We start from the raw sequence: 56,427 nt of genomic DNA on the forward strand, positions 1-56,427 counted from the left end.
AGTGGTCATGGTGGCTGGGCGGAGTTCGGGACGTTTGCTACCGGTGTTGGTGAGTCGGGGAGCAGGGTTCGATTCGCTGATATCAATGGTGATGGGAAGGCCGACTATCTCGTGGTTCATGATGATGGCTCGGTTGGTGCGTGGGTGAATAGTGGTGGTAGTGGTCATGGTGGCTGGGCGGAGTTCGGGACGTTTGCTACCGGTGTTGGTGAGTCGGGGAGCAGGGTTCGATTCGCTGATATCAATGGTGATGGGAAAGCTGACTATCTCGTAGTTCAGGACAACGGTGCCATCGACGCGTGGAGGAACGACGGTGGCACCGGTCACGGCGGGTGGGCTGAGTACGGCACCATCGCCACTGGCGTCGGCGAACCAGGCAGCCGCGTCCGAATCTGACGGCCGACGGCAAGATGGGCATGGGCGCCGCTGGGAAGTAGAAAGGAGAGGCATGCTCTCCGGTTGCCTGCACGTCACATGGTCTGCAGAGGTCGATGGCCGCCCCCATGGCAGCCTTCTTGGCCAGGTCGACAGCAGTTGGAGCTGGTTCCTGTAAGAAAGCCGACCGGACCGGCCGATCATTTGCTCTTGAGGTAGAGGGCATCAGTTCTGCGCCCCTCGCTCGGGCGAGGGCCCGTAGGCCCCATGAATGCTGCGCCGCTCGCCTCTCATTTCATGCTTGGGATTCCATCAGTGAGTCAGATAACCCCCATTGCCCCGAAGCGGTTCAGTGAGCCATCCTTATCGCAAATACGCCTGGACTCCCTCACGGGGCTTCGGTGGTTCGCGGCACTGCTAGTCTTCTGTTACCACTTCGGCTACGAGGAGACAGCCTCCGGCACCGCCAAGAACGTCCGCCTGTTGAAGGACGTCGTGTATGCCGGCCCCTCGGCTGTGTCCTTCTTCTTCATACTTTCCGGGTTCGTACTGGCCTGGTCGGCACGGTCGCGCGATACGGTCACCGGCTTTTGGTGGCGGCGCTTCGCTCGTATCTATCCGAGCCACTTGGTGACCTTCTTGGCCGCCGTTCTCCTGCTGCTCTGGGTGGGCCGGACTCTCGATCCACGCATCGCGCTGGCAAATCTCAGCCTGACTCAGTCCTGGGTACCGAACCAGAAGGACTGGTGGTTCGGGTACAACGGTGTGGCGTGGTCGCTGAGTTGTGAGGCCCTCTTCTATCTCTCGTTCCCGCTCCTGATCACGGCCGCCCGGCGGTTCTCGACCCGGGGGCTGTGGGCGACGGTGATCGTGGGCAACCTGACCGTGATGCTCCTGCCGTTCTGCACCAGGGTTATTGGGCGCACGCTCGGGTGGGACGCGAAGTTCGTGCTCTACATCCTCCCTCCCGTGCGGCTGGTCGAGTTCGTCATCGGAATTGCCCTCGCGCTGCTGGTGAAGAGTGGTTCCTGGCGCGGGCCAGGCCTGGTTGCCAGCCTGGCGCTGTCCACCATGGTCATATTCGGGCCGGTCCACCTCATGCCGTACAACTTTCATTGGGCGGCTGACTCGATCGTCCCGTACACCCTCACCATTGCTGCCGCTGCCCGTGCTGACGTCCGGGGGGAACCGTCCCCGTTCAGGAATCGGTGCGTCGTCTACCTCGGTGAGGTGTCCTTCGCTTGCTACCTGGTGCACGAGTTGGTCATCTTCGGTACCAACCACTTCCTCAGCAGGCATCACTTCACCCTTCCCCTGACCTTGCACCTAGGCCTGCTCCTCGCGGGCTCGGTCGGCTGTGCAGTGCTGCTTCACGAGTGCATCGAGAAGCCTGGTGTGAAGCTGCTCACGCGGCGGAGGCGGAAGTCGTGACCCGTCACAGGGTGAGCGGCGAGACTGCTCCCCTGAAGCTGATCGAAGGGCTGTACAGTAATTAGACCGCCCTTGACCTGCACAAACGCAGGCAGGGAGCCTATATCCGGGAGTCCTCCATGTACCGCACCATGATGAAGTCCAAGATCCATCGCGCCACCGTGACGCAGGCCGACCTGCACTACGTGGGTTCCCTCACCGTCGACGCGGACCTGATGGAGGCCGCGGACCTGCTGCCCGGTGAGAAGGTCAACATCGTCGACATCAACAACGGCGCCCGCCTGTCGACCTATGTGATCGAGGGCCCGCGGGGCACCGGAGTGATCGGCATCAACGGGGCCGCCGCACGGCTGATCAGCCCCGGCGACCTGGTCATCGTCATCGCCTACGCCTCCATGGACAACGCCGAGGCCGCCTCCTTCGAGCCGCGCGTCGTCTTCGTCGACGAGCAGAACAAGGTGGCCGACCTCGGCAGCGACCCCGCTGCCGTCCCCGAGGGTTCCGGTCTCCGGCGCGGGGACCGCGTCGAGGGCTGAGCCCCCGCACACGTGCCGGTCAGGCCGGGGACACCCCGGCCGCCTCGGCGACGGTCCGCGCGGTGAACCTGCCGGCCGCGCGGACCTTCTCGTCGTCGGTGGGGCGGCAGCGCCCCGCCACCGGGTCGTAGGCCGTCATCATCGCGCCCGCGTGATCGGCACCCTCGATCTCCTCCAGCCGCGCCGGCCAGTGATGCGCCGTGAGCGCCTCCAGCAACTGGTGTGAGAACGCGACGCCGATCTGCTCGTCCGCCGTGCCGTGCACCAGCGTCACCGGGACGGGCTGGGGAAGCCCGTCGGGCGCCGCGGTCAGATCGGTCAGCACGGGAACGCCGGTGGTGCGCGCCGGACGGTCGTAGCGCGAGGCGATGCCCACGACGGCAGCCGGCCGCCATCCGCCCGCCGCCTCCGGGTGCAGGGCGAGCCCCATCGCCGCCGAAGCACCCGCCGACCACCCGGCGAGCACGAAGCGATCTCCGTCACCTCCGAGGGAGCCCGCGCCGCCTCGTGCGTACTCCAGCGAGTCCAGCAGGTGCGCCCGGCCGCCGTCGGGGGCGTCTGAACGCCAGTCGGGCACCAGGACGAGCAGGCCGTGCCCGGCGATCTCGCGCGCGAGCGGGCCGAGGACGTCCCGCTCGTCGGGGCCGATTCCATGCCACAGCAAAACCGTTGGCAATGTGCCCGCCGCGGCCCGGGGCCGCGGCCGGTAAATGTCGATGAGTTTGCCGTTGGGCATGGTGACGAGCTCGTACTGCACGTCAAGTCCTATGGGCATGACGGAACTTCCCGGGTCGTCGGAGCCGGAGTCAATGGAATCGCCGGCTGAGTGAATCCTGAGCGAATCGGCAGAGCGAATCGGAAGCGGAATCAGCGGGAAGCCGGCGACTCGGGTGGGTTCTTCGGCCGGGTCGGCAGTCCCTCCAGCTCACGGACGCGCTCGATGACCTCGGTGATCGAATGCAGGCTCTCCGCGGACAGCCCCGCCGCCCGGAGGGCGACGCGCTGCACCTTGGTGTCCCGCAAGGCCACCAGCAGCCGCAGGTCGGCGTTTACGGACGCCGTCACCTTGTCGTCGAAGAAATAAGCCGGAGGCACGCCGAAGAATTTCGCGAGCGCTTCCACGTGCCGCAGCGTCGGATTGTTCCGCTGCCCTTTGCGCAACAGCCAGATATAGCTACCGGAAATCGACACACCTCCGGCGGTGATCTCCCGCGCCACTTCCTCCGTGGTGTACGGCTCCCGGCCGGACGGGACCACCGTCCCGAAGAGATGGTTGAGCTTGTCGGCGAGCGTCAGTTCGCCCGTGGCGTCCGGATCGTTCATGATCGCACCTCCCTCCCGCGGTCAATCTAGCTTACGGGCGGCCGCGGGGGTCCATATGCCCGTGGCCGGAACGCGGTTGACAGCGACTGGGGTCGCTGCCTAGCGTCCTGGGTGTCAGCGGATCGACTGGTGTTGGACAACCTACTCCAGTGATTGACCATCAGTTGGCGAGGGGGTGGGCCACAGGCCTCTCTCCGCCGTGCTCGATTCGCTGTCGGCGGCCGGAGGTTCTGCGGGAGGGGAAGTCGTGACGGCTACGGAACCGAAACAACAACGGACGGTTCTGCTTCCGATCGCTGCTCTGCTGCCGGCGGACTCGCCCCGCTTGGCGGGCGAGGATGCACAGCACGTCCAGGCGCTTGCCCGGCTGGACACCCCACTGCCGCCCATCGTCGTGCACCGCGCCTCCATGCGGGTCGTCGATGGGATGCACCGGCTGCGAGCCGCTCGTCTACGGGGGGATGAGCGGATCGCAGCCCGGTTCTTCGACGGCAGTGACGAGGACGCCTTCGTCTACGCGGTCCGTGTGAACATCCTGCACGGACTGCCGCTGACGCAGGCGGAGCGGGCGGCCGCCGCCGAGCGCATCATCCGGACCCACCCGCAGTGGTCGGACCGGCTGATCGCCTCGGCGGCGGGCCTCGCGGCCAGCACCGTCGCCTCCTTGCGAAAAAAAGTCAGCGACCGCGCCGCGCAGTTGAACGCCCGAACCGGCCGCGACGGCCGGGTCCGGCCGCTCAACGCGGCCGAGGGCCGCCGCCGCGCCTGCGCCCTGATCGCCGCCAAACCCCAGGCCAGCCTGCGGGAGATCGCCGATGCCGCCGGGATCGCCCTCGGCACCGCACGTGACGTCCGGCTGCGCATCCGCCAGGGCCAGGACCCCGTGCCCAAGAAGCTTCGCGACGCCGAGAACCGGGACGTGAACCGCCCCGTCGGCCGCACCACCACCACTCCGGCGGCCGCGCCGCCCGTCGCACCGCCGCCGCCCGTCACCGACGCCGGACCGGCCCTGCCGAGGCTGCGCAAGGATCCCTCGCTGCGCCTCACCGAAGGCGGCCGCGCCCTGCTGCACCTGCTGAGCTCCCACCCCGGCGGCGAGAGAACGCGCAGACTGCTGGAGAGCGTGCCCGCCCACCGCCGCACCGCAGTGGCCCAAGCCGCCCGCGCCTGCGCCGAGTCCTGGCTGCGCTTCGCCAGTGAACTCGAGCGCCGGGCCGTGTGACGACGCCGGCGTTCGCAAGGACATCCCCCGCGGGGACCGTGCCCCGCGGGCTCAAGCAGTGCGCGGCGCACCGCCGCGGATACGGGGGCAGACGATGAGCGTGATGGAAACGACGGGGACCGGCCCGAGGCCGATCGCCGTCACCCTTCTCGGGCCGCTGTCGGCCCGCGTGGGCGAGGAGCCCGTCACGATCGGCGGGCCGAGACAGCGGCTCATCCTCTCCCTGCTCGTCCTGGCGTGGGGAGACGTGGTCTCCGTCGGCACCCTCGCCGACGCCGTCTGGGGCGAGCGCCCGCCGGCCTCCGCCCGCACCCGCATCGCCGTCTGCATCGGGACGCTGCGCAAGGCCTTCCGGGCCGCCGGACACGACGGCCAGGTCATCGCGACCGCACCCGGCGGCTACCGGCTGCTGACCGAGCGGGTCAGCGTCGACGCCTTCGACTTCGACGCCCTGACCACCGTCGCCTACGACGCCCTCTACCGCCTGGCCGGCGACCACCTCGGGCGCGAACGCTTCGAGGCGGCCGAGGAGTTGTACGGCCACGTGCTGCGCCTCGCCCGGGAGCAGGGCGACCTGACGGGCGAGGCCCGCGCCCTGCTCGGCATCGGCCGGACCCGGGTGGAGTCCGGGTACTTCGACGAGGCGGAGGCCGTCCTCCTGGACTCCCTGTGCGTCGCCGAGGACGTGGGCGACACCGTGCTCGTCGCCGAGGTGAACCTGGTGCTCGCCCGCTACTGCCGGATGCTGCGCCGGACCGTCCCGGCGGGCGAGCACCTCATGGTGGCCCACCGGGCCTTCCGCCAGATCGGCTCGGCGGCCGGAGCCCAGCAGGTGGCACAGGAGACCGGCCTGCTGGCGGAGTGCGTCGCGGACTCGCTGCTTCCGCTGGACCTGATTCCCCGTCAGCGCCCGCGGCCCGGCGCCCGCTGAAGCTCCGCAGCCGTCGGATACGACGGCTGCGCACCCGGCTTGGTCACCGATGCCGCGCCGACCCGCACGGCGAACCGCGCCGCTTCCGCCACGTCGTCACCGGCGGCCAGGCGCGCGGCCAGCGCCCCGGTGAAGGCGTCGCCGGCCCCGGTCGTGTCGACCGCCGTCACCTCGATGCCCGGCACGGCAACCGGCTCGGCGTCCTCGGCGCCGAGCACCAGGGCGCCTTCGGGGCCGAGCGTGACCACCACCGAGCGGGCACCGCGCTCGCGCAGCGCGTGCGCCCACTGGGCGGGCGTGCCACCGGATGCCTGCGCCAGCTGCCGCGCCTCGTGCTCGTTGACCACCAGCGGATCGGCGGCCGCCAGGAGCTCCGGGTCCAACTCCCGTGGAACGGGCGAGGGGTTGAGCACCACCCGGCTGCCGGCCTCGTGCGCCGCACGCGCCGCGGCCCGTACGGTCTCCGGCGGGACCTCCCACTGCAGTGACACCACGGCCGATCCGGCGACGGCCTCGCGCGCCGCCGCCACGTCGGCGGGGGAGAGGCGGGCGTTGGCGCCGGGGGAGACGACGATGGTGTTGTCGCCGTCCGGGCCGACGACGATCATCGCGGTCCCGGTGCGGGCCCCCGGCTCCACCAGCACGTGCCGCAGCTCGGTGCCCGCCGCACGCTGGGCGTCGAGCAGCAGCCGGCCATAGGCGTCGTCGCCGACGCGGGCGAGCAGGGCGGTCCGGGCACCGAGACGGGCGGCCGCCGCGGCCTGGTTGGCGCCCTTGCCGCCCGCGGACTCGGTCAGGTCGGTGCCGGGGACGGTCTCGCCGGGCGCGGGGCGGCGGCTCACCCGCACGGTCAGGTCGGCATTGGCCGAGCCGATCACGAGTACGTCATACATGCGCCTGATCCTTCCCCATCGCCCGCCGCGCACCCGCACCCGGCCTTACGGGACGGTACGTGAGCGTACGCATGCGTCGAGTCGCGGAAACCGGTGCCCCGGGTGATGCTGAGACAGCCGCGCCCGGAGCCGTTCCGGCAGGTCGCCCGGCATTACTCCTTGGCATGTGAGCGAGGGGACACCGCGATCATGGTTGAACCGAGGCACCACCAGCGCACGCGCGATGCGGACGGCCCCGATACCGCCGCCCCCTTCTTCCGGCTGGCGGAGCTGCCGCCCGGGCCCGAGCGCGACCGGCTGCGACAGGACGTGATCGCCGCCTGGCTGCCCATGGCCGAGCGGATCAGCCTGCGGTTCCGCAAGAGCGGCGAGAGCCCGGCGGACCTGCGGCAGGTGGCGGCCCTGGCCCTCGTGCACGCCGTGGACCGGTTCGATCCGCGGCTCGGCTTCGCTTTCGAGTCCTTCGCCATTCCCACCATCAACGGCGAGCTCAAACGGCACGTCCGCGATCACGTGTGGTCCCTGCACATCCCCCGCCGGGACCAGGAGCTGCGCGCCGCCGTCCGCACCGCCCGGACCCGGCTGGAGCAGCGCCGCGCCGGTTCCGCGGTCACGGCGGCGGAGCTGGCCGCGGAGACGGGGCTGACCGACGAGGAGGTGCGGCGGGGGCTGGACGCCGACGGGGTGCACCACATGCTCTCCCTCGACCACCCCGTCGCCGGGGCGGAGGAGCTGCCGCTCGCCGAAACGCTCGGCCACGTGGACCGGGCCCTGGACCTGGTGGTCGACCGCCAGACCCTCAAGCCACTGCTGGACGCCCTGCCCGAGCGCGAGAAATACGTCCTGTACTGGCGTTTCTTCGGCAATCTCACCCAGAAGCAGATCGGCGCCCGGCTGGGCGTCTCCCAGATGCAGATCTCCCGCATCCTCAGCCGCACCTGCGCCCGGCTGCGCCAGCAGCTCCTCGCGGCGGCCTAGCCGCCGGCCCCCGCCGGCACTGAAGACAGGCGTATGACCATGACGTCACAGCACACGCACCTGACCCCCGACCTCCCGCCGATCGTCGAGATACCCGACCTCCCCGGCGCCCAGCACTCCGGCGTGGACGGTGCCGAGCGCGAGGCCGTGCCCTCCTCCGGACATGTGGGTGGCGCCCATCAGGAGGTCGATGGGCGCCACGATCGCGCAGGGGAGGGTTCCGGCGGCTGACTGTGACCCAACCCCGCGCGGGGTGCGCGATCCGGCTTGTCGCGCGTTCGGGGGGCGTCAGCCGTTGACGCAGGTGTTGCCGAAGGTCGGGTTGAGCAGGCCGACGACGTCGATCGTGTTCCCGCAGATGTTGATCGGGATCTGGATCGGGATCTGGATGACGTTGCCCGAGATGACGCCCGGAGAGCCCGCAGCGACGGCGCCCGCGTCGGAGTCGGCGAAGGCGATCCCCGAGGTGCCGGTGACGGCGAGGCCGGCAGCGGCGGTCAGCAGGGCTGCCTTGGCGGTACGCGACATGTTTAAACCTTTCTAACGGGTGGTGAGTGGCAATTGTGGCTTCCGGTTCCTACAGAGTCGGGCCAATTTGGGCGTTGGTGGGGTGAATTAACCCGGAAAGGTCAATAAGTCGGATGTACTGCCCGGCGGGGTGTGACGTACGTGATTGGCGTGCTCGCGTCCGGCTACGTACAGTTTCCTGGAACCTTTATCGAACAAACGGACTGGGAAACGACAGCGGTCATGACCGTCACTGAAGAAAACCGCGACGGTGCAGGCCACCTGTCGGGCACGGACACGGGCATAGCCCCGGAGCGAATGGCGATCTTCCTGAGCGTGCTCGAGGAGCTCGACGACCTTCCGGTCGACCACCCCGACGCGATAGCCGTCCGCCGGGCCACCTCCGGCGTCTACCGCACGGTCAAGCAGCGCCGCCGTCAGGAGCGCCGGGCCGCCAAGACCGCCCACGACCGGTCGGTCACCGAGGCCACGGCCACCGGATCCGCCGAGCGCATCGACGACGAGACGCAGGGGCTGCTGCCCAGCTCCTCGACCGCCGGGGAGATCGCGGGCATCCTGGAGCGCCCCCGCTCCTGCTACACCTGCAAGACCCGCTACGTCGAGGTCGACGCCTTCTACCACCAGCTGTGCCGGGACTGCGCGACGGAGAACCGCGCCCGCCGCGACGCGCGCGCCGACCTCACCGGCCGACGCGCCCTGCTCACGGGCGGCCGGGCCAAGATCGGCATGTACATCGCGCTGCGGCTGTTGCGGGACGGCGCGCACACCACCATCACCACCCGCTTCCCCAACGACGCCATCCGGCGCTTCAAGGCGATGCCGGACAGCGACGAGTGGATCCACCGGCTCAAGGTCGTGGGCATCGACCTGCGCGACCCGGCGCAGGTCGTCGCACTCGCCGACTCGGTCGCGGCCGAGGGCCCGCTCGACATCCTGATCAACAACGCCGCCCAGACGGTCCGCCGCTCCCCGCGCGCCTACAGCGAGCTGGTCGCGGCCGAGTCCGCTCCGCTGCCGGCCGGCGAGCTGCCCGCCGCCGAGGTGATCGGCACCTTCGGCAGCGGCGCGGTGGACGCCGTGGCCGCCCTGCCGGGCCCGCGCGGCGAGGCCCTGTCCGCGCAGGACGTCACCGACCTGGCGCTCGTCAGCGGCTCGGCTTCCCTGGCCCGCATCGAGGCGGGCACGGCGATCGACGCCGGCGGCCTGGTCCCGGACCTGGACTCCACCAACAGCTGGATCCAGACCGTCTCCGAGGTCGACCCGGTCGAGCTGCTCGAAGTCCAGCTGTGCAACTCCACGGCGCCCTTCATCCTGATCAGCCGCCTCCGCCCGGCCATGGCCGCCTCCGCGGCCCGCCGTACCTACGTGGTCAACGTCTCCGCCATGGAGGGCGTGTTCAGCCGCGGCTACAAGGGCGCCGGGCATCCGCACACGAACATGGCCAAGGCCGCGCTGAACATGCTGACGCGCACCAGCGCCCAGGAGATGTTCGAGGCCGACGGCATCCTGATGACCGCCGTCGACACGGGCTGGATCACGGACGAGCGCCCGCACCCGGACAAGGTCCGCCTCGCCGCGGCAGGCTTCCATGCGCCGCTCGACCTGGTGGACGGCGCGGCGCGGGTCTACGACCCGATCGTGCGCGGCGAGCAGGGCGAGGACCTGTACGGGTGCTTCCTGAAGGACTACCGCAAGTCGGACTGGTAGGCGACCCGGCGCCGGGCGGGCGGGGCACCTGCCCGCCCGGCGCATGAGGGGCCCATCAGGACAGGTGCCCCCGCACGGCGTCCAGCGCCTGCCGGAGCCCGTCGACCGTCACCACCGTCCGGCCGCCACCACGCCCGGACGGCCTTGCGGCAGACGGTCCCGCACGGCCAGCGCCAGCGCCCGCGCGCCGCGGGCGACCGGGTGGAGTGCCGCGTACTCCAGTGGCGCGGAGGGGTCCACGGACAGGTCGAGCGGCGCGGGCTCGGCTCCCGCGCGCACCAGCAGGTCGCCGACGGCGGCGATCATCGCGCCGTTGTCGGTGCACAGCCGCAGCGGGGGGACGCGCAGTTCGATGCCCGCGGCGTCGCAGCGCTGCCGGGCCAGCGCCCGCACCCGGGAGTTCGCGGCCACGCCGCCGACCACGACGAGGGTGGACACGCCGTGGTCGGTGCAGGCGGCGAGGGCCTTGCGGGTGAGGACGTCGGCCACCGCCTCCTGCAAGGACGCGGCGCCGTCCGGGACCGGCAGAGGCCGCCCGGCGGCCCGGTGCTGCTCGGCCCAGCGGGCGGCGGCGGTCTTCAGCCCGGAGAAGGAGAACGCATAGCGGTCGTCGCGCGGGCCCGTCAGGGGGCGCGGGAAAGCCACCGCGCGCGGGTCGCCGTCGCGCGCCGCGCGGTCGACGGCGGGCCCGCCGGGGTAGGGCAGGCCGAAGACGCGCGCGACCTTGTCGAAGCACTCGCCCGCCGCGTCGTCGAGCGTGTCGCCGAGGTGGACGATCGGGTCGCGTGCCAGATCCCGTACGAGCAGCAGCGAGGTGTGCCCGCCGGAGACGATCAGCACCATGCAGGGGTTGGGCAGCGGCCCGTGTTCGAGGGTGTCGGCGGCCACGTGCCCGGCCAGGTGGTGCACCCCGTACAGCGGCACGCCCAGCGAATAGGCCAGGCCCTTGGCCGCCGCGACGCCCACCTGGAGGGCGCCGGACAGCCCCGGGCCGGTCGTCACGGCCACCGCGCCGATGTCGCGCATCGACAGGCCCGCGTCGGCGAGCGCGGCCCGGACGACCGGGGTGGCCGCATGGACGTGGGCGCGGGCCGCGATCTCCGGCACGACGCCGCCGAAGCGGGCGTGCTCGTCCATGCTGGACGCCACGGCGTGGCCCAGCAGTTGCCCGTCCCGGACGAGACCGGCGCCGGTCTCGTCGCACGACGACTCGATACCCAGGACCACCGGTGAACGCCTCACGAGTATGTCTCCTGCCTTCGATAAGTAATTGCACATTGTATGCAACAAGGTCGGGGCGGGCAGCCCGGCAGCGGTGACGTCCGCGCAGGTCAGTAGAGTTCCGGTGCCCCTGATCACCGCCGAACCCGAGGTGTGCCCGTGACCCATCACCCCGTGACGGTCGTCGGTGTCGGCGCCGACGGCTGGCAGGGCCTCGCCCCCGCCTCCCGGGAGGCGTTGCTCGCCGCCGAGGTGCTGATCGGCGGCCCCCGTCAGCTCGCCCTGCTGCCGCCCGAGTGCGCCGGCGAACAGGTCGCCTGGCCCTCGCCGCTGCGGCCCGCCGTGCCGGGGCTGCTGGCCGCGCACGCCGCGCGGCGCGTGTGCGTGCTCGCCAGCGGCGATCCCATGTTCTTCGGCATCGGGCGCACGCTCGTCGACGTCCTCGGCGACCCCGCCCGGCTGCGGGTGCTGCCGCACCCCTCGTCCGTCTCCCACGCCTGCGCCCGGCTCGGCTGGCCGCTGCAGGACACCGACGTGCTCAGCCTCGTCGGCCGCCCGCTCGGCACCGTCGCCGCCGCCCTGCATCCCGGACGGCGGCTCCTCCTGCTCAGCGCCGACGCACGGACACCCGCGGCGGTGGCCGCGCTGCTGCGCGAACGCGGCTTCGGGCCGAGCCGGATGACGGTGCTGGAACAACTCGGTGGCGACCGCGAGGCGCAGGCCGAGGGCACCGCCGACGACTGGCCGCATCCGCCCGGCGACCCCCTCAACGTCGTCGCCGTCGAGTGCCGCCGCGCCCCCGGCGCACCGCGGCTGCCGCTCACCCCCGGGCTCCCGGACGAAGCCTTCGAGCACGACGGGCAGTTGACGAAGCGTCACGTGCGGGCGGCGACGCTCGCCGCCCTCGCCCCGGCGCCGGGGGAGCTGCTGTGGGACGTCGGCGGCGGCTCCGGCTCCATCGGCATCGAATGGATGCGGGCCCACCCCGCCTGCCGGGCCGTCACCGTCGAGCGCGACCCCGTACGCGCCGGGCGCATCGCCCGTAACGCCGAGGCCCTCGGCGTCCCCGGGCTGCGCGTCGTCACCGGCGCCGCGCCCGGCGCGCTCGGCGGACTCCCGGTGCCGGACGCGGTGTTCGTCGGCGGCGGTCTCACCGCGCCGGGCGCCCTCGATGCCTGCTGGAACGCGCTGCCCCCGGGCGGCAGACTGGTCGCCAACACCGTCACCCTCGAATCCGAGGCCCTGCTCACCGACCGGTACCGGCGCCACGGCGGTGAACTGACCCGGCTCGCCGTCGCCCACGCCGTCCCCGTCGGCGGCTTCACCGGCTGGCGGCAGGCCATGCCGGTCACCCAGTGGTCCGTGGTCAAACCCGCACAAGGAGAACCCGACGCATGACCGTCCACTTCATCGGAGCGGGCCCCGGCGCCGCCGACCTCATCACGGTGCGCGGCGCGCGGACCCTCGCCCGGTGCGGGGTCTGCCTCTACGCGGGCAGCCTCGTCCCGCCCGAACTCCTCGCCGAGTGCCCGCCGGACGCCCGGCTCGTCGACACGGCCCGGCTCGACCTCGACCAGATCACCGCCGAGTTCGTACGCGCCCACGAGGCCGGGCAGGACGTGGCGCGGCTGCACTCGGGCGACCCGGCCGTCTTCAGCGCCGTCGCCGAGCAGATGCGCCGCCTGGATGCCGTCGGCATTCCCTACGAGATCGTCCCCGGTGTCCCGGCCTTCGCCGCCGCGGCGGCCGCGCTCGGCCGCGAGCTGACCGTCCCGACCGTCGGCCAGACCGTCATCCTCACCCGCATCGCCCGCCAGGCCACCCCCATGCCCCCCGGCGAGGACCTCGCCACGCTCGGCCGCAGCGGCGCCCTGCTCGTCCTCCACCTCGCCGCCCGCTACACCGACCAGGTCGTGGCCGAACTCCTCCCGCACTACGGCGCCGACTGCCCGGCGGCCGTCGTCGCCATGGCCAGCCGCCCCGACGAGATCGTGCTGCGCGGCACCCTCTCCGACATCGCGGACCAGGTGAAGGCGGCGGGCGTCGTCCGCACCGCGGTCATCATCGTGGGCCGCACGCTTGCCGCCGAGCAGTTCCCGGACAGCTTCCTGTACTCGACGACCCGGGACCGCGACAGCTGCGGCCTGACCGTGCAGGAGCCGGCGGAGGGCTGAGCGCCGGAGACTCGGCCCTTGGACGCGAACTTGCCGAAGGCCTTGTCGAGGTTCTGGTCGACGAGGGCGGGGGCGCCCATCAGGTACAGAGTGACGTTGCCCTTGCGGACCGGTCGGCGCTCAGCGGCTTCTGGCCGAGGTCCGGCACGTCCGAGATCGGCGGCCGCCGGTCCGCCGCCCGCACCGGTGGAGCGAGCCGGGCCGTCGCTGGTCGTCCGGCGACCCTGCCGCGCTGGTCAGCGGCCGCCCGGACCGAGGGGCTCCGCTTGGCCCACGATCGTGCCCGCGCGGTCGATGCAGATGACGTCGACCGCGACCGGTGCGCCGCGCAGCACGGCGAGCGCCTCGTCCCGGGCGGCCGCCGCGACGAGGTCGCCGAGGGGGACGCCGCGGGCGGCGCACAACTGGAGCGCTTCGAGGCCGGTGTTGGCGGTCTCCACGGCCTCGGCCAGATCCCCGGACGCACCGCCCCGGCGGGCCAGCTCCGCGAGGAAGCCTTTGTTCACCTGCGAGCGGGCCGAGTGCAGATCGAGGTGGCCCGCCGCCAGTTTGGACAGTTTGGCGAAGCCGCCCGCGACCGTGAGGCGGTCCACCGGGTGGCGGCGGATGTACTTGAGCACCGCGCCCGCGAAGTCGCCCATGTCCAGCAGCGCGTCCTCCGGCAGCCCGTGCACGGCCACCGCGACCTTCTCCGACGTCGAGCCCGTACAGCCCGCCACGTGCGTGCGGCCCGCCGCACGGGCGACGTCGACGCCGCGCCGGATGCTGTCGATCCAGGCGGAGCAGGAGTAGGGGACGACGATGCCCGTGGTGCCCAGGATGGAGATGCCGCCGAGGATGCCCAGCCGGGGGTTCCACGTGGAGCGGGCGATCTCCTCGCCGTGGTCGACGGAGACCTCGATCTCCACGTCGCCGCTGCCGCCGTGGCGGGCGGCGACCTCCGCGACGTGGTCGCCCATCATCCGCCGCGGCACCGGATTGATCGCGGGCTCGCCGACGGGCAGCGGCAACCCGGGCCGGGTGACCGTGCCGACGCCCGGACCCGCCCGGAAGACCACCCCCGAGCCGGGCGGCAGCAACCGGACCGTGGCGCGGATCAGCGCGCCGTGCGTGACGTCCGGATCGTCCCCGGCGTCCTTGACTATCCCCACCATCGCCCGGCCGTCGGCGCCCAACTCCTCGGCGGCCAGCGCGAAGGCCGGGGTCTGCCCCTTGGGCAGCGTGATCGTCACCGGGTCGGGGAACTCCCCGGTGAGCAGCGCCGTGTACGCGGCCGTGGTGGCCGCGGTCGCACAGGCGCCCGTCGTCCAGCCGTGCCGCAGCCCGGTGTGCGCGAGCTGTGCGGTGCGGCCGCCGACGGCCTTCCCGGCAGCGGTCTCAGTCACGGTCCGCTCCGGGATTAGGGTGGGCCGTGACCCACGACAGCCCGGCACTGCGGGCCCGAACGGAAGGGCACGCGGTGAGCGGCCTGCGCCACATCCTGATCCTCGGCGGTACGACCGAGGCCCGGCAGCTGGCCGCCGAGCTGGCCGCCGATCCCGCCCTGCGCGTCACCAGCTCGCTGGCGGGGCGCGTCGCCGAGCCGCGGCTGCCCGCGGGGCAGGTGCGCATCGGGGGGTTCGGGGGGCCCGAGGGCCTCGCGAAGTGGCTGCGCGAGCAGCAGGTGGACGCGCTCATCGACGCCACCCATCCTTTCGCCGGCACGATCAGTTTCAACGCGGCGCGGGCCGCCGCAGACGTCCATGTTCCCCTGCTCGCCGTCCGCCGCCCCGGTTGGGTGCCGGAACCGGGCGACGCCTGGCACGACGTGGCCTCGCTGGACGAGGCGGCGCGGGCGCTGCCCGCGCTGGGGGAGCGGGTGTTCCTCACGACGGGCCGGATGGGGCTCGGCGCCTTCGCCCACCTGGACGCCCTGTGGTTCCTCGTCCGCTCCGTGGACGCACCCGAGGGCCCCGTCCCGCCCCGCATGGAGGTGGTCCTGGACCGGGGCCCCTTCACCCTGGACGGCGAGCGGGAACTGCTGCGCCGCCATCGCATCGACGTCCTGGTCACGAAGGACAGCGGTGCGGCGGCGACCTCCGCGAAACTGGCCGCCGCCCGCGAGGCGGGCGTGCCGGTGGTGGTCGTACGGCGACCGCCCGTGCCGGAAGGGGTTTCGGTGGCGTCCGGGGTGGCCGAGGCGGTGCGGTGGCTGCGTGCCGCCGGACGGACCGGTGTCGGACCGTCCGGCGACTGACGTCACGCCTCCGGATACCGCCGCGGCGTCCACACGATCTCCTCGCCGCCGTCCGCGCCCCGGCGCACCGCGCGGGTCTGCGTCGAGCCCACGATGAGCAGCGTGCGCATGTCGACCTCGGCCGGGTCCAGCTTTCCGAGCCGGACGATGCGTACGGACTCCTCCGGACCGCCCACGTCGCGGGCGAGGACCACCGGGGTCTCCGGTGAGCGGTGCTCCAGGAGGAGGTCCCGGGCCTTGCCGACCTGCCAGATGCGGCTGCGGGAGCCGGGGTTGTACAGGGCCAGCACCAAGTCCGCGGCCGCCGCGGCGCGCAGCCGCTCCGCAATGACCTCCCACGGCTTGAGGCGGTCGGAGAGCGAGACGACCGCGTAGTCGTGGCCGAGCGGCGCGCCCGCCCGCGAGGCGGCGGCGTGGGCCGCGGTCATGCCCGGCACCACGCGCACCGGGATCTCGCGGTAGGGGCCCTCCGAGGCGACCTCCAGGACCGCCGTCGCCATGGCGAAGACGCCCGGGTCGCCGGACGAGACGACGGCCACGCGCCGCCCCTGCCGGGCCAGGTCGAGGGCGAACTCGGCGCGCTCGGACTCCACCTTGTTGTCGGACGCGTGCCGGAGCTGGCCAGGACGCATCGGAACCCGGTCGACGTAGGTGCTGTAGCCGACGATGTCCTCCGCCGCCGCCAGCACGCCCCGCGCCTCGGGCGTCAGCCACAACGGGCCCGCCGGGCCCAGCCCGACGACCGCGACCTCGCCCGCGTGAGCGGCGGGCGGCTGTGCGTCGACGCGGCTCGGCAGCACCGCCACCGAGAAGTACGGCACCGACTCCGGGTCCACGTCCGCCAGCCGGCCGGTCCGCTCGCCGCTCATCGTCGCCCGCTCGACGTACCGCGCCTCCGCCAGCCGCCCCGAGCGCTCCAACGCGCCCCGCACGGCGGGGAAGGTGCGCCCGAGCTTCATCACCACGGCGGAGTCCGTCGCGGCGAGCCTGGCCGTGAGCTCCTCCTCGGGCAGCGTGCCCGGCAGGATCGTCAGGATCTCCTCGCCCTCGACCAGCGGTTCGCCGAGGCGGGCCGCCGCCGCGCTGACGGAGGTGACGCCGGGCACGACCTCCGTCGGATAGCGGTGGGCGAGCCGCTTGTGCATGTGCATGTACGAGCTGTAGAAGAGCGGGTCGCCCTCCGCCAGCACGGCCACTGTGCGCCCGGCGTCCAAGTGCGCGGCGAGCCGGGCGGCGGCCTCCTCGTAGAACTCCTCCATCGCGCCCCGGTAGCCGCCGGGGTGGTCGGTGGTCTCCGTGGTGACGGGGTAGACCAGCGGCTCCTCGATGTGGTCCGGGCGCAGATGGCCGGCGGCGATGGAGCGCGCGATGCTGCGGCCGTGCCGGGCGCTGTGGTACGCCACGACGTCCGCGTCCCGGATGCACTCGACGGCGCGCAGGGTCAGCAGCGACGGATCGCCGGGCCCCAGCCCGACTCCGTACAGCCGGCCCGTCGTCAAAGGCTGCTCGCTCACTCTTCCTCGCTCGCTATCGCATTGATCGCGGCCGCGGCCATGGCGCTGCCGCCGCGCCGCCCCCGCACCACCAGGTACTCCAGCCCCAACGGGCTCTCGGCCAGGGCGTCCTTCGACTCGGCGGCACCGATGAAGCCGACCGGGATGCCGATGACGGCGGCCGGGCGCGGCGCGCCCTCCGCGACCATCTCCAGGAGCCGGAAGAGCGCGGTCGGCGCGTTGCCGACGGCCACCACCGAGCCCTCCAGCTTGTCGCGCCACAGCTCCAGGGCGGCGGCGCTGCGGGTGGTGCCCATGCTGCGGGCCAGGTCGGGCACGCGCGGATCCGCGAGGGTGCACAGCACCTCGTTGTCGGCGGGCAGCCGCTTGCGGGTGACGCCGCTGGCGACCATGTTCGCGTCGCACAGGATGGGCGCCCCGGCGCGCAGCGCCTCGCGGGCGCGCGCCACCACCTGCGGGCTGTAGGCGAGGTCCTTGACCAGATCGGTCATCCCGCACGCGTGGATCATGCGGACCGTCACCTGGGAGACGTCCGGCGGAAGCCCGCCGAGGTCGGCCTCGGCCCGGATGGTGGCGAAGGACTGGCGGTAGATGGACGCGCCGTCCTTGTCGTAGTCGAACACAGTGCCCTCGTTCATGTTGTGGTACGTGCCGCCGCCACCGCGTCGGCCAGTTCTGCCGCCGAGACCGTACCGGCCGCCTCGTCGTCCGTCTCGTCCGATGCGCCGTCCCGGACGGCGACCCGGTAGCCCTCGCCGGTCGCCAGCACGTCGACCCAGCGGCCGCCGGGGTGCCCGCAGCGCCGCTCGCACCCGGACCAGTAGACCGGCAGGCCCCCGGGCCCGCCAGGGCGCGCGCCCGTGAGACAGGCGCTCGCGTCCGCGCGCACGTCCGCCAGGGACTTGACGCAGCCGGGGCGGCCCGCACAGGCGCCCGCCCGGTGCCACGGCGACTCCGCGGACGTGACCAGGCCCGCCTCCGCCAGGGCGGCGAGCCGCGCGGCGGCCGCCTCGGCGCTCAGGCCGGGGACGACCACGCCGCGCCAGGGTGTCACACGCAGTTCGCCGTCGCCGTCCTGCTCGGCGGCCTCGGCCAGGAGCCGCCACTGGGCGGTGGTCAGCCGGCCGAGCGGGGCGGCCGCCGACAGCGCCCACAGGCCGTCCCGGCCGTGGACGAGACCGGGCGGGGCCGGGGAGCCGAAGGGGAGCGAGGCGTCCGGGACGAGCTCGCAGCCGATGCCCGCCGATGCGAGCCGGTCCGCCAAACGGTCCGGGCGCGGCCGCCGTTCGGGGTCGAGGTCGCGTACGCGCCAGGCCCCGGTGCCGCTCTCGCGCGCCGCCGCGAGGAATGCGAGCGCGGCGACGGCGGCCGCGCGCGGGGCATCGTCGGCGGCGATACGCAGGGCCGGTCCCTCGGTGCCGAAGCACAGCAGGGCGGCTCCCTCGTACGCGCCTCCGCCGGCGCTTGCGATCAATGTCACATCGGGGCGGAGAGCCGCGATGTCGCCGCGTCCGTCGTCCAGGCCGAAGAGGAACCGTCCCGACAATTCCGACAAGTCGCCTGCGTTGGGCAGGTTGTTCGGGGCGTCCTGGGCGCACAGCAGCGCGTCGAGCGCCCGCGCCCACTCCTGTACGTCCGCCTCTGCGCCCCCGGCGTCCAGCCCGCACAGCGGTGAGGCGACGATGTTGCGGATCCGGTCGTGCCGGTCGCTGGGCAGCAGCCCCGCCTTGCGCAGGCGTGCTCCCAACGCGGCGCCGCAGCCGTCGGGGAGGCCGCGCAGCTGCACGTTGCCGCGCGAGGTGATGTCGAGGTGCCCGTCGCCGAGCTCGTCGGCGGCGTCCGCGAGCGCGACGGCTTGGCGAGCCGTCAGCAGCCCGCCGGGCAGGCGGACACGCGCGAGGGCCCCGTCGTCCGCGGCATGCAGGCGCAGGGCGCCGGGGCAGGCGTCGGCGCGGTCGCGGGCGGGGAGGGCGGGCATGCGGCGAGCATACCGACGGGTGCGCTGCACGGTTGAGGAGCCCCGGTCCCGCCCCTTCACCGTTTCCGAAGGAGCGGAGCCCCTTCGAGACCCCCTCCCGGGACACGCCCTAGGCCCTGGGTTGCTTGGGAGCTGAGCCCCGACCAGCTGCTCCGCATCGCTACTATGACCTCCGGCGGAGCCGATCCGCCGGACGCCAGCGACGGCGCCAGGGGAGGAAGCCGGTGAGACTCCGGCACGGTCCCGCCACTGTGAGCACGGCAGCGATGCCGCGCGAGTCAGGAACTCCCGCCGTCCTCCAACCGCCCGGGGCGCGGACCCCGAGGAAGGCCTGCCGCCGCATGCGCACATTCCGGTCCCGCGTACCCCAGGCAACCCTCGAAGCATTCGGGAGCGCCGCGTGATCCTTCTCCTGTCGACGTCCGACACCGACCTGCTCAGCGCCCGCGCGGCCGACGGCCCGGTTGCGTACCGGCTCGCCAACCCCGCCCGGCTCGCCCTCGAAGACCTGCCGGAGCTCCTGGAGGGCACCGACCTCGTCGTCGTACGGCTCCTCGGCGGCATCCGCGCCTGGCAGGAGGGGCTCGACCAGCTGCTCGCCCAGGACCGGCCCGTCGTCGTCCTCACCGGCGAACAGGCCCCCGACGCCCAGCTGATGGAGACCTCGACCGTCCCCGTCGGCATCGCCGCCGAGGCCCACGCCTACCTCGCTCACGGCGGCCCCGCCAACCTCGAACAGCTCGCCCGCTTCCTCTCCGACACCGTGCTCCTCACCGGCCACGGCTTCGAGCCGCCAGCCCCCGCCCCCGCCTGGGGCGAGCTGGAGCGCACGCCCAAGCCCGGGGCGAGCGGCCCGCTCGTGGCCGTGCTCTACTACCGCGCCCACCACATGAGCGGCAACACCGCCTTCGTCGAGGCCCTCTGCGGCGCGGTCGAGGACGCCGGAGGCCGCGCGCTGCCGCTGTACGTCGCCTCGCTGCGCAGCCCCGAACCCGAGCTCGTCGAGGCCCTGCGCGGTGCCGACGCCGTCGTCACCACCGTGCTGGCCGCCGGCGGCACCCGCCCCGCCGACGCCTCCGCCGGCGGTGACGACGAGTCCTGGGACGCGGGCGCCCTCGCCGCCCTCGACGTGCCGATCCTCCAGGCCCTGTGCCTGACCGGCCCGCGCAGCGCCTGGGAGGAGAACGACGAGGGGCTCTCCCCGCTCGACGCCGCCACCCAGGTCGCCGTGCCCGAGTTCGACGGCCGGATCATCACCGTTCCGTTCTCCTTCAAGGAGGTCGACGAGGACGGCCTGCCCGCCTACGTCGCCGACCTCGAACGCGCCGCCCGCGTCGCCGGAATCGCCGTCCGCCACGCCAAGCTGAGGCACATCCCGGCCGCGGAGAAGCGGATCGCCCTCGTGCTCTCCGCCTACCCCACCAAGCACTCCCGCATCGGCAACGCCGTCGGTCTCGACACCCCCGCCAGCGCCGTCGCCCTGCTGCGCCGGCTGCGCGAGGAGGGCTACGACTTCGGTGCGGAAGAGGTCCCCGGCCTCGCGTCCGGCGACGGCGACGAGCTCATCTACGCCCTCATCGAGGCCGGTGGCCACGACCAGGACTGGCTCACGGAGGAGCAGCTCGCCCGCAACCCCGTGCGCATCCCGGCCGCCGACTACAAGCGCTGGTACGCACAACTGCCCGCCGAACTGCGCGAGGCCGTCGAGGAGCACTGGGGCCCCGCGCCCGGCGAGATGTTCCTCGACCGCAGCCGCAACCCCGAGGGCGACATCGTCCTCGCCGCCCTGCGCCGCGGCAACCTGCTGATCCTCATCCAGCCGCCGCGCGGCTTCGGCGAGAACCCCATCGCCATCTACCACGACCCGGACCTGCCGCCCTCCCACCACTACCTCGCCGCCTACCGCTGGATCGCGGCCGCCCGCGAGGACGGCGGCTTCGGCGCCGACGCCATGATCCACCTGGGCAAGCACGGCAACCTGGAGTGGCTGCCCGGCAAGAACGCGGGCCTGTCCGCCGCCTGCGGCCCCGACGCCGCCCTCGGCGACCTGCCGCTCGTCTACCCCTTCCTCGTCAACGACCCGGGCGAGGGCACCCAGGCCAAGCGCCGCGCCCACGCCACCCTCGTCGACCACCTCGTGCCGCCGATGGCCCGCGCCGAGTCCTACGGCGACATCGCGCGCCTGGAGCAGCACCTCGACGAGTACGCGCAGATCTCCGCCATGGACCCGGCCAAACTCCCGGCGATCCGCGCCCAGATCTGGACCCTGATCCAGGCCGCCAAGCTCGACCACGACCTGGGCCTGGAGGACCGCCCGGACGACGACGGCTTCGACGACTTCCTGCTGCACGTCGACGGCTGGCTGTGCGAGGTCAAGGACGCCCAGATCCGCGACGGCCTGCACGTCCTGGGCTCCGCCCCGGCCGGCGCCGATCGCGTGAACCTGGTCCTGTCGATCCTGCGCGCCCGCCAGATCTGGGGCGGCACGACGGCCTTGCCGGGCCTGCGCGAGGCGTTGGGCCTGGACGAGTCGGCTGCGACGCGCACGACGGCGGACGAGGCGGAGGCCGAGGCCCGCGCCCTGGTGGAGGCGATGGAGGCCGCAGGCTGGGACCCGGCAGCCGTCGCCACCGCTGTGCCCACGGTGCGGGGCACCGACACGGTAGGCGCCGACCCCGTCGCGGCCATCCTGGACTTCGCGGCCCGCGAAGTCGTCCCCCGCCTGGCAGGCACCACGGCCGAACTCGACCACGCCGTTCACGCGTTGAACGGCGGCTTCGTCCCCGCCGGCCCGTCAGGCTCCCCCCTGCGCGGCCTGGTCAACGTCCTGCCGACCGGCCGCAACTTCTACTCCGTCGACCCGAAGGCCGTCCCCAGCCGCCTGGCCTGGGAGACCGGCCAGGCCCTCGCCGACTCCCTCCTGGAGCGCTACCGCACGGACAACGGCGACTGGCCGGAGTCCGTCGGCCTGTCCCTGTGGGGCACCAGCGCCATGCGCACCGCCGGTGACGACGTGGCCGAGGCGCTGGCCCTGCTGGGCGTCCGGCCGGTGTGGGACGAGGCGTCGCGGCGGGTGAACGGCCTGGAGCCGATCCCGCTGGACGAGCTCGGCCGCCCCCGCATCGACGTCACCCTGCGCATCTCCGGCTTCTTCCGGGACGCCTTCCCGCACGTCATCGGCCTCCTGGACGACGCGGTGCGCCTCGCCGCGTCCCTCGACGAGCCGGCCGACCGGAACCACGTCCGCGCCCACGCCCAGGCCGACCTCGCCGCCCACGGCGACGAACGCCGCGCCACCACCCGCATCTTCGGCTCCCGGCCGGGCACCTACGGCGCCGGTCTGCTCCAGCTCATCGACAGCCGCGACTGGCGCACCGACGCCGACCTCGCCGAGGTCTACACCGTCTGGGGCGGCTACGCCTACGGCCGCGGGCTCGAAGGGCGCCCGGCCCGCGAGGAGATGGAGACCGCCTACAAGCGCATCGCGGTCGCCGCGAAGAACACCGACACCCGCGAGCACGACATCGCCGACTCCGACGACTACTTCCAGTACCACGGCGGCATGGTCGCCACCGTGAAGGCGCTCAAGGGCACCGCGCCCGCCGCCTACATCGGCGACTCCACCCGCCCGGAGACGGTCCGCACCCGCACCCTCGTCGAGGAGACCTCGCGCGTCTTCCGCGCCCGCGTGGTCAACCCCCGCTGGATCGAGGCCATGCGCCGTCACGGCTACAAGGGTGCATTCGAACTGGCCGCGACGGTGGACTACTTGTTCGGCTACGACGCCACCACGGGCGTCGTGCCCGACTGGATGTACGACAAGCTGGCGCAGACCTACGTCCTCGACCCGGAGAACCGCGCCTTCCTCCAGGACGCCAACCCCTGGGCCCTGCACGGCATCGCCGAGCGCCTCCTGGAGGCCGAGAGCCGCGGCATGTGGGCCAAGCCGGACCCCGACACACTGGAGGGCGTGCGGCAGGCGTTCCTGGAGACGGAAGGCGACCTGGAGGGCGGGGACGAGGACTGACGCTCTCACGGCGCGTGCCGGCCGCATCACCTAATGTGCTGCCTCATGGGTGGGCATCTGCAGGGGGACGAGGACTGGCCGGCACGCACCTTGGGGGTGACCTTCGCCGAGTTGATCGGCGCATCCTTGTGGGGCGAGCTGCTCGAAGAAGGGCGCATACGAGCGCATGGTGCCGGTGAGGTGCTGTTACGGCAGGGGGATCCCGGCACGCACGCCCTCGCGCTCGTCCGTGGTGTCGTCAAGGTGTCGCGGACGAAGCAGGACGGCCGTGTCAGTGTGCTGGCCTTCCGGGGCACGGGCGACGTGGTGGGCGAGGCCTCGGCGGCCCACAGCAAGACCGCCCGGCTGGCCACGGTCGAGTCGATCTCGGCATGCACGGTCGTGGTGGTGGGGAAGGACCGGTTCACGCAATTCATCGAGGCCAACGGCCTGTGGCCGGCCCTCCACCGGCACGCCCAGATCCGGCTCACGGAATCCGACAGCGCCCGGTCGGGCTACGGCGGTTCCTGCGAGCGGCTGGCCGTGGCACTTCTGGCCCTCGTCGCGGCGGCAGGCGGAACAACGGCCCCCACCGGTCTGGAACTGGCGGTCACCCGCTCCGAACTCGCCCAGTACCTCGGCGTTTCCCGCAACACGGTCAGCAGCAGGCTCGGCGACATCGGTGAGCGCATCGTCGTCGGCAAGCGCAAGAGCATCGTCGTTCACGACACCGCCGGCTTGCGGGCCGTGGCCGAGGGGCGATCACGCCCGGCGACTCTGTGCGAGTGAGGCACACCACATGCGTTGTGCACTCGTAGTGCACAACGCCATGCCCGGCTCCACGAGCATCTGAGGCATCCGGCCCGGCGCGCCGACCGCGCACCGGGAGAGCCCTCAGACAGAGGAGCCCGCGCATGTCCGCCACCGCATTCCCGCCCTCCGGTCCGGCGCCCTGGAGCGTCAGCCGGGACCTTCCGCCCTACCGCGGAATCCTGGCCGTCGACGCCAAGGACTTCACCGGCAGGCCCGCCGTCGAGCACGTCACCCTCACCACCACGATCCCGCAACTCCTCCACCAGGCCCTCGAACGCGCCGGACTGGAACAGCTGTGGCGGGACCAGCGGTTCGCCAACAACACCGGGGACGGCTTCGTCTTCGGCTTCGATCCCGTGGCCCTGCCGCGCGTGATCCACCCCTTCCTGAACGAACTCCAGGAACTGCTCACCGACTACAACATCCACGCGACCGCCACCGGCCGGCTCCGCCTGCGCGTCAGCCTCCACGTCGGGCCGCTGCCCGACTCCGGAGCCCCGGGCGACGGCAACGGCACACCCCGCAACGACACCCACCGGCTCCTGGACTCCACGCCCGTCAAGGCCATCCTGGCCGCGTCCAGCGAAAGCATCACCCAGGTCGCCGCGATCGTCTCGCAACGGGTCTTCGAGGACGCCGTCCTCTCCGGCTACACCCGCCTCCACCCCGACCGCTTCATCGAGGTGCCCGCCACGGTCGAGGGCAAGAACTTCCAGCAACGGGCCTGGCTCTTCGTACCCGCACCCTCCGGCAACCTCTACGACCGGCGCATCCTCGGCGACGGGGCCGGGTCCGAGGGCCCCGCCCAGCCCGAGCGGGCCCCCGCACCTCCGGCCGAACCGGCCCCGGCACCCGCCGTGACCAACAACTACGGTTTCCTCTCCAACGCGAAGACCGTGCGCGGCGGGCAGCACCAGCACGTCCACGGGAGCGACTCCGGTCAGGGCGGCACTGCGTGATGAGCGCGGAACCGAACGGCGAATCACCGCCGGTGATTCCCCCGGACTTCAGCCGGATCTTCGCGGAGGTGGGCGGGCCACCCATCATCTGGAACAACGGGTTCCTCAGCTTCGCCCACACGGTCGACGGCGGCCAGCACATGGGCGTCCCTGCCACCCCTGCCGGAACACCCGCCCGAAGCGACACCGTCGAGCGACGTGAAGGCGACATCGCCGCCGAGCAGACCCTGGCAGCCATGAGCGGGTTCGCCGAGCCGCACTGGTTCGCCGAAGCCCTGACGAAGCTGAGCGGCCGCGTGGTCTTCCTCGCGGGCGCCCGGGGCAGCGGACGCCGGACCGCCGCGCTCAACCTGTTACGACGCAAAACGGACAGCTTCGCCCTGCGCGCCGTCGACTCCGACGTCGAACTGGCCACGTGGACCGTCGGCAGCACCGGTGCCCGTGGCTATCTGATCGACGGTCTCCTGGAGACGAGGACACTCGCCCTCGGCAGCATCGCGCTGGAGGGCCTGCGGGGGCAACTCGACCGGGCGGAAGCCTTCCTGGTCGTCGTCATCGAACCCACACCCGAGGCCGTCGCCCATCTACGGGACGCCCTGCACATCGAGCCCGTGCGGGCGGAGCCGCCATCCCCGAGTGCGGTGCTGGACGCCAAACTCAAGACCCTCTTCCCTGACGAGGGGCGGCGTCGCTCGGCTCTCGCCGCCCTTCCGGCGGGATTTCTCGACCAGACCCTGCAGCGCCGGCCGGGTCCGTCCCAGGTCGTGGAGATAGCCTCCGAGATCGTTCGGGTCGCGAACGGGGAGGCGCCGGCGGAGGACATCGGCCGGCACCTGAGCCTCTATGCCACCGAGCGCGCGCCCCAACTGCTGCACTCGGTCCGCGACAACCCCGATGACCTCGCCCTGCTCCTCGCCACCTGCGTCTTCGAACACTTCGACCACACGGTTGTCGAGGACGAGGCCCGACGTCTGCAGGAAATCGCCGCAGGCCGGCTCGATGCCGCCCGGCCACGGGAGACGGAAACCGACACCGCGGCGGAGAACCCCGGATTCGTCTTCCTCCGGTCCCGCAAAGAGCGGTTGGACGCCATCGAGGCCTACCGCGGCCGACCGGAGGTGCACACCACCTCCGCCCACAGCTACTTCACCGAGCCGGTCGCCTTCACCAGGCACCTCCAAGGGCGGGCCGTGCTCGATCTCGTCTGGCGCGAACACCGCGACGCGGGTGAACTGCTCGTGGAGTGGCTCCGGCAGACACCCGCGGCCCACCAGTCGCGGGCCGACCGCGCCGGGTTCATCCTCGGCCAGCTGGTGCAGTGGAGCTCCGGCCGCCGGGCGCTCGACCCCATCGAGCAGTTGGCCCACTCGGACAGGGCACCGGACTGGCGGATGGCCGCCCGCGCGTTCGGGGCCGCCTCGACCGACCCCGTGGTTGCCACTGCCGTCAAGAACCGGTTGCGGGGATGGTCCCGGGCGGCCTCCGAGTCACTGCGCTGCACGGCGGCACTGACCTGTGCCACAGAGTTCGGTCTGGCGCGGCCCGAGGCGGCGCTGAATCTGCTGCACACCATCATGACGACACGGGACGACGATTCCGCGACGGTCGAGGCGGCGGTGCGACGGGCACTGCTCTCCCTGTTCGCCGAACCCGCCATCCGGCCACGCATGGCCGGTGCCCTCGTCCACTGGTCGCGTTCGTCCGGAGCCGTCGGCCGCACGGCGTGCACGGCCGTCGCCCAGCTGCTGAAGACGGCGGGCACGGCCAGGGAGCCGGGGGAGTGGTGGACCGGCCACCTGCTCTCCGGGGACCAGCCCCCCGGCGCGGAGCTCATCAGGTCCGCCCTCATGGAACCGACGAGCTACGAAGCCGCCCGCGACGCCCTCCTGGAGTGGCAGCGGCGCGCGGCCACCGATCCCCGCCGCGCCCACGCCGTCGAGCAGCTCACCGGCATGCTGGCCCGTCACCTGCGAGGCGGCGTATTCCGCCTGTTCACCGACCTCGAGCGCGCCATGCCGGCTCCCGGCGCGCAACGCGCCGCCCAGGCCCTCGCGCAATGGCGCCACGGCACTTTGGAGAAAGGCCACGCATGACCACGACCACCTACCACCCGCCTGCGGCTCCGGCAGCCGAACCCCTGCTGTGGACCCGCGGCTGCCGCCCCTTCGGGGAACTTCTCCGCTTCCGCCTCTCCGATCCCGGCCACGCCGCGCTGGTGCTGATCGACCGCGAGGGGCGGGCCGCCTCCGAGCCCGCGACGCGGTTGTCCCTGGTGAAGGCCGCGTTGGGTGGCTACACCGAGGTGTACCTCGTCGACACCGCCCCCCGGACCGGGATGTGGCAGCTGCCCGTCGGCGCCGAGCCGGCCCTGCTGGAGATCACATGGTGGGTTGCCGACCCGGCCCGGGCCATCCTGAGCGGGCCCGGCCCCGCCGACCCCTGGGCCACGGTCAGCGGTCACCTGGACCACATGCTGCACACGATGCATGCCAGGACCCGGGCCACCGGCCAGGAACTGACCCCGCACCACGTCGCCCAATACCTCGCGCGACCGCAGCCCCTCGAAGGCACCGGCCTGGCCTGCTGTACGGAGACCGCTCCGTCGGTCTTCGAGCCGTCCGCGGACGACAGCGCTGCCCCGCCCCAGCTGTGGTCACCTCAGCGACGCGAGGAGTACGAGTTCTATCTGCAGGCCGTGCGCACGGGGCCCGAGGCCCTCGCCGCCCTGTGGCTCCTGCACCACCCCAACGAGGTGCAGAAAGTCCTGGAATGGGTCACTGACCACCCGATGCCCACCGATCCGGTGCCTCGCGAGCGCGACGCCACCCACCGGCTCCTCGACCTGCTCTCCCACGAGGAGAAGGAGCAGATGGCCAAGGTCGTCGCCGAGCGCATCCACGCCATGGCCGTACCGGAAGGAGACCGCTGATGCCCCGGGACCGCTACTACCGGCGAGGACACTGGGTGCGCAAAGCTGCGCCCGCCCGGCGCGCCCGCAGAGGGCTGCGGCTGCGGCTGCCGCGCACCCGGGCCGAGACCAACGCGGCGATCACCGCCCTCATCTTCCTCACCTGCATCCTGTTGCGCCTGCTCAGGCTGCTGGCCGGGCTCGGCACCCGCGCATGGCTGCTCGTCCCCCTCGCCGTCGGCGGCTGGTGGCTCGTCGCCGTCGTGGCCCGCAGGCGGAACCGGTTCCGGAGAAAGCCGAGCGTGGGACGGCCGCGGCTGTCCCTGCAGCACATCGATGCCCTGTCACCAGCCCAGTTCGAACTGGCCATACGCGATCTGATGATCCGGGACGGCATCGACGCCCGGCATGTGGGCCGCCGCGGCGATCAGGCGGCCGACGTCCTCGGCAAGGACCGGGCGGGGCGGATGTTCGTCGTCCAGTGCAAGCACACCACGATCGGCGGCCGGGTGGGATCCCACGTCATGTACGAGGTGAAGGGCACCGCCGAGCCCGTACACGGCGCCGATGTCGCCGTGGTGGTGACGAACGGCGGCTTCACACGCGACGCGCGCGCCTGGGGCGAACGCCACGGCATTCACTGCGTCGACCGGGAGCGACTGTCCGAATGGATCGAGGACGAGCGCTCCTTGGCGCGGTTGCTCGGTGTGCGGTCACGCGGAGGCTTCGAGTTGGGAGCGAGGTCCGCCGATCACTAGGATCCTCGGATGATCATCACAAAACGGCTGGCGGCGGGTGCCTGTGCCCTGCTCGCCGCCCTGGCCGGGGGTATCGCGCCGGCGCACGCCGCCGACGGGCCCCCGAAGGATTCCCCCAAGGTCGAGCTGGTGCTGGACGTCAGCGGCTCGATGCGCGCGACGGACGTCGACGGACAGTCGCGCATGTCGGCCGCGCAGCAGGCGTTCAACGAGGTCATCGACGCGGTCCCGGACGGGGTCCGGCTCGGCATCCGCACCCTCGGCGCCACCTACCCCGGTGACGACAAGGAGATCGGCTGCCGCGACAGCAAGAACCTCTACCCCGTCGGCCAGGTCGACCGCACCGAGGCCAAGACGGCCGTGGCCACGCTGCGGCCGACCGGCTGGACGCCCATCGGCTACGCCCTGCGCGGCGCCGACCAGGACCTGGGCACCGACGGCGGCACGCGTCGCGTCGTGCTCATCACCGACGGCGAGGACTCCTGCGGGAAGCCCGACCCGTGCGACGTGGCGCGCGAACTCGCGGCCAAGGGCACGCACCTGACCATCGACACGCTCGGTCTGGTCCAGGACGACAAGACCCGTGAACAGCTGACCTGCATCGCCGAAGCCACTGGCGGTACCTACACCACCGTGCGGCACCGCAAGGAGCTCTCCGGCCGCATCAAGCAGCTCGTGAAGCGGGCCGACACCCCCGTCGAGACGCCCAAGCCCACCCAGGGCACAGCCGAGTGCGCCACCGCGCCCGAGCTCGGTGCCGGCATCTGGACCGACCGCGAGCAGTTCGCCGAGCACCGCTGGTACAAGGTCAAGGTCAAGCCCGGCCAGGAGCTGCGCGCTTCGGCCGGCGTCGGCGCCGACCGCGCCGTGGACCGGGACTACGGCGTGCTGGTGCGTGCCGTGAGCGAAGGCGGACAGGAGCTCGTGCGCGGCAGCGACGCGGGCAGCGGACGCACCGACGTGATGGCCGCCGGACTGCGCTACCCCGTCTTCAAGGCCAAGAAGGACGACAAGGAAGCCCGTACGGTCTGCCTCGAAGTCTCCAACTCCTTCTCCGCACCCCCCTCCGTCAAGCGTGACCCGGGCCTGCCCGTCGAGCTTGCCGTGGACGTGGTGAAGGGCCCCGACAACCCCTCGGACCTCGCCGCCTTCGGCCTCGGCCGGGGCTGGGTGCTGCTGGCCGTGCTGGGTGTGACCGGGCTGCTCGCCGGGCTGCTGTGGGGCTGGCTGGCCCGCTGGCGCGTCGCGGTGTGGAGGGAGAACTGATGCGTAACCGAACCCTGACCCGACGCGTGAGCGCCGTACTGCTCGCGGCCACCGCCCTCTTCACCTCGGCCTCCGCCGCTTCGGCGGACGAGGCGCCCACCGAGGCGGGCACCGCCTTCCGCACCGCCGTGGCCATCCCGCCGGGGAAGAAGGCCACGGCCGACGCCTCCACCGGCGACTACCTCTACTGGCAGTTCCCGGCCGGTGCGGGGCAGCAGGCCACCGCCAAGGCGACGGTGACGCTGCCGGAGGCCTCCGCCCGGCACGGCGCCGCGACCTGGCAGCTCGACGTCTTCGACGGGCTGCGCCGCCGCCAGGCCTGTGCATCCGGCGAGCCGACGCAGCGGGCGTCGCAGCAGGACGCCACCGTGACCCTCACCTGCACCCTGCGCACGGTGCGGGCCTGGTCCGAGCGGTGGTCCAACGACCCGCTGCCCGGCGCCTACTACATCCGTCTCACCGTCGTCGACGCCGCCGACCAGGACCTCGGTCTGCCGGTGAAGGCCGAGGTCGAGGCCGACGCCAAGGACGCCGGCGGCGCACAGGCCGGCGGTGGCGAACTGGGCGCTCCGCTGCACGCGGCGGCCGTCTCTGAGCCCGAGGACGGCTGGAACGGCAGCTGGTTCACCGACCGCTGGGCCTGGACCGTGGGCGGCGCGGTGCTCGGCGCACTCGCGGCCGTCGGCGGGTACGTCCTGACCCGGCACCCGCGCCGGCGCTAGGACGCACCGGCGACCGCCGGGCGGGCTGCTGTCAGCCCGCCCGGCGGTCCTTGGCCGGATCCTCGTCGTCCACCGCCTGCAGGTACAGGTCCAGCAGGTCCTGGGTGAAGTAGGAGCTGTAGGAGATGTCCGGTGTGTCACCACCCGTGTGGTAACCGCCGATGACACCGATCAGCAGATAGCCGTCGAGCCCGTTCACCAGGAACGGGCCGCCCGACGTGCCGCCGATGTACCCGGCGCACGCGATCTCCAGGAAGTCCCCGGGCGCGGCCGGATCCGTGGACCGGTAGCGGTGCGTCGAGGAGCTGCAGTCCAGCGGCTTGGGATACTTCGTGTCGCTGTTGCCCGGGTAGCCGATGAGCCGTACGTCCTGGTGGTCGTACCCCGTGCGGATCGCCAGGTCGAAGCCGCCGGTCACCCGCTGCACGGGCCTGCCGTCCTCGCGTGCGCCCAGCCGCACCACCGTGAAGTCCCAGCGCGCGCCGCCGTTCGTGCCCAGGTCGTAGTAGCGCTGGTCGATGTAGATCTGCTCGACCGGGAAGACGCCGTGCGGCTTGAGGCCGTCGTGGTACTGCGGCACGAAGGACAGCCGCTTCTTCGGGTCGGGGGAGCGCAGGCAGTGCGCGGCGCTGACCACCAGGTCCCGGTGCGGGCTGCGGATCACCGTACCGCCGCAGAAACGGCCCGTGTTGGCGCCGTCGGTCCAGAAGAACGTCCCCACCTGCGGCAGCCCGTCGAACGGATGGCTGGGCGGTACGGGGTCCGCAGCGGCGACCGCGGTGGCCGGCCGTCGGTCGCCGGCCGCCGGCCGCGCGGCGGCCATGCGCTGCGGCGTCCAGTAGGCATCGGCCGAAGCCGCGGCATCCCGGCGGCCGTCACCGGCGGCCGCCGCGGGGCCGGGGGCGGCCAACGCCACCGCCAGCAGAGCGAGGAGCAGGGCGAAGCAGCCGCGTAAGGCCATGGGTCTGGGCATGAGCGGTTCCTCCCTGGTGCACGGATGACACGAACGGCACGTACGAGGCGAGCGTGTCATCGTCCTACGCGGGTGCGGCATGTGACGAGGGGTCGGCGCGAAGGATTCACCGGGACGCCGCACACGGCTCGAATGCGATGGCGGTAGCCTGGCCGGGGCGAGACGCCCGAGCTGTCCGGTTGCCCGGTGGGGAGTTGACTGATGATCGATCCGGTGTCCCTGAGCGCGATCACGGCCGCGGTGTCGGCCGCCGCGGGATCCGTCGGAACGGAGGCCGGCCGACAGGCCTGGGGCTCCCTCACGGACCTCGCCCGCCGCACCTTCCGCAGGGCGGATGACGGCGAGGACACCGCGCTGCTCCCCCTCGACCCGCAGGACGACGAGCAGGTCCAGGCCCTGTCGGCGCTCATCTTCGGGCGGGTCTACCAGGACCCGCAGTTCGCCGACGAGTACCGGCAGTGGGCGGAGCGGGCCGCGGCCGTGTCCGTGGACAACAGCCGCGTCACCAACACCATTTCGGGCCGGGCCCGGGTCCGCAACGCCTACCAGGGACGGGACATCACCGTCAGGCCCGAGTGACCGTCCCGCCGGCCCCGCGCGGGCGCCGGCGCCAGGCCGTGACCAACTGGCCGCCCACGACGGCCGAGGAGAAGGTGGCGATCAGCGGCTTGACGAACAGCACGTCCTCGGACGTCCAGCCGTAGACGGCAGCGGAGACGAGCACGGGCAGGAGCACCAGGCGCAGCGCCCACCAGCGCTTGGGGCGGCGCTGGGTGTAGACCGGGTTGACGGCCTGCCCGCCGGCGGCCTCCCAGCCCTCCAGGGCGCCCCGGCGGGCCAGGATGCGGGCGCCGGGCAGGTCGGTGAGTGCTTCCGCACGCGTGGCGAACGCCTCGGGCACGGGCGGCAGGCGCAGCGCGGCGAGCAGTGCGGCCTGCCGCCCGGCCGGGTCGTCCGTACCGCGCAGCACGGTGGTCAGCGGCCGGATGTCATCGAGCTGGTAGACCTCGGCGACGGCCCGTGCGGTGGCGGTCACTTCGTCGAGCCCGGGCACCGGCGCGGCCGGGTCCCAGTGGTGCTCGGCCATGTGCTTGCCCCGGCGGATCAGGGTGAAGCCGCGCCGGTCCCCGGCGCGGTGGAGTATCAGCGCGGGCCACCACTCGCTCGTGGTGAACACCCCCGCCTCCCGGACCAGCCCGCCCTGGGCGAGGAGCGGGCCGCGGCGCGCGGGGTCGGGGTGCAGCGCCACCTCGACGAGCGTGGTCCAGCCGTCGGCGGAAGTGGCCAGGCGCAGCGGCGGCCCCGAGAACGTCGCGTCGGCGACCGTGTCGAACGGCGCCGAGACGACGGCCAGCGAGCTGTGCTCCGCTTCCGTCCCCCCGCCCGCTCCCGCCGTCGGTGCAGCCGGTTCGGGCTGCGGGGGACGGCTGAAGAACGGCGTGTTCCGGGCGACGTGGACGCGCACGCCGGTGCGGAAGTCCAGGAACTCCTTGCGGGGGTCGCCGAAGTAGACCCACGGGAACTCGGTGGCGTGCACGCCGATGGCGCGGAACTGTTCGAGCGACTCGCTCCAGCGCTCGTGCAGGAGCAGCATCAGCGCGAGGTCGTTGCGCACGGGCGCGATCTCGGGGTCGCCCGCCTCGTAGTGGGCGGACAGCTCCTGGGCGCGGCGGATGGCCGCGTCGATCCTGGCTTGAGGGACTGTCCCGTCCGAGGGGTCCTTCTCCCGGGTCCCGGCGGAGGCCACGACGAGGTACTCGACGGCCGCCTTCAGCGGCAGGGCGTGCAATTTCGAGCCGGGCAGCGCCTGTTCGGCGGCGTTCTCGGCGAAGGCGAACATCTCCTCGTGCGAGCCGTACCACTTCTCGCACAGGTACTGCAGGGCCACCGAGTGGCAGCCGAAGTGGTGCGGCGCGCGGGCGACGGCCTCTTCCCAGTAGCTGTCGAAGACTTCGCGGGACGCCTGCGTGCCCAGGGCGTGGGTGAGCGCGATCCGCCACGGCACGGGGTCGGCGGGGTTGAGTTCGATGGCGGCGCCGATAACCGGTGCCGCGTCCTGGAGCAGCGCGAAGAAGCCCTGGAACTGGTCCCGGCTCACCGCGTTGGCGCGGGCCGCGCTGCGGACCTCCCATGCCTGGTCGATGCAGAGGTCGGCCTTGACCAGGACGGCGTCCGGGTTCTCGGGCTCGTCGGCGAGCCAGGCGTCCAGCCAGCCGGGGTTGTGCAGGGCGAACTCGGCCAGCGCCGCGACGTAGCCGCTGCGCCGCTCCCACTGCATGTCCTGCCGGGTGGCCGCGAGCAGTTCGCGGGCGGGCCCGAAGCCGCCCGAGGCGGCGGCGGTCAGGGCGGCGCGCAGCGGCGCGTCGGGGGCGTCGACGACGACGGCTTCGGCGGGCGGCAGGCTCACGCTCAGGGCGGAGGCGTGGCGCAGGGTCCGGGGGAGGTTCAGCAGGGAACGCGGAGAGAACATAGGGTCCTCATTAAACGTCCTATACGCCGATTTTACTCAATCGGTTTTGTTTGATTCCGGACCTATCAACTCGTGGTTAAGTCCGTCATCCGCTCGTAACCAGCAGCGGACTAGTGCTCGGTGTTCCTCCCGTGACAGGATGCTCTTCGCGGCCGAGTCGGGCTTAACTGGCCGTGAAAGGCACGGAAGCCGCAGGAAGCCGTGTGACAAGAACGCTCGGAGGAACGGGGACATGGCAGTCGGGGGGGAAAGGCCGGCAAGTGACGCGGGCAGCCCGCTTGCCCAGCGGCTGAACTACCTGTTCGCGAACATGCACCCGCCGGGCGCGCCCTACACCAATGCCCATGTGGCCGATGAGATCAGCCGCGGGGAGGAGTACGGCGGCGTCACGCTCACCGAGCAGTACCTGTCGATGCTGCGCAACGGCAGGCGGGCCAACCCCAGTCCGGACGTGCTGCGGGCGCTGGCGAAGTTCTTCGCCGTGCCGGTCGGCTATCTGATGGGCGACCTGTCGGCCTCGCAGGCCGAGCGGGTGGAGGAGGAGGTCCGCTTCCTCGTCGCCATGAGGGACCAGCGCGTACGGGCGATCGCCCTGCGGTCGGTGGGCCTGCCGCCGGAGGTGCAGGACAGCCTGACCACGATCATCTCCCAGTTCCGGCAGCAGATGAACCTTCCGTCCGACCCGCCCGACGCGGGGGGTAGGGAGCGCCCGTGACCGTCATGACGGAGGACCGGCTCTTCACTTACTGGCGGCGTACCGAGGACGAGGACGGTGCAGGCATGCGAGTGGGGCGGATACGGCGGCGCTGCAAGCAGCTGATCCAGGAGCTCGCCCTGCCCGTGCAGACCGACCTGCGCGGCCTGTGCGACGCGGTCGCGAGCCGTGTGGGCCGCCCCATCCACCTGGTGCCGATGAGCCTGGACGGTGTCGTCTCGGGCATGACGGCCACCACCGACGACGCCTTCTGGATCGTCTACGAGCAGAAGACCTCGCCCTGGCACCAGGTGCACATCGTGCTGCACGAGATCGGGCACCTGCTGCTGGGCCACGACCAGGACCCGGCCGTCACCGAGGACGCCCTCAAGGTGTGGACGCCCTCGGTCGACGTGGCCACCGCCATGCGCCGCATGGGCCTGACGATGGGGCTCGCCCGCCACCACTGCTACGACAACCTCACCGAGCGCGAGACCGAGGTCCTCGGCACCCTCCTGATGGGGAAGGTGGTGCCTCCGCCGCCGGGCCGGGAAGCCGAGCTCGAAGGGCAGGCGGCCGAGCTCGCCGCCTCGCTGGGCCCCGCGCTCCAGCACGTGCGCCAGCAGTTGAGGGAAGGGGGCGCCACCGGTGTTTGACGTCCTCTACCTCACCTTCTCCGCCGTCACCTGGGCCATCGTCGGCTACAAGGCCCGCGCCTGGCTCCGCGACCGCGGCAACGTGGACCTGGGGCTGACCGCCTTGATGACCTCCGGCGTGCCGGTCGTCTTCCTCTTCTCGGCGCCCAGCGTCTACCGCGCGTTCGACAGGCTGACCGGCGTGGCCAATCTGGCCATGGTCGTCCTGTACTCCGCGGTCGTCCTCTTCGCCTCGGGCGCTACCGTGCTGCTGCTGCGCTGGACCAGCCGCGGCGACGAGGTCGCCCACGCCCGCGCCGCCGTGCGCTCGCGCTACGCCGTGGCGGCCGTGGCGGTGGCCTGGACCGCCGCCATCGTCTGCTTCGCCGTCGGGCGCCCGGACGCGGTGGAGCACCCTCGGGACTTCAGCACCGCCTACGCGGACGCCCCCGGAGTGGTCGCCTTCCTGATGCTCTATCTGGCCATCTTCGGCGTCAGCCTGGCCGGGCTGGGCTTCCTGTGCCCGCAGTACGCGGCACGGCTGGGCCGGTCCTGGCTGTCCAAGGGGCTGCGGACGCTTGCCGCGGGCTGCTGGCTCGGCCTGCTGTACTGCCTGTGCAAGCTGGTGGGCTTCGCGCTGACCTGGGCCGGCCAGGACGTCTACTGGCTGTCCAACGGGGTGGCGCCGATGAGCGCTTCGGTGGCCGCGCTGCTGGTCCTGCTCGGTTTCTCGCTGCCCGCGGTCGGCCCCCGGGCCGCCGCCTGGCGGCGGCTGCGCCGGCTCGACCCGCTGTGGCAGGAGGTCACCGCGCACGCCCCGGAGGTCACCATCGAGCGGTCCCGCTGGACGGGCCGCTGGCCGCTGGCCGACCTGGAGTGGCGGGCCAACCGGCAGATGGCCGAGATCCGCGACATCCAGCGCGGGGTGCGGCGCCACGTCGAGCCCGCGACCCTGGAGATGGCGCTCGAGAAGGCGGCGGCCGCCGCGCTCGACGAGCGCACGCTCGCCGCGATGGTGGAGGCCGCGGCCCTGCGCAGGGGCCTGGCCAACCAGTCGACCGGACATGTGGCGGTGCCCCACGCCGACAGCGTGGTGATGACCGTCAGCGCCGATCCGGCCGAGGAACACGAGCACTTGGCGCGCGTCGCCGACGTCTACCACGACCCGCTGGTGGACGCCGTGCTCACCGAACTGCGCGACATCACCGCGGCCCGTCGTCCCTGACGACGGCGCGGCCCAAGGCGAGGCGGCCATGGACGGGGGTCAAGGCCGCCTGCGACACAGGCCGGCGCCGGGCCCGTACCAACGGTACGGACCCGGCGCCGCCAGTGCGGCGATTCCGCCTTCCCGGTCCGGTCTAGAGTCGGGTGCCATGCAGCCCATCGACGTCACAGAGCTCACAACAGACCCGTACGGCACGTACGCACGGCTCCGCGAGGCCGGTCCCGTGCACCGGATCACCGGCCCCGGCGGGGCGCCCGCATGGCTGGTGACCCGATACGACGACGTGCGCCGGGCACTCGCCGACCCGCGGCTGTCGCTGGACCGGCGCCACGCGCTCCCGGGGAACTACAGCGGCTTCGCGCTCCCGCCGGCGCTGGACGCCAACCTGCTGAACATGGACCCGCCCGACCACACCCGGGTGCGCCGCCTGGTCGCGAAGGCCTTCACGCCCGGCCGCGTGGACAAGCTCCGGGCGCCGGTGCGCAAGCTCGCCGACGAACTCCTCGACGCCGTCGAGCCCGAGGGCCGCGCCGATCTGCTGGCCGTCTACGCGGGCCCGCTGCCGATCACCGTCATCTGCGACCTGCTCGGGGTCCCGCAGGAGGACCGGCGCGACTTCCGCACCTGGACCGACGCCCTGATCACGCCCGACCGCGAGCGGCCGCACCTGATGAAGGAAGCCGTCGTCGGCATGATGCGCTTCTACACCGGGCTCATCGACAGCAAGCGGGCCGCGCCCGGCGACGATCTGCTCTCCGACCTGATCGCGGTCCAGGAGGACGGGGACGCCCTCTCCGACGACGAGCTGACCTCCTTGGCCTTCCTCATCCTTTTCGCCGGTTACGAGAACACTGTCCACCTCATCGCCAACGCGGTCCTGGCCCTGCTGGACCACCCGGAATTGCTGCGCGAGCTGCGAACGAATCCGGACGGACTCGCGGCGGCCGTGGAGGAGCTCAACCGGTGGGACGGGCCCTCCCCCCTGGCGATCCGGCGCTTTCCGCTGGAGGACGTGGAGATAGGCGGGGTGCGCATCCCGGCCGGGGAGACGGTGCTGCTGTCGCTGGCCTCGGCCAACCGCGACCCCGGGCACTTCGCCGATCCCGACCGGCTTGACCTGGGAAGAGACCGTTCCGGTCATCTCGCGCTGGGCCATGGGATCCACTACTGCCTGGGCGCCCCGCTGGCCCGGATGGAGACGGAGACGGCTCTGGCGGCGCTGCTGGAGCGCTTCGAGCATCTGGAACTTGACGTTCCGAGGGCCGATTTGCGGTGGCGTCCGGCCATCCGGGCGCGTGGCTTGATTTCGCTCCCCGTGCGCTGGTCGTCGACAAGGCGAACAGGTTTTTGATGCATAACCCATCCTTGATGAGGTAGAACTGTCCTCGAGCCCGCCCGGTGTGCATCCCCCGTCGCACCGGGCGGGCCTTCGGCTTGTCCCCCTCCGCCCGCCTCGCGCTCCGCCCGAGCCGGTCAGGCGCTGCCGGGCGGGAATTTCAGCAGGACCACGGCCGCGATCATCTGGATGCTCACCGCCGCCATCGCCTTGCGGGTGGGCAGGTGGTGCTGCCCGCGTATCAGCAGGACGGCCAGGATGCAGCCGAAGGCGGCCGTCACCGAAGCGGCGGCGCGCACCGGCACCGAGCCGGACGGCAGGCAGGTGTCGAGGACCAGCCGGGGCAGATCGCTCGTCCAGAACAGGACGACGAAGAGGCTCGCGGTGGGCGCGAACCGGCCGTTGCCGCCGAGGCGGCGGGCGATGGCGTGGGTGACGCCGCCGAGCAGCAGGCTGCCGAAGAGCATCACGGCCGAGCCGATGGCCATCGCCCACAGGGCCAGCGACGGGCTGACCTCCCACTGCCCCCAGAAGGAGTCCTTGCCCAGCGTGCCCAGTGCCCCGCTCAGCAGGGAGAGGAAGGCGGCGGCGCCCCACACGCTCCGGTCGCGCGCCTCGTCGAGCACCTCGACGGGCCGGTACCAGAGCCCGAATATCAGGCGGTGCCAGAGCAGCCTGCGGGGCTCGGCGGCGGGGGCGGACGGATGCGGGGCGCTGGTCACGGGCATGGGTGCCGTTTTATCACCGTTCGGTCTCGATGCCGCTGCCGGGCCGGATATACCCGGGCGCAACGGACGGCCCGTCAGGCCGGTGCCGGCTCCTGGGCCCCGGGGTCGGCGTCCGGGTCTGCGTCTGTCCCGACGGGTGCGGCGGCCTCCAGGTACTCCTCGCTGATCTCCCGCGGCCCGAACGGCCACACCTTCTCGTACGCCGCCCACAGCACAAAGGCCACACAGCCCGCCGCGACCCACGCCAGCGACCACTCGATGGGGTGCCGTCCGGGCGAATTGCGGTCCGCATAGCCGTAGATGACCAGCCAGCCCACGAGCGCCACCAGGCTCGGCAGCGGGTAGAGCCACATGCGGTACGGGCGGCGCAGCGCCGGCTGGCGGCGGCGCAGCACCGTCACGGCTGCGATCTGGGCCAGCGCCTGGACGATGACCATCACCGTGGTCAGCAGCTGGATGAGCGTCGCCAGGTCGGTGTGACGGCCGATCAAGTACCCGACACCGCCGATGAGACCCATGGTGACCATGGGCAGCACCGGGAAGCGGTAGCGGGGGTGGAGGGTGCCGAAGGGGCGGAAGAACACCTTCTCGCGGGCGGCGTCGTAGGGCACCCGGGAGCCGCCGAGCAGCCCGGTGAAGACCGAGGCGAAGGCGGTGACGAGGATCAGCACGGTCACGGTGTCCGCGGCCGCCTTGCCCCAGGTCTTCTCCATCACGGCCGAGGCGACGGAGGTGGCGGCGGTGGAGTTCGGGTCGAGCATCTCCTGCCAGTCGACGACGCCCAGCGTGCCGACCTGGAGCAGCAGGTAGATGGCCATGATGCCGACGATGGAGAAGACGATGGCGCGCGGCAGGGTGCGCCCGGGGTTCTTGATCTCGGCGCCCATGTAGGCGGCGGTGTTGTAGCCGCCGTAGTCGTAGATGCCGATCGTCAGGCCCGCGGCGAAGCCGGTCCAGAAGTGATTGGTCGTCAGCGCGAAGGCGTGCGCGGGGTAGGTGAAGGCCCGGTCGGGGCTGAAGTGGGTGAAGGCGGCGATGATGACGAGGAGGACGGAGGCGAGCATCACGGCCCACAGCACGGTGGTGATCCGCGCGATGTTCTCCACCCGGCGCCACAGCAGCGCCACGACCACCGCGATCAGGGCGAGCCCGGTCAGATCGCCCTGAGTCTGCGTCATGCCCGGCCAGAGGAAGCCCAGATACTGGACGAAGCCGATGACGCCGGTGGCCATGGCCAGCGGGATGAAGAGCATCGCCGTCCACACGAACAGGAATGGCATCAGTCTGCCGGTGCGGTACTGGAAGGCCTGCCGCAGATAGACGTAACTGCCGCCCGCGCCCGGCAGCGACGCGCCGAGCTCCGCCCAGATCAGCCCGTCGGCCAGCGCGAGGACGGCGCCGGCCACGAAGCCGATGACCGCCTGCGGCCCGCCGAACGCGGCGACCATCAGCGGAATGGTGACGAAGGGACCGATGCCGCACATCTGGCTCATGTTGATGGCGGTGGCCTGGAACAGTCCGATGCGCCGGACGAAGCCGTGCTCTGTCTCTGCCATGGTGTGCCAGCCCTTCGCCTTGTCCCCGACGCTCACTGCACTCGTAGCACCGGCCGGCGGGAGGCGTCCATCACATGGACGCGGGCGGACGGCACGGATGCCCGCCCGCCGCCCGAACAGCGCACTGGAGATCCCCCGAAACCTGCCCCGCGACTCTGGCGGTGGGGGAGACGGCCAGTCAAGATGTGTGCGTCCGGGGAACGACGAGGCAAGAGCGGGACAACGGGGGAAGCGATGGGCGCAGGGCGGGTCGCCATCGTCGGGGGCAGCATCGCGGGGTGTGCGGCGGCGCTCGCGATGACACGGGCCGGTGCCGGAGAGGTCGTGGTGTTCGAGCGCGCCACGGGCAGGCTCCACGGCCGGGGCATCGGCCTCGCGGTGCACAAGGACCGCTACGCCGAGCTGGAGGCGGCCGGGTACACGGACGCGGACATGCCGTGGGTCCGGCTGACCCGGCGCACCTGGATCACCCGCGAGGGCGGGGGACATGCCGGACGCGTGCTGGGCGCGGTGCCCTTCCCGTTCCGCTCGTACGCCTGGGGGCCGCTGTGGAACGCGCTGCGGGCGCGCATGCCCGAGTCCGTGGCGTACGTACAGGGCGCGGCCGTCGAGCGGGTGGTGCCCGGACCGGATGCGGCCGTGCTGTGCTTCGCCGACGGGCGCGAGGAACGCTTCGACCTGGTGATCGGCGCGGACGGATACCGCTCGGTCGTCAGAGCCGCGACGCGCACGCCCGCCGCCCCCGGCTACGCGGGCTACCTGGCCTGGCGCGGCGCCGTGCCCGGCGAGCTGCTGCCGGGACCGCGCACGGCCTGGCCCGAGGGCGAGGCCACGACCGTCACGTTCCCCGGCGGCCACATGATCGCGTACCGCATCCCGGGCCCGCGCGGCGCCGGGATCTCGGCCAACTGGGTCTTCTACACCGCCCCGCCGCCGTCGGCCGCAGCGGCGCTGAAGGACCCGACCAGCCTGCCGCCGGGCATGGTGACCGAAGAGCTGACGGCCCATCATGCAGAGATCGTCGAACGCCACTTCCCGCCCTACTGGCAGGACTTCGTCCGTGCCACCCCGCGCGCCGACACCGCGGTCCAGCCCCTGTACGACCTCGCGGTGCCGCACTACGGGCAGGGCCGGCTCGTCCTCGTGGGCGACGCGGCGTCCGTCGCTCGCCCGCACATGGGTGGCGGTGCCGTCAAGGCGCTGCAGGACGTGGTCGTCCTGGAGCGCTCCCTGCGCTCCGCCGGGAGCTGGCAGGAGGGGGTGAGGGCCTACGACGCCGAACGCTCGCCCAGCGGCCGGGCGGTGGTCGACCTCGCCCGGCGGCTGGGCCACGCCCAGGTCGAGGCCACCCCCGACTGGCCCGCGATGGACGAGCGGACGGTCGAGACCTGGTGGCGGGAGGTGTCCGACGGCGAGCGGGGTTTCGGCGGCCACGCACTGGACCGGGCCGCTCGATGACGGGGACGGGGCGGACGGCGCAGCCAGTTGCGAGCGGGTGGCAATAACCACTTTTTCGCCATGGGTAGTGGCAGGGAGGCTAAGGTTGCCCAGCCGTGGTGTTCGGGAAGACCGGTGACGGACCCTCGTGGTCCCATTCCGGAGCGGCCCTCGCCACTGTGATCGGGGAGTTACCGTCCCATTCCGCGTCGCCCGAAGGGCGCGCGCGGAGCCACTGGCCGCAGCCGGCTGCCGGGAAGGCAGGGGCGGGCGCGAACGGACCCGTAAGCCAGGAGACCGGCCACGGCACCGAAGAAATGATCCACGAGGTGCTGGAGCGTTCACCCCCTGATGTCCACGTCCACTGATACCCCCGGCGGCCCCCTGCCCGCCTTCCGCTGGCGCCGCCAGGACACCGTGCGCACCGCCGGCCTGCTGGCCGTCATAGCCGCCATGCACGTCGTCGCGTTCGGCGTGCTCTTCCTGCTCGTCGTCCCGAACCACTACACGGTCGACTCCAAGGTCTTCGGCGTCGGCCTCGGCGTCACCGCCTACACCCTCGGCATGCGGCACGCCTTCGACGCCGACCACATAGCCGCCATCGACAACACCACCCGCAAGCTGATGGCCGACGGCAAGCGCCCCGTCTCGGTCGGCTTCTGGTTCGCCCTCGGGCACTCCAGCGTCGTCGTCGTCCTGACGCTCCTGGTCGCCGGGGGCACCCAGCTGGCCGGGAAGCTGATGGACGAGGAGTCCACCACCCACCAGACGCTGGGCGTCATCGGCACCTCCATCTCCGGCGGCTTCCTCTACCTCATCGCCGCCCTCAACCTGGTGGCGCTCGCGGGCATCATGCGCGTCTTCCGTGCGATGCGCGAGGGCCGCTACGACGAGGCCGAGCTGGAGGAGCAGCTGGATGCGCGGGGCTTCATGAACCGGATCCTCGGGCGCTTCACCCGCTCCGTCTCCCGCCCCGGGCAGATGTTCCCGCTGGGCTTCCTCTTCGGCCTCGGCTTCGACACGGCCACCGAGGTCACCCTGATGGTGATGGCGGGCAGCGGCGCCGCGGCCGGGCTGCCCTGGTACGCGGTGCTGTGCCTGCCGCTGCTGTTCGCCGCCGGCATGAGCCTCTTCGACACGCTCGACGGCACCTTCATGAACTTCGCCTACCAGTGGGCGTTCTCCAACCCGGTCCGCAAGGTCTACTACAACCTCACCATCACCGGGCTGTCCATCGCCGTCGCCTTCCTCATCGGCACGATCGAGCTCGTCGGCGTCCTGCACGAGAAGCTCGGTTTCGACGACGCGGTCACCGGCTGGATCGCCGGCCTCAACCTCGACAACGTCGGCTTCGTCATCGTCGGTCTGTTCGTGATCGTGTGGGCGGCCGCGCTCGCCTACTGGCGCTTCGCCAAGGTCGAACAGCGCTGGGCGTCCCGGGTGACCCCCTCGAAGGGCTGACCGCCCGCGGGCGGGAGACCGTCGTCCTCGACGCGCTCCCGCCCGCGGCCCCGCCGCGAGACGCGCGACGCCACCGCATAAAATCGGGGCGAACCGTACAGCGCCGACCCGCGGAGACGCCCCCTCATGAACACCCCGGCAGGCGGTGCCCACGACCCCTGCGTCCGCGTCCGCGGCGCGCGCGAGCACAACCTCAAGGGCGTCGACGTCGACATTCCCCGCGATGCCCTCGTCGTCTTCACCGGCGTCTCCGGCTCCGGCAAGTCCTCGCTCGCCTTCGGCACCGTCTACGCCGAGGCCCAGCGCCGCTACCTGGAGTCCGTCGCCCCCTACGCCCGGCGGCTGATCCACCAGGTGGGCGCGCCCAAGGTCGCCGAGATCACCGGGCTGCCGCCCGCCGTCGCGCTCGAACAGCGCCGCTCCGCGCCCACCTCGCGCTCCTCGGTCGGCACGGTGACCACCCTCTCCAACTCCTTGCGCATGCTCTTCTCCCGCGCCGGCGCCTACCCCGAGGGCGCCGAGCGGCTCGACTCCGACGCCTTCTCGCCCAACACCGCGGCCGGCGCCTGCCCCGAGTGCCACGGCCTCGGCCAGGTCCACCAGGTCACCGAGGAGTCGCTGGTCCCCGACCCCTCGCTCTCCCTCCGCGAGGGCGCCATCGCCGCCTGGCCCGGCGCCTGGCAGGGCAAGAACCTGCGGGACATCCTCGCCACCCTCGGCCACGACATCGACAAGCCCTGGCGGGAACTGCCCCGCGAGGACCGCGAGTGGATCCTGTTCACCGACGAGCAGCCTGTCGTCACCGTGCACCCGGTGCGGGAGGCGGAGCGCATCCAGCGGCCGTACAAGGGCACCTACATGAGCGCCCGCCGCTACGTGCTGCACACCTTCGCCGACTCCAAGAGCGCGGCCCTGCGCGCCCGCGCCGAGCGTCACCTCGTCAGCGCCCCCTGCCCGGCCTGCGCCGGACGGCGGCTGCGGCCCGAGGCCCTGGCCGTCACCTTCGCAGGGCACGACATCGCCGAACTCGCCGCGCTGCCGTTGACCTCGCTGGCACGGGCCCTGGAGGCCGTGACGCGCGAGGGGACCGACGAGAACGCCGCGGCGGCCCTCGCGGGGGACCTCGTCGCCCGCATCGAGGTGCTCACCGAACTCGGCCTGGGCTACCTCAGCGTGGACCGGCCCACCCCCACCCTCTCGGCCGGCGAACTGCAGCGCCTGCGCCTGGCCACCCAGCTCCGCTCGGGCCTGTTCGGGGTCGTCTACGTCCTGGACGAGCCCTCGGCCGGGCTCCACCCGGCCGACAGCGCCGCCCTGCTGACCGTCCTCGACCGGCTCAAGGCGGCCGGCAACTCGCTGTTCGTCGTCGAGCACCACATGGACGTGGTGCGCCGCGCCGACTGGATCGTCGACGTCGGCCCCCGGGCGGGAGAGCACGGCGGACGGGTGCTCTACAGCGGGCCCGTGGCCGGACTGGCACAGGTGGCGGAGTCGGCGACCCGCGCCTTCGTCTTCCCTGACGGCACCCCTCCCGCCGCCCGCGCCCCGCGCGAGCCGTCCGGCACGCTGCGGCTGCGCGGCGTCACCCGGCACAACCTCCAAGGCCTCGACGCCGACTTCCCCCTCGGCGTCTTCACCGCCGTCACCGGAGTCTCCGGCTCGGGCAAGTCGACGCTGGTCGGCCAGGTGCTCGCCGACACCGTCGCCGCCCACCTCGACCCCGAGGGCGAAGTCCTCTTCGCCGCCGAAGGACTGGACGCCGTCGACCGGCTCGTACGCGTCGACCAGAAGCCCATCGGCCGCACGCCGCGCTCCAACCTCGCCACGTACACCGGGCTCTTCGATGCCGTGCGCAAGGTCTTCGCCGCGACCGACGAGGCACGCGCCCGGGGCTACGGCGCCGGACGGTTCTCCTTCAACGTCACCGGCGGGCGCTGCGAGGCCTGCCAGGGGGAGGGCTTCACCGCCGTCGAACTGCTCTTCCTGCCCGGCACCTACGCCCCCTGCACCGCCTGCCACGGCGCGCGCTACAACCCCGAGACGCTGGAGATCCGCCACCGCGGCGCCAACATCGCCGAGGTCCTCGACATGACCGTCGACGAGGCTGCCGGCTTCCTGGCCGACGTGCCCGCCGCGCTGCGCAGCCTGCGCACCCTCCAGGACGTGGGCCTGGGCTATCTGCGGCTGGGCCAGCCCGCCACCGAGCTGTCCGGGGGCGAGGCCCAGCGCATCAAGCTCGCCACCGAGCTCCAGCGCACCCACCGCGGGCACACCCTGTACGTCCTGGACGAGCCCACCACCGGTCTGCACCCGGCCGACACCCGCCTGCTGCTGCGCCAGTTGCACGGCTTGGCCGACGCGGGCCACACGGTGGTGGTCGTCGAGCACGACATGTCCGTGGCCGCCGGTGCCGACCACGTCATCGACCTGGGCCCGGGCGGCGGCGCGGAAGGCGGCCGGATCGTCGCCTCCGGCACCCCGCGTCAGGTGGCGCGAGCCACCGCCGGTGCCACCGCCCCCTACCTCGACGCCGCCCTGCGGGCATAGCGCCGCACTCTGGACGCGGCGCGCCCGCGTCTGGTTACGTCAAGGCCAAGTGTTCGAGCTGCACGCGACCTTGATGGGACGGACACCATGGCCCCCCACGCCCTGATCATCGGCGGCGGCATCGCCGGAACCGTGACCGCGATGGCCCTGCAGCGGGCCGGCATCGCCGCCACCGTCCACGAGGCCTACCCCGAAGGCGCCGCGGAGACCGGCTCCTTCCTCGCCCTCTTCGCCAACGGGCTGGCCGCCCTGCACACCATCGGCTGCCACCGGCCCGTCGAGGAGGCGTCCAGCGCCGCCGACACCGTCGAGTCCTTCGGCGACACGGGCGCCCGCCTCGGCCGGCAGGCCCTCACCGGCCCCTGGGACGAGGGCCTCGGCGTGCGCACCCTGCCCCGCGCCATGCTGTGCCGGACGCTGCGCGCCGAGGCGGAACGCCGGGGCATACCCTTCCGCTACGGCAAGCGCCTGGCCGACGCCACCGTACGGCCCGACGGCACGGTCGTCGCCTCGTTCGAGGACGGCACGCACGCCGAGGGCAGCATGCTCGTGGGAGCCGACGGCATCCACTCCCGCACCCGGGTCCTGCTCGACCCCACCGCGCCCCCGCCCCGGCACACGGGGCAGCTGACCGTCTGCGGGGCGACCCGGCACACCGCCCACCAGGCCCCGCCGCGCACCTACCGTATGTACTACGGCCGTCGGGCCTTCTTCGGCTGCACCACCACACCCGACGGCATCACCTACTGGTTCGCGAACATCCCCGGTGCCGACCTGCCCAAGGACGCCCTGGCCGCCGTCAACCCCGCACAGTGGCGCCGGCGCGTCATCGAGGCGTTCGCCGAGGATGCGACCCCCGCCGCAGCCATTGCCGCCGCCACGGGTGACGACATCGTCGGTCTCAACGGCTACGACATGCCCACCACGCGCGTCTGGCACGACGGGCACACCGTGCTCGTCGGCGACGCCGCCCACGCCACCGCGCCGAACGCCGCCCAGGGCGCGTCCATGGCCATCGAGGACGGCGTCGCGCTCGCCCGCTGCCTGCGGGACCTGCCCGGCCCCGGGCCGGCGTTCGAAGCCTTCGAGCGGCTGCGGCGCGAGCGTGTAGAGCGGGTCGTGGCCCTGAGCGCCGCCATGGCCGGCCGCGCACCGCTCGGCCCGGAACAGCGCCGCGCCCGCGACGCGGAAGTGGCCCGGCGGATGGCCCAGGACCCGCGCGAGGGCACCGAGTGGCTCACCGGCTACCGCATCGACTGGGCTGCCCCCGTCCACTGAGTTGCCACCCCGGCCCCCTGCGGCAGACTGGAGCCATGCCGGAGCTGCCGGAGGTCGAGGCCCTCGCCGGGTTCCTGACCGAGCACCTTCTCGGCCGTACGGTCGAATGCGTCCTGCCCGTCGCCGTGAGCGTCCTCAAGACCTACGACCCGCCGCCGTCCGCCCTCGAAGGGCGCACGGTCACGGCCGTGCGGCGGCACGGCAAGTTCCTGGACCTGGCCATGGACGGCGGCCCGCACCTGGTCTTCCACCTCGCCCGCGCCGGCTGGCTGCGCTGGCGCGAGAGCCTGCCCGAAACGCCCCCGGCCCCCGGCAAGGGGCCGCTGGCGCTGCGGGTGCGGCTGGTGGGCGGCGAGGGCTTCGACCTCACCGAGGCCGGCACCCGCAAGCGGCTGGCCGTGTACTGCGTGCGCGAGCCGTCGGAGGTGCCCGGCATCGCCCGGCTGGGCCCGGACCCGCTCGCGCCCGGCTTCACCCTCGAGGCCTTCACCGGCCTGCTGCGCGGCGAACGCCGCCAGATCAAGGGAGTGCTGCGCGACCAGAGCGTGATCGCCGGCATCGGCAACGCCTACTCCGACGAGATCCTCCACGCCGCCCGCATGTCCCCCTTCAAGCTCGCCGCGACCCTCACGGACGCCGAGGCCGCCGGTCTCTACGAGGCGCTGGAGACGACGCTGCGCGAGGCCGTCGAGCGCTCGCGGGGGCACGCGGCCGGGGAGCTGAAGGCGGAGAAGAAGACCGGGCTGCGCGTGCACGGCCGCACCGGGCAGCCCTGCCCGGTCTGCGGGGACACCGTGCGCGAGGTCTCCTTCAGTGACTCCTCCCTGCAGTACTGCCCCACCTGCCAGACGGGCGGAAAGCCGCTGGCCGACCGGCGGCTGTCCCGCCTGCTGAAGTGAGCCCGCGAGAATCCGCCGCCGGGGGCGAGGCCTACTGTCCGGCCGGCGCCTGACAGGTCAGGTCCTCGGCCGGGAGCCTGCCCGTGGTCAGGTAGGCCGTGGCGTTCTTGTCTGCGCAGGAGTCGGTGTCGGCACCGAGGACACCGTGGCCCTCCCCGCCGACGACGGTGAGCATCCGGGAGCCGCGCAGGGCCCGGTGCATGGCCTGGGCGGCGAAGAGGGGCGTCTGGGAGTCCCACTCGTTCTGCACGATCAGTGCACCGACCTTGTTGTCGATCGCGGTCTGCGGCTCACTGCCCTGCTTCCAGAAGGCACACGGCGTGATGGTGGACGCGAAGTCGCCGTACAGCGGATACCGGGTCGTGTCGCGGATCGCTTCGCGGCGGTACTGCTCGGGGTCGTGCGACCAGGTGCGGGTGTCGGCACACATGACGGACCAGGCGATGGAGGCGTAGTTGTCGTCGGGCTCCTGGGCCTGACCGGGCGCGCCGGACGGGGCCGGGTTCCTGCCCTCGGCCGCGTTCTTGAGCCCGGCCGCGTTCTTGAGTCCGGCGATCCGTTCGGCGGCCTTCCGGACGTGGAAGAACGTGCGGTTGTCGGCGTGGATGTCGTCACCGGTGAGGGTCTGCCCCTCGAAACGGATGGGCTTGAGGTTCGCCTGCGCGATCAGATCCCAGAAGGCCTTGCGGACCTTGTCCGGGGTGTCGCCCAGTCCGTACGTCGTGTGTCGCCGGGCGGCCCATTCGGTCCATCGGGTGAAAGCCTGTTCGGCGCGCTTCGCCATGTCCTGGAACATTCCCCGGTAGATCCGCGTGGGGTCGGTCGCGCTGTCCAGTACGAACCGGTCGGCCCGCTCGGGGAACATCTGCAGGTAGACGGCGCCGAGGTAGGTGCCGTAGGAGATCCCCACGTAGGAGATCTTCTTCTCGCCCAGCGCGGCACGGATGACGTCCATGTCGCGGGCGTTGTTCCGGGTGGTGAGGTGCGGCAGCTTGTCTCCGGCCTTGGCCTGGCACTTCTCGGCGAACGTACGTGCCCGCTCCACGTCCTTCGCGAAGGTCTCGGCCTTGTACGGGTGGTCGGCCTGTTCCTCGGCGGTCAGACCGCAGCTGACGGGAGAGCTCTGCCCGGCACCTCTCACGTCGAACCCGACGAGGTCGTACTGCCGTTTCACTTCCGCGGAAAACTTCAGTATCGGGTCGACGGGCAAATTCAGACCCGGCCCGCCGGGACCGCCGGGGTTGAGCAGCAGAACGCCGCGACGTTCCTTCGCACTGCTCGCCTTCAGCCGGGATATCGCGATGTCGGTCTTCTTACCGTCGGGATCGTTGTAGTCCAGCGGCACCTTGACCGTCGCGCACTGAAAGGCGTCGGGGCCGTTCGCTTCGCAGCGCTGCCACGTGAGCTGCTGCTGCGTGTACTGCCGCAGGGGGTCTTCGGTGGCAGACGGCCCGGACGCGGCGACGGCCGTTGCGGGGGTCAGGGTCGAGAGGGAGACCACCGCCGCGATGCCGGCGGTCAGAAGAGGTGCGATTCGCCTGTCGCGCACGATGACGCTCGTCCTTACTGGGGAGAGGCAGCAGGTCGGTCAACCGGCCGGACACGATGGTGATTTCCGGGGCCCCGGGTGCGCATCGCGGGAAGGCGGGAGAAATCGCTCCCCCGATCGGGGGAGGGCACAGGCGGGCGGCCCGGCCATACTGGCCGATTATGATCAAGACAATCCGGCCGCTGCTGCGCTGCTCCTCGTATTCGGGTGCGCTGTTCGCCTGTTGCGGTGCACTGGCGAGCCTTCTGCTGCTGCCTTTCGCGGCTCTGCCGGCGCTGGCGTGGCCGTCCGCCGCCTATGAAGTGCAGATCGTTTTGACCCTGCTGGTCTGGGCCGTGCTGATCGGCGTGGTCGGGCTGGCCCGCACCACGCGGCGGGTGCTGATCGTGTGCGCCCCTCGGATGCTGGGGGTGCCGTTGCCGGATCCCGTGGCCGCCTGCGGGCCTGCGGGCACCGGCCGTTGGGGGACCCCTCTCTGGCTGCTGCTGCACGTGGCGCTGGGGTGGGCGGGGGCGCTGGTGAGCGGTGTGCTGCTCCTCGCGGCCCTGACCCTCCCGCTCGGTGCCGAGGCGGGGCTGAGTCTGTTCGGCTGGACGGTGCGGGTGAAGGACGGCTGGGGCAGCTGGGCGGCCGCGTTCGGCTGCCTGCTGTCGGCGGCGACGGTGTGCGCGGTGGTGACGACCGCTCTGCGGTGGTCGGCGCCACGGCTGCTGGGCCCGTCGCCGGCCGAGCGGCTCGCGCTGGCGGCCGAGCGGGAGCTGGCGCTGGCCGAACGCAACCGGCTGGCCCACGAGTTGCACGACTCGATCGGTCACACCCTGACGGCGACCACGATCCAGGCGGCGGTGGCGGGCGAGGTGCTCTCCGCCGACCCGGTGGCGGCGCGGGCCACCCTGCGCAGCATCGAGGAGTCGTCCCGGGCAGCGCTGGAGGACCTGGACTACGTGCTGGGCGTGCTGCGCGAGCAGGAGGCGGAGAAGGCCGAGACGGCGCCCACCCGGACCCTGGCCGACCTGCCCGAGCTGCTGGACCGGGTGCGGCACGCGGGCGCGGTGGTGGAGCAGGAGCTGTCGGGAGAGCTGACGCAGGTGCAGGGCTCGCTCTCCCGGGCGGCGTACCGGATCCTGCAGGAGGGGCTGACGAACGCGTTGCGGCACGGGGCGGGCGGTCCGATCGAGGTCCGCGTGGCGGCCGCGCCGGACGGGCTGGAGATCGGTGTGGTCAACCGGACCGGGGCGGGGACGAGCGCGGGTACGGGCGCGGGTACGGGCCGGGGTGCCTTCCCGACGTCCGGGCACGGCCTGCCAGGGCTGGCCGAGCGGGTGCGGTTGCTGCACGGTGAGATGGAGGCCGGTCCGGACGGGCCGCGGCACTGGCGGTTGGCGGTCCGGCTGCCGGTACGGTTGTCGGCATGATCGGCTCTGACACGAGCGCGGCTGTGATGGCGACCGGCGTCAGCCCCGCCGGCACCCCCGTCACACTCCTGATCGCGGACGACGACGAGGTGACCCGCAGCGGTTTGCGCACGCTGCTCGCGGCACAGCCGGGGATCGCGGTGGTCGGGGAGGCCGCCGATGGCATCGAGGCGGTCGAACAGGCGCGGCGGCTCAGGCCGGACGTGGTCCTGATGGATGTGCGCATGCCGCGTCGCAACGGGATCGAGGCCACCCGGCAGCTGCTCGCCGAGTCGGCCGAACCGCCGAAGGTCGTGGTGATCACCACCTTCGAGAACGACGACTACGTCACCGCCGCGCTCGGCGCGGGAGCCAGTGGGTTCGTGCTCAAGCGGCTGCCGGTCCGGCGGATCGCGGAGGCGGTGCGGGTGGTGGCGGAGGGGGAGGCGATCCTCTTCCCGGCGGCGCTGCGCCGGATGGTCGCCGCCCGCCCGCTGGACTCCGCCGAGGCGTTGCCGACGGCGGCGCTGACGGGGCGGGAGGAGGAGGTGCTGCGTCTGATGGCCACCGGCCTGTCCAACCCGGAGATCGCGGAGACGTTCACGGTGAGCCTGGAGACGGTGAAGACGCACGTCGGGAACGTGCTGACCAAGCTCGGCGCACAGAACCGGACCCACGCGGTGGTGATCGCGTACGAGTCCGGTCTGGTGGTGCCGCGGTTCGCCGGCTGACGCCCTCTAGCCCCGCGGGATCCCCCGGGCATCGGCGTGGGCCAGCTCGGAGTGCTTGTAGGAGTAGCAGAAGTACACCGCCAGCCCGATCACGAACCACACCGCGAACCGCACCCACGTCTGCCACGCCAGATAGGTGATCAGCCAGATCGACGCCAGGACGCCGATGCCCGGCACCACCGGCACCCCCGGGCAGCGGAAGGAGCGCGGCAGGTCCGGCCGCTTGTAGCGCAGCACGATGACCGCCGTGCACACCACCGCGAAGGCCAGCAGGATGCCGATGTTGGTGAGCTCGGCCGCCTCGCCGATCGGGACGAGGCCCGCGATCGCCGCCGAGGCGATGCCCACGATCCACGTCACCCGCGTCGGCACGTGCCGGGTCGGATGGGTGTGGGCGAACCACTTGGGCAGCAGCCCGTCCCGGCTCATCGCGAACCACACCCGGGTGACGCCGAGCATGAAGGTGAACATCACCGTCATGATGCCGATGATGGCCCCCACCGCGATGACGTCGGCGACACCGCCCAGCCCCACCGACTTGAACGCCGTGGAGAAACCGCTCTTCGGGTCGATGTGCTTGTAGTTCTGCATGCCGGTGAGCACCAGGCACGCCAGCACGTACAGCACCATCGAGATGGCCAGCGAGTAGAGGATCGCCTTCGGCATGTGGCGCTGGGCGTCCTTGGACTCCTCGGCCGCCGTCGACATGGCGTCGTAGCCGAAGACGGCGAAGAAGACCGTGGCGGCGCCGGTGAACGCCCCGCTGATGCCGAACGGGAAGAACGGGGTGTAGTTGCTGCTCTTGATGTGGAAGAAGCCGATGGCGACCACCAGGAGGACCACGAGGATCTTGAGGCCCACGACGATGGTCTCGAACCGGGCGGCGTTCTTGATGCCCATGGTGAGCAGATAGGCGATCAGCAGGCAGAGCACCGCCGCGAACAGGTCGAAGTGGTGCCCGGCACCCGTCCCCGGCGCGCCCAGCATCCACTTCGGCAGCTCCGCGTCGAGCTCCCCGAGCAGGAAGTTGATGTAGCCGGAGATGCCGATGGCCACCACCGCGACGATCGCCGTGTACTCCAGCAGCAGGTCCCAGCCGATGAACCAGCCGCCGATCTCGCCGAGCACCGCATAGCCGTAGGTGTAGGCCGATCCGGCGCGCGGGATCAGGCCCGCGAACTCCGCGTAGGAGAAGGCGGCCGCCGCGCTCGCGACGCCTGCGATGAGGAAGGAGACCAGCACGGCGGGGCCCGCCACGCCGTTGGCGATGGTGCCCGCGAGGCTGAAGATGCCCGCGCCGATGATGCCGCCGACGCCGATCGCGGTGAGCTGCCACAGCCCCAGGGTGCGGGTGAGGTGCTCACCGTGCGCTTCGGTCTCCTCCGCCTCCTCGATCGTCTCGATCGGCTTGCGGCGCAGTACGCCCTGACCCACCCGGAGCCCGGCCATGCTCTGTCCTCTCGTCGGCACTGACGACGGATCGCGGTCATCATGGCCGAGCGGGGACGGCGACGGAAGGCGCCGCCCCGCGCCGCGCCGGGGTATCAGCCGATGGCGGGCGCCCCGGCCCGGGAGCCGGTGCCCCAGCCGGACGGCTCCCGGCCGACGCCGAAGTCCAGCCGCTCGCCGCGGCGGATCGCCTCCGTCGTCAGATACGTCTGGTCGTACGGCCTGTCGTCCAGCCGCACCGTCTGGACGTAGCGCTCGGTGTCCGAGGTGCCCGGGGCGCTCACGGTGAAGCGCCCGCGGGGGTACCACCGGCGGTCCAGGCGCAGCTCGACGCGGTCGAAGACCGGGGTGGTCAGCCCCCACACGTCCGTGCCCGGCTGCACCGGGTAGACGCCGATGGCCGACAGCACCATCCACGCCGACATCGTCCCCAGGTCGTCGTTGCCGGTCATCCCGGTCGGGGTGTCGGTGAAGAGGGTGAGCGCGGCGTGCACGACGTCCGTCGTCTGCCACGGACGGCCGGTGGAGAGGTAGGTGTACGGCGCGATGAGGTCGGGCTCGTTCTGCGGGTTGTACTTGTCGGCGTTGTAGTAGTCGTACGGGCCGTTCACCCACACCTCGCGCGCCGTCCGCTCGGGGTCCCGCAGCAGCCGGTCGTAGGCGAAGAAGGAGTCCAGCCGCCGGTTGGCCGCCTCCCGGCCGCCGAGCAGCCGCACCAGGCCGGGCAGGTCCTGCGGCACCAGCCACTGGTACTGCCAGGCCGTGCCCTCGTGGAAGCCGGGGCTCCGGGCGGGGTCGGCGGAGCCGGTGAAGGCGCCGCTCGCGTCGCGTGGCCGGAAGAAGCCGGTGGAAGGGTCGTAGAGCTTGCGGTAGTTGCGCGAGCGGGCGGCGTAGCGGTCGGCGTCCGCGCGGTGGCCCAGGGCGTGCGCCATCGTGGCGAGGGCGCCGTCCGCCAGCGCGTACTCCAAGGTGGCCGAGGCGCCTTCCTGCAGGTCGGAGTCGCCGGGCTTGCGCTTGGGCCGGTCGGGGTCGTACGGCACCCAGCCATCGCGCGCGTAGGCGACGTTGCCCTCGCGGCCCACCGCGGGGGAGTCGGCGGGCGGGACGCCGTCGGCGTTCTTCTTCAGGATGCGGTAGGCCTCCTCCTCGTGACCCTTGAGGAGCCCGTGCTGGAAGGCGTTGGTGAGGTAGGGCGTGACCGGGTCGCCGGTCATGATGTTCGTCTCGACCGTGCCGTAGCCCCACTTGGGCAGCCAGCCGCCCTCCGCGTCGATCCGCAGCACCGACAGCGCCATGTCCCGCGCCTCGCGCGGCGCGAGCAGGGACAGCAGCTGCGCCTGGGTGCGGTAGGTGTCCCACAGCGACCAGTTCTGGTAGTAGGTGAAGCCCTCGGCGCGGTGGATGCGCTGGTCCCAGCCGGTGTAGCGGCCGTCGACGTCGCTGCCGACGTTGGGGGCGAGGAAGGACCGGTACAGCGACGAGTAGAAGGTGCGCCGCAGCGTCCGGCTCCCGCCCTGCACCGCCACGTCCCGCAGCCGCCGCTCCCACGCCTCCTGCGCGGCCGCGGCCGTACGGTCGAAGCCGCGCTCCTCGGCACGGAGGTTGTGCTCGGCCCCTGCCGCGTCCACGTAGCTGACGGCGGTGGTCGCCTCGACGGCCCGGTCGCGGGTGGTGTCGAAGCGCACCCAGGCGCCGTTGCGGGCGGCGGAGGAGGAGGCCCGGGTCCCGGCGGTCACCCGGTCGCCGTTCCAGGTGCCGTAGGCGGCGAAGGGGCGGTCGAAGCGGGTGAGGGTGTACACGGTGTACGGGCGGGTGTCCTGGCAGAAGCCCCGGCCGGTGATGGTGGTGCGCACGGTGCGGTTGTCGACGATCTCGGCCTTGGTCGAGACCGTCTTGTGCAGCGACTGCCCGGTGTTGAACAGGACGTTGGCTTTCTGGGTGGCCGGGAAGGTGTAGCGCTGGCGGCCGGTGTGCGCCGTCGCGGTCAGCTCGGCGGTGATCCCGCCGTACGACGACATCCTGACCCGGTAGTAGCCGGGCCGGGCGCTCTCGTCGCGGTGGCTGAACGCGGCGGCGTAACGGGCGTTGTCGGTCTGCGCCACGTCGCCCGTGGTGGGCAGCACCGGCAGGTCGCCGCCGATGCGGCAGCCGACACCGGAGAGGTGGATGGTGCTGAAGCCCCGGATGTGGCCGTCCTTGTAGTCGTAGCCGGTGTTGTGCCCGGTGTCGGGGGAGAGCTGCACCATGCCGAAGGGCACGGCCGCACCGGGGAAGGTGTTGCCCTCGTTCTGGGTGCCGATGAAGGGGTTGACCAGCCCGGTCAGGCTCTCTTCCCGGGCGGCGGCCGGCTTCGGCGGTACGAGCGCGGTGGCGCCCAGCATCGCCGCGAGGGCGAGCGCCGTCACACCGGCACGGCGCGGCAGCGGGTGTCCGGTCCGTCTCCGTCTCATGTCTCCACGCCCCTCGTCGGCCCCGACATCGTTGTCAGCGCCGAGGCTCGCCTGGGCGGTACGGGTAGTCAAGGATGCGTCGGATGGTGGGCGTGGTGTTCAAGCCGCCGTGCGCGTACAGTATGCGACGATCCGTTCGATTTCTGAGCCCTGAGCCCCTGGCCCCTCCGGTGGAGGGCCACGGTGCCGGCCCGTCCGGAAGATGAAAGGCGAAGGCATCTCGATGGCCGGTCCGAAGCGCGCGTCAGCCGCGATCCCGACCTCGGGGAGCGCCTTCCCCGGTACCGGAATTGCCGCCTCCAGAACTGCCGTCGCGGCGGCGTGATGCCCGGACCGGCCACGGCCCCTCGGCCGTCTCCGCCCGTCCGCCCTGGAGGGCGCATCACCCGCACCCCCGTCCCGGACCACTGAACGCCCAAGGAGAGACCCGTATGTCACTGCCCATAGGCCCGAGAGCGGTCGCCGCCGTGCCCGCGGCGCTGCTCGGGGCGGCGCTCCTGCTGCCGGCCGGGACCGCCGCGGCGGCACCCGCGCCGCAGGCCCCCCAGGTGCTCAAGTCCCCCGCCCGGGCGGCCGCCGCCTGGGCCGCCTCCCGGCTCGCCGACGGCAAGCACGCCGCCGACGACGGGCTGACCGCCGACCTCGTGCTGGGCCTCGCGGCCTCCGGCACCGGCGGCGAGGCCGCCAAGAGCGCGACGGACCGGCTCGCCCAGCACTCCGACACCTTCGTCACCGGCGGCACGGCCGGGGACGTCCTGGCCGGCAACACCGCCAAACTGGCCCTCGTCGCCGCGGCCGAGCACCGTGACGCGAAGACCTTCGGCGGGCACGACCTGGTCAAGACCCTGAAGGACCGGCTCCAGACGGACGGCCGCTTCACCGACAAGGCGAAGGAGGACCGCTCCGACCAGTTCAGCCAGTCCCTCGCCGTCCTTGCGCTCAAGCGCCTCGGCGAGTCGCCCGCCCCCGCGGCCGACTTCATCGCCAAGTCCCGCTGCCACGACGGCGGATTCCCGCTCGCCTTCCCGGGGAAGCCCGAGGAGTGCAAGGCGGACGCGGGCGCCACCGCGATCGCCGCCCAGGCGCTGCTCGCCGTGGGCCGGAACGCCGATGCGAAGCCCGCACTCGACTGGCTG

The 56,427-nt window shown here is 72.4% G+C and carries 48 protein-coding genes and 2 riboswitches (1 of these 50 cut by a window edge); of the genes, 32 read left to right on the plus strand and 16 right to left on the minus strand.

Annotated features, from left to right (window positions below):
- Positions 1-111: 111 nt before the first annotated feature.
- From FHS39_RS25385 to panD, 3 genes are all read left to right on the plus strand, one after another.
- Complete coding sequence (locus tag FHS39_RS25385) at positions 112-396, plus strand: FG-GAP repeat domain-containing protein (RefSeq protein ID WP_343069575.1); 285 nt, start codon at positions 112-114, stop codon at positions 394-396.
- A gap of 246 nt (positions 397-642) precedes the next feature.
- Positions 643-1,806: an acyltransferase family protein gene (locus FHS39_RS10810; RefSeq protein ID WP_184348962.1), complete on the plus strand. Its 1,164-nt coding sequence runs from the start codon at positions 643-645 to the stop codon at positions 1,804-1,806.
- Positions 1,807-1,925: 119 nt separating this feature from the next.
- Positions 1,926-2,342, plus strand: coding sequence for an aspartate 1-decarboxylase (panD, locus tag FHS39_RS10815; protein WP_184348964.1), 417 nt, complete (start codon positions 1,926-1,928; stop codon positions 2,340-2,342).
- Positions 2,343-2,361: 19 nt separating this feature from the next.
- On the opposite strand, the gene FHS39_RS10820 is transcribed toward panD, so the two are convergent.
- The gene (locus tag FHS39_RS10820; RefSeq protein WP_184348966.1) at positions 2,362-3,117 is read right to left on the minus strand and encodes an alpha/beta hydrolase family protein; all 756 of its coding nucleotides are present in this window, start codon (positions 3,115-3,117) and stop codon (positions 2,362-2,364) included.
- A 92-nt stretch (positions 3,118-3,209) separates the two neighbouring features.
- A complete protein-coding gene (locus FHS39_RS10825; RefSeq protein WP_184348968.1) occupies positions 3,210-3,665 on the minus strand; it encodes a helix-turn-helix domain-containing protein in 456 nt (151 codons plus the stop codon).
- 247 nt (positions 3,666-3,912) lie between these two features.
- On the opposite strand from FHS39_RS10825, the gene FHS39_RS10830 reads away from it, so the two are divergent.
- Together FHS39_RS10830 and FHS39_RS10835 are read left to right on the plus strand one after the other, a co-directional pair.
- Positions 3,913-4,887: a ParB N-terminal domain-containing protein gene (locus tag FHS39_RS10830; protein WP_184348970.1), complete on the plus strand. Its 975-nt coding sequence runs from the start codon at positions 3,913-3,915 to the stop codon at positions 4,885-4,887.
- 103 nt (positions 4,888-4,990) lie between these two features.
- Complete coding sequence (locus FHS39_RS10835; protein ID WP_184348972.1) at positions 4,991-5,818, plus strand: AfsR/SARP family transcriptional regulator; 828 nt, start codon at positions 4,991-4,993, stop codon at positions 5,816-5,818.
- Here the strand turns inward: FHS39_RS10835 and FHS39_RS10840 are convergent.
- The gene (locus tag FHS39_RS10840) at positions 5,791-6,711 is read right to left on the minus strand and encodes a ribokinase (RefSeq protein WP_184348974.1); all 921 of its coding nucleotides are present in this window, start codon (positions 6,709-6,711) and stop codon (positions 5,791-5,793) included. The two genes, FHS39_RS10835 and FHS39_RS10840, sit on opposite strands and share 28 nt — an antisense overlap.
- Positions 6,712-6,900: 189 nt before the next feature.
- Between FHS39_RS10840 and FHS39_RS10845 the strand changes: the two genes are divergently transcribed.
- Positions 6,901-7,689, plus strand: a complete 789-nt coding sequence (locus FHS39_RS10845; RefSeq protein WP_184348976.1) for a sigma-70 family RNA polymerase sigma factor — start codon at positions 6,901-6,903, stop codon at positions 7,687-7,689.
- Positions 7,690-7,728: 39 nt separating this feature from the next.
- Positions 7,729-7,920, plus strand: a complete 192-nt coding sequence (locus FHS39_RS10850; protein WP_184348978.1) for a hypothetical protein — start codon at positions 7,729-7,731, stop codon at positions 7,918-7,920.
- A 57-nt stretch (positions 7,921-7,977) separates the two neighbouring features.
- Here the strand turns inward: FHS39_RS10850 and FHS39_RS10855 are convergent, their stop codons facing one another.
- Positions 7,978-8,217: a chaplin gene (locus tag FHS39_RS10855; protein WP_184348980.1), complete on the minus strand. Its 240-nt coding sequence runs from the start codon at positions 8,215-8,217 to the stop codon at positions 7,978-7,980.
- Positions 8,218-8,439: 222 nt separating this feature from the next.
- On the opposite strand from FHS39_RS10855, the gene FHS39_RS10860 reads away from it, so the two are divergent.
- Entirely contained in the window at positions 8,440-9,924 is a 1,485-nt protein-coding gene (locus tag FHS39_RS10860) for an SDR family NAD(P)-dependent oxidoreductase (RefSeq protein ID WP_184348983.1), read from the plus strand.
- A 108-nt stretch (positions 9,925-10,032) separates the two neighbouring features.
- Here the strand turns inward: FHS39_RS10860 and tsaD are convergent, their stop codons facing one another.
- A complete protein-coding gene (tsaD, locus tag FHS39_RS10865; RefSeq protein ID WP_425507778.1) occupies positions 10,033-11,151 on the minus strand; it encodes a tRNA (adenosine(37)-N6)-threonylcarbamoyltransferase complex transferase subunit TsaD in 1,119 nt (372 codons plus the stop codon).
- A 153-nt stretch (positions 11,152-11,304) separates the two neighbouring features.
- Here tsaD and cbiE point away from each other — a divergent pair, with 153 nt between their 5' ends.
- Together cbiE and cobM are read left to right on the plus strand one after the other, a co-directional pair.
- Positions 11,305-12,543 carry a precorrin-6y C5,15-methyltransferase (decarboxylating) subunit CbiE gene (cbiE, locus tag FHS39_RS10870; protein ID WP_425507767.1) on the plus strand — a complete coding sequence of 413 codons (1,239 nt, stop codon included), beginning with the start codon at positions 11,305-11,307 and terminating at the stop codon, positions 12,541-12,543.
- Positions 12,540-13,319 carry a precorrin-4 C(11)-methyltransferase gene (gene cobM, locus FHS39_RS10875; protein WP_184348987.1) on the plus strand — a complete coding sequence of 260 codons (780 nt, stop codon included), beginning with the start codon at positions 12,540-12,542 and terminating at the stop codon, positions 13,317-13,319. The genes cbiE and cobM overlap by 4 nt, the downstream gene beginning before the upstream one ends.
- A gap of 236 nt (positions 13,320-13,555) precedes the next feature.
- Here the strand turns inward: cobM and FHS39_RS10880 are convergent, their stop codons facing one another.
- The gene (locus FHS39_RS10880) at positions 13,556-14,704 is read right to left on the minus strand and encodes a cobalt-precorrin-5B (C(1))-methyltransferase (RefSeq protein ID WP_343069501.1); all 1,149 of its coding nucleotides are present in this window, start codon (positions 14,702-14,704) and stop codon (positions 13,556-13,558) included.
- A 74-nt stretch (positions 14,705-14,778) separates the two neighbouring features.
- Here FHS39_RS10880 and FHS39_RS10885 point away from each other — a divergent pair, with 74 nt between their 5' ends.
- A complete protein-coding gene (locus FHS39_RS10885) occupies positions 14,779-15,555 on the plus strand; it encodes a cobalt-precorrin-6A reductase (RefSeq protein WP_184349661.1) in 777 nt (258 codons plus the stop codon).
- A gap of 2 nt (positions 15,556-15,557) precedes the next feature.
- Here the strand turns inward: FHS39_RS10885 and FHS39_RS10890 are convergent, their stop codons facing one another.
- Genes FHS39_RS10890 through cobG form a run of 3 tightly spaced genes read right to left on the minus strand, consistent with a single transcriptional unit; the run spans position 15,558 to position 19,047 of the window.
- Positions 15,558-17,069, minus strand: coding sequence for a precorrin-2 C(20)-methyltransferase (locus FHS39_RS10890; RefSeq protein ID WP_184348989.1), 1,512 nt, complete (start codon positions 17,067-17,069; stop codon positions 15,558-15,560).
- Positions 17,066-17,707 carry a precorrin-8X methylmutase gene (locus FHS39_RS10895; RefSeq protein ID WP_184348991.1) on the minus strand — a complete coding sequence of 214 codons (642 nt, stop codon included), beginning with the start codon at positions 17,705-17,707 and terminating at the stop codon, positions 17,066-17,068. The genes FHS39_RS10890 and FHS39_RS10895 overlap by 4 nt, the downstream gene beginning before the upstream one ends.
- Positions 17,704-19,047, minus strand: coding sequence for a precorrin-3B synthase (gene cobG, locus FHS39_RS10900; RefSeq protein ID WP_184348993.1), 1,344 nt, complete (start codon positions 19,045-19,047; stop codon positions 17,704-17,706). The genes FHS39_RS10895 and cobG overlap by 4 nt, the downstream gene beginning before the upstream one ends.
- Before the next feature lie 214 nt (positions 19,048-19,261).
- Positions 19,262-19,335: riboswitch (cobalamin riboswitch) on the plus strand.
- A 112-nt stretch (positions 19,336-19,447) separates the two neighbouring features.
- On the opposite strand from cobG, the gene cobN reads away from it, so the two are divergent.
- From cobN to FHS39_RS10940, 8 genes are all read left to right on the plus strand, one after another.
- The gene (gene cobN, locus FHS39_RS10905) at positions 19,448-23,074 is read left to right on the plus strand and encodes a cobaltochelatase subunit CobN (protein WP_184348995.1); all 3,627 of its coding nucleotides are present in this window, start codon (positions 19,448-19,450) and stop codon (positions 23,072-23,074) included.
- A gap of 45 nt (positions 23,075-23,119) precedes the next feature.
- A complete protein-coding gene (locus tag FHS39_RS10910) occupies positions 23,120-23,842 on the plus strand; it encodes a Crp/Fnr family transcriptional regulator (RefSeq protein WP_184348997.1) in 723 nt (240 codons plus the stop codon).
- A gap of 125 nt (positions 23,843-23,967) precedes the next feature.
- Positions 23,968-24,825 carry a hypothetical protein gene (locus FHS39_RS10915; RefSeq protein ID WP_184348999.1) on the plus strand — a complete coding sequence of 286 codons (858 nt, stop codon included), beginning with the start codon at positions 23,968-23,970 and terminating at the stop codon, positions 24,823-24,825.
- A complete protein-coding gene (locus tag FHS39_RS10920) occupies positions 24,825-26,918 on the plus strand; it encodes a hypothetical protein (protein ID WP_184349001.1) in 2,094 nt (697 codons plus the stop codon). The genes FHS39_RS10915 and FHS39_RS10920 overlap by 1 nt, the downstream gene beginning before the upstream one ends.
- A complete protein-coding gene (locus FHS39_RS10925) occupies positions 26,915-27,754 on the plus strand; it encodes a hypothetical protein (RefSeq protein WP_184349003.1) in 840 nt (279 codons plus the stop codon). Before FHS39_RS10920 ends, FHS39_RS10925 begins: the two co-directional genes overlap by 4 nt.
- A complete protein-coding gene (locus FHS39_RS10930; protein ID WP_184349005.1) occupies positions 27,754-28,491 on the plus strand; it encodes a restriction endonuclease in 738 nt (245 codons plus the stop codon). Before FHS39_RS10925 ends, FHS39_RS10930 begins: the two co-directional genes overlap by 1 nt.
- Before the next feature lie 9 nt (positions 28,492-28,500).
- A complete protein-coding gene (locus FHS39_RS10935; RefSeq protein ID WP_184349007.1) occupies positions 28,501-29,757 on the plus strand; it encodes a VWA domain-containing protein in 1,257 nt (418 codons plus the stop codon).
- Positions 29,757-30,479, plus strand: a complete 723-nt coding sequence (locus tag FHS39_RS10940) for a hypothetical protein (RefSeq protein ID WP_184349009.1) — start codon at positions 29,757-29,759, stop codon at positions 30,477-30,479. Before FHS39_RS10935 ends, FHS39_RS10940 begins: the two co-directional genes overlap by 1 nt.
- Before the next feature lie 31 nt (positions 30,480-30,510).
- Here the strand turns inward: FHS39_RS10940 and FHS39_RS10945 are convergent, their stop codons facing one another.
- Positions 30,511-31,452, minus strand: a complete 942-nt coding sequence (locus tag FHS39_RS10945; protein WP_184349011.1) for a trypsin-like serine peptidase — start codon at positions 31,450-31,452, stop codon at positions 30,511-30,513.
- A 201-nt stretch (positions 31,453-31,653) separates the two neighbouring features.
- Between FHS39_RS10945 and FHS39_RS10950 the strand changes: the two genes are divergently transcribed.
- The gene (locus FHS39_RS10950; RefSeq protein ID WP_184349013.1) at positions 31,654-32,031 is read left to right on the plus strand and encodes a hypothetical protein; all 378 of its coding nucleotides are present in this window, start codon (positions 31,654-31,656) and stop codon (positions 32,029-32,031) included.
- On the opposite strand, the gene FHS39_RS10955 is transcribed toward FHS39_RS10950, so the two are convergent.
- Entirely contained in the window at positions 32,018-33,922 is a 1,905-nt protein-coding gene (locus tag FHS39_RS10955; protein WP_184349015.1) for a hypothetical protein, read from the minus strand. The genes FHS39_RS10950 and FHS39_RS10955 overlap by 14 nt on opposite strands.
- Before the next feature lie 232 nt (positions 33,923-34,154).
- Between FHS39_RS10955 and FHS39_RS10960 the strand changes: the two genes are divergently transcribed.
- The 4 genes from FHS39_RS10960 to FHS39_RS10975 all read left to right on the plus strand — a co-directional run bounded on the left by FHS39_RS10960 (position 34,155) and on the right by FHS39_RS10975 (position 37,827).
- Positions 34,155-34,637: a helix-turn-helix domain-containing protein gene (locus FHS39_RS10960; RefSeq protein ID WP_184349017.1), complete on the plus strand. Its 483-nt coding sequence runs from the start codon at positions 34,155-34,157 to the stop codon at positions 34,635-34,637.
- 5 nt (positions 34,638-34,642) lie between these two features.
- Entirely contained in the window at positions 34,643-35,272 is a 630-nt protein-coding gene (locus FHS39_RS10965; RefSeq protein WP_184349662.1) for a hypothetical protein, read from the plus strand.
- Positions 35,265-36,476, plus strand: a complete 1,212-nt coding sequence (locus FHS39_RS10970) for an MAB_1171c family putative transporter (protein WP_184349019.1) — start codon at positions 35,265-35,267, stop codon at positions 36,474-36,476. Before FHS39_RS10965 ends, FHS39_RS10970 begins: the two co-directional genes overlap by 8 nt.
- Positions 36,477-36,624: 148 nt before the next feature.
- Positions 36,625-37,827 (plus strand): cytochrome P450 family protein, encoded by a 1,203-nt coding sequence (locus tag FHS39_RS10975; protein ID WP_184349021.1) that lies wholly within the window; start codon positions 36,625-36,627, stop codon positions 37,825-37,827.
- 122 nt (positions 37,828-37,949) lie between these two features.
- Here the strand turns inward: FHS39_RS10975 and FHS39_RS10980 are convergent, their stop codons facing one another.
- Positions 37,950-38,540: a YIP1 family protein gene (locus FHS39_RS10980; protein WP_184349023.1), complete on the minus strand. Its 591-nt coding sequence runs from the start codon at positions 38,538-38,540 to the stop codon at positions 37,950-37,952.
- 74 nt (positions 38,541-38,614) lie between these two features.
- Positions 38,615-40,096 carry an APC family permease gene (locus FHS39_RS10985; RefSeq protein ID WP_184349024.1) on the minus strand — a complete coding sequence of 494 codons (1,482 nt, stop codon included), beginning with the start codon at positions 40,094-40,096 and terminating at the stop codon, positions 38,615-38,617.
- Between the two features lie 234 nt (positions 40,097-40,330).
- Between FHS39_RS10985 and FHS39_RS10990 the strand changes: the two genes are divergently transcribed.
- From FHS39_RS10990 to FHS39_RS11010, 5 genes are all read left to right on the plus strand, one after another.
- Positions 40,331-41,554, plus strand: coding sequence for an FAD-dependent monooxygenase (locus FHS39_RS10990; protein ID WP_184349026.1), 1,224 nt, complete (start codon positions 40,331-40,333; stop codon positions 41,552-41,554).
- Positions 41,555-41,633: 79 nt separating this feature from the next.
- Positions 41,634-41,853: riboswitch (cobalamin riboswitch) on the plus strand.
- Between the two features lie 31 nt (positions 41,854-41,884).
- Positions 41,885-42,994: a Nickel transporter NicT gene (gene nicT / locus FHS39_RS10995; RefSeq protein WP_184349028.1), complete on the plus strand. Its 1,110-nt coding sequence runs from the start codon at positions 41,885-41,887 to the stop codon at positions 42,992-42,994.
- Positions 42,995-43,120: 126 nt separating this feature from the next.
- Entirely contained in the window at positions 43,121-45,541 is a 2,421-nt protein-coding gene (uvrA, locus tag FHS39_RS11000; RefSeq protein ID WP_184349030.1) for an excinuclease ABC subunit UvrA, read from the plus strand.
- An 87-nt stretch (positions 45,542-45,628) separates the two neighbouring features.
- Positions 45,629-46,819: an FAD-dependent monooxygenase gene (locus FHS39_RS11005; protein WP_184349038.1), complete on the plus strand. Its 1,191-nt coding sequence runs from the start codon at positions 45,629-45,631 to the stop codon at positions 46,817-46,819.
- Between the two features lie 35 nt (positions 46,820-46,854).
- Positions 46,855-47,718, plus strand: coding sequence for an Fpg/Nei family DNA glycosylase (locus FHS39_RS11010; protein WP_184349040.1), 864 nt, complete (start codon positions 46,855-46,857; stop codon positions 47,716-47,718).
- A gap of 31 nt (positions 47,719-47,749) precedes the next feature.
- Here the strand turns inward: FHS39_RS11010 and FHS39_RS11015 are convergent, their stop codons facing one another.
- Positions 47,750-49,267 (minus strand): alpha/beta fold hydrolase, encoded by a 1,518-nt coding sequence (locus FHS39_RS11015; protein WP_184349042.1) that lies wholly within the window; start codon positions 49,265-49,267, stop codon positions 47,750-47,752.
- A 161-nt stretch (positions 49,268-49,428) separates the two neighbouring features.
- Here FHS39_RS11015 and FHS39_RS11020 point away from each other — a divergent pair, with 161 nt between their 5' ends.
- Positions 49,429-50,682 carry a sensor histidine kinase gene (locus FHS39_RS11020; protein WP_184349044.1) on the plus strand — a complete coding sequence of 418 codons (1,254 nt, stop codon included), beginning with the start codon at positions 49,429-49,431 and terminating at the stop codon, positions 50,680-50,682.
- A complete protein-coding gene (locus FHS39_RS11025) occupies positions 50,679-51,392 on the plus strand; it encodes a response regulator transcription factor (protein ID WP_246470135.1) in 714 nt (237 codons plus the stop codon). Before FHS39_RS11020 ends, FHS39_RS11025 begins: the two co-directional genes overlap by 4 nt.
- 6 nt (positions 51,393-51,398) lie before the next feature.
- On the opposite strand, the gene FHS39_RS11030 is transcribed toward FHS39_RS11025, so the two are convergent.
- Both FHS39_RS11030 and FHS39_RS11035 read right to left on the minus strand, forming a co-directional pair.
- Positions 51,399-52,841 carry an amino acid permease gene (locus FHS39_RS11030; protein ID WP_184349046.1) on the minus strand — a complete coding sequence of 481 codons (1,443 nt, stop codon included), beginning with the start codon at positions 52,839-52,841 and terminating at the stop codon, positions 51,399-51,401.
- A gap of 95 nt (positions 52,842-52,936) precedes the next feature.
- Positions 52,937-55,291: a GH92 family glycosyl hydrolase gene (locus FHS39_RS11035; RefSeq protein WP_184349048.1), complete on the minus strand. Its 2,355-nt coding sequence runs from the start codon at positions 55,289-55,291 to the stop codon at positions 52,937-52,939.
- A 431-nt stretch (positions 55,292-55,722) separates the two neighbouring features.
- On the opposite strand from FHS39_RS11035, the gene FHS39_RS11040 reads away from it, so the two are divergent.
- Positions 55,723-56,427, plus strand: the 5' portion of a protein-coding gene (locus FHS39_RS11040) for a prenyltransferase/squalene oxidase repeat-containing protein (RefSeq protein WP_184349051.1). It continues 663 nt past the right edge of the window; the window shows 705 of its 1,368 coding nt (coding positions 1-705); its start codon is at positions 55,723-55,725; its stop codon lies beyond the right edge, outside the window.

Origin of the sequence: Streptomyces olivoverticillatus (assembly GCF_014203555.1) — a bacterium.
GTDB lineage: Bacteria > Actinomycetota > Actinomycetes > Streptomycetales > Streptomycetaceae > Streptomyces > Streptomyces olivoverticillatus.

Bases quoted from the DNA above. Each gene is read 5' to 3' on its own strand.
- FHS39_RS10845 (WP_184348976.1), top strand. From the start codon at position 6,901: ATGGTTGAACCGAGGCACCACCAGCGCACGCGCGATGCGGACGGCCCC.
- FHS39_RS10860 (WP_184348983.1), top strand. From the start codon at position 8,440: ATGACCGTCACTGAAGAAAACCGCGACGGTGCAGGCCACCTGTCGGGC.
- FHS39_RS10950 (WP_184349013.1), top strand. From the start codon at position 31,654: ATGATCGATCCGGTGTCCCTGAGCGCGATCACGGCCGCGGTGTCGGCC.
- cobM (WP_184348987.1), top strand. From the start codon at position 12,540: ATGACCGTCCACTTCATCGGAGCGGGCCCCGGCGCCGCCGACCTCATC.
- FHS39_RS10935 (WP_184349007.1), top strand. From the start codon at position 28,501: ATGATCATCACAAAACGGCTGGCGGCGGGTGCCTGTGCCCTGCTCGCC.
- cobG (WP_184348993.1), bottom strand. From the start codon at position 19,047: ATGCCCGCCCTCCCCGCCCGCGACCGCGCCGACGCCTGCCCCGGCGCC.
- FHS39_RS10960 (WP_184349017.1), top strand. From the start codon at position 34,155: ATGGCAGTCGGGGGGGAAAGGCCGGCAAGTGACGCGGGCAGCCCGCTT.
- FHS39_RS10840 (WP_184348974.1), bottom strand. From the start codon at position 6,711: ATGTATGACGTACTCGTGATCGGCTCGGCCAATGCCGACCTGACCGTG.
- FHS39_RS11025 (WP_246470135.1), top strand. From the start codon at position 50,679: ATGATCGGCTCTGACACGAGCGCGGCTGTGATGGCGACCGGCGTCAGC.
- FHS39_RS10990 (WP_184349026.1), top strand. From the start codon at position 40,331: ATGGGCGCAGGGCGGGTCGCCATCGTCGGGGGCAGCATCGCGGGGTGT.
- FHS39_RS10895 (WP_184348991.1), bottom strand. From the start codon at position 17,707: ATGAACGAGGGCACTGTGTTCGACTACGACAAGGACGGCGCGTCCATC.
- FHS39_RS10965 (WP_184349662.1), top strand. From the start codon at position 34,643: ATGACGGAGGACCGGCTCTTCACTTACTGGCGGCGTACCGAGGACGAG.
- nicT (WP_184349028.1), top strand. From the start codon at position 41,885: ATGTCCACGTCCACTGATACCCCCGGCGGCCCCCTGCCCGCCTTCCGC.
- FHS39_RS10855 (WP_184348980.1), bottom strand. From the start codon at position 8,217: ATGTCGCGTACCGCCAAGGCAGCCCTGCTGACCGCCGCTGCCGGCCTC.
- FHS39_RS10920 (WP_184349001.1), top strand. From the start codon at position 24,825: ATGAGCGCGGAACCGAACGGCGAATCACCGCCGGTGATTCCCCCGGAC.
- FHS39_RS10810 (WP_184348962.1), top strand. From the start codon at position 643: ATGAATGCTGCGCCGCTCGCCTCTCATTTCATGCTTGGGATTCCATCA.
- FHS39_RS10945 (WP_184349011.1), bottom strand. From the start codon at position 31,452: ATGCCCAGACCCATGGCCTTACGCGGCTGCTTCGCCCTGCTCCTCGCT.
- FHS39_RS10940 (WP_184349009.1), top strand. From the start codon at position 29,757: ATGCGTAACCGAACCCTGACCCGACGCGTGAGCGCCGTACTGCTCGCG.
- panD (WP_184348964.1), top strand. From the start codon at position 1,926: ATGTACCGCACCATGATGAAGTCCAAGATCCATCGCGCCACCGTGACG.
- FHS39_RS11005 (WP_184349038.1), top strand. From the start codon at position 45,629: ATGGCCCCCCACGCCCTGATCATCGGCGGCGGCATCGCCGGAACCGTG.
- FHS39_RS10915 (WP_184348999.1), top strand. From the start codon at position 23,968: ATGTCCGCCACCGCATTCCCGCCCTCCGGTCCGGCGCCCTGGAGCGTC.
- FHS39_RS11010 (WP_184349040.1), top strand. From the start codon at position 46,855: ATGCCGGAGCTGCCGGAGGTCGAGGCCCTCGCCGGGTTCCTGACCGAG.
- FHS39_RS10930 (WP_184349005.1), top strand. From the start codon at position 27,754: ATGCCCCGGGACCGCTACTACCGGCGAGGACACTGGGTGCGCAAAGCT.
- uvrA (WP_184349030.1), top strand. From the start codon at position 43,121: ATGAACACCCCGGCAGGCGGTGCCCACGACCCCTGCGTCCGCGTCCGC.
- FHS39_RS10980 (WP_184349023.1), bottom strand. From the start codon at position 38,540: ATGCCCGTGACCAGCGCCCCGCATCCGTCCGCCCCCGCCGCCGAGCCC.
- FHS39_RS10825 (WP_184348968.1), bottom strand. From the start codon at position 3,665: ATGAACGATCCGGACGCCACGGGCGAACTGACGCTCGCCGACAAGCTC.
- FHS39_RS10925 (WP_184349003.1), top strand. From the start codon at position 26,915: ATGACCACGACCACCTACCACCCGCCTGCGGCTCCGGCAGCCGAACCC.
- FHS39_RS11035 (WP_184349048.1), bottom strand. From the start codon at position 55,291: ATGAGACGGAGACGGACCGGACACCCGCTGCCGCGCCGTGCCGGTGTG.
- FHS39_RS10975 (WP_184349021.1), top strand. From the start codon at position 36,625: ATGCAGCCCATCGACGTCACAGAGCTCACAACAGACCCGTACGGCACG.
- FHS39_RS11030 (WP_184349046.1), bottom strand. From the start codon at position 52,841: ATGGCCGGGCTCCGGGTGGGTCAGGGCGTACTGCGCCGCAAGCCGATC.
- FHS39_RS10910 (WP_184348997.1), top strand. From the start codon at position 23,120: ATGGGTGGGCATCTGCAGGGGGACGAGGACTGGCCGGCACGCACCTTG.
- FHS39_RS10835 (WP_184348972.1), top strand. From the start codon at position 4,991: ATGGAAACGACGGGGACCGGCCCGAGGCCGATCGCCGTCACCCTTCTC.
- FHS39_RS11020 (WP_184349044.1), top strand. From the start codon at position 49,429: ATGATCAAGACAATCCGGCCGCTGCTGCGCTGCTCCTCGTATTCGGGT.
- FHS39_RS10955 (WP_184349015.1), bottom strand. From the start codon at position 33,922: ATGTTCTCTCCGCGTTCCCTGCTGAACCTCCCCCGGACCCTGCGCCAC.
- FHS39_RS10850 (WP_184348978.1), top strand. From the start codon at position 7,729: ATGACGTCACAGCACACGCACCTGACCCCCGACCTCCCGCCGATCGTC.
- FHS39_RS10985 (WP_184349024.1), bottom strand. From the start codon at position 40,096: ATGGCAGAGACAGAGCACGGCTTCGTCCGGCGCATCGGACTGTTCCAG.
- FHS39_RS10820 (WP_184348966.1), bottom strand. From the start codon at position 3,117: ATGCCCATAGGACTTGACGTGCAGTACGAGCTCGTCACCATGCCCAAC.